54 protein-coding genes, 1 other RNA gene and 1 riboswitch (1 of these 56 running past the window's edge) are annotated in these 57,671 nt (G+C 32.5%); of the genes, 49 read left to right on the forward strand and 6 right to left on the reverse strand.

Features of this window, described 5'->3' with window-relative positions; translation table 11 throughout:
• Positions 1-479 precede the first annotated feature (479 nt).
• Positions 480-1,235, forward strand: a complete 756-nt coding sequence (locus KA828_RS08815) for an SDR family NAD(P)-dependent oxidoreductase (protein WP_210126062.1) — start codon at positions 480-482, stop codon at positions 1,233-1,235.
• 14 nt (positions 1,236-1,249) lie between these two features.
• Positions 1,250-1,492, forward strand: coding sequence for a hypothetical protein (locus tag KA828_RS08820; RefSeq protein WP_193839309.1), 243 nt, complete (start codon positions 1,250-1,252; stop codon positions 1,490-1,492).
• A 140-nt stretch (positions 1,493-1,632) separates the two neighbouring features.
• On the opposite strand, the gene KA828_RS08825 is transcribed toward KA828_RS08820, so the two are convergent.
• Positions 1,633-2,541 carry an aldo/keto reductase gene (locus tag KA828_RS08825; protein ID WP_210126063.1) on the reverse strand — a complete coding sequence of 303 codons (909 nt, stop codon included), beginning with the start codon at positions 2,539-2,541 and terminating at the stop codon, positions 1,633-1,635.
• Positions 2,542-2,622: 81 nt separating this feature from the next.
• Between KA828_RS08825 and KA828_RS08830 the strand changes: the two genes are divergently transcribed.
• The 3 genes from KA828_RS08830 to xerD all read left to right on the forward strand — a co-directional run bounded on the left by KA828_RS08830 (position 2,623) and on the right by xerD (position 4,701).
• Entirely contained in the window at positions 2,623-3,165 is a 543-nt protein-coding gene (locus tag KA828_RS08830; RefSeq protein WP_070854996.1) for an NUDIX hydrolase, read from the forward strand.
• A 104-nt stretch (positions 3,166-3,269) separates the two neighbouring features.
• Positions 3,270-3,716 carry a ferric iron uptake transcriptional regulator gene (fur, locus tag KA828_RS08835; RefSeq protein WP_011275714.1) on the forward strand — a complete coding sequence of 149 codons (447 nt, stop codon included), beginning with the start codon at positions 3,270-3,272 and terminating at the stop codon, positions 3,714-3,716.
• A 97-nt stretch (positions 3,717-3,813) separates the two neighbouring features.
• On the forward strand, positions 3,814-4,701 hold the full coding sequence (gene xerD, locus KA828_RS08840; protein WP_070854997.1) for a site-specific tyrosine recombinase XerD: 888 nt from the start codon (positions 3,814-3,816) through the stop codon (positions 4,699-4,701).
• Positions 4,702-5,039: 338 nt separating this feature from the next.
• Here the strand turns inward: xerD and KA828_RS08845 are convergent, their stop codons facing one another.
• The gene (locus tag KA828_RS08845; protein ID WP_210126064.1) at positions 5,040-5,558 is read right to left on the reverse strand and encodes a DUF309 domain-containing protein; all 519 of its coding nucleotides are present in this window, start codon (positions 5,556-5,558) and stop codon (positions 5,040-5,042) included.
• A gap of 93 nt (positions 5,559-5,651) precedes the next feature.
• Here KA828_RS08845 and KA828_RS08850 point away from each other — a divergent pair, with 93 nt between their 5' ends.
• The 6 genes from KA828_RS08850 (at position 5,652) to KA828_RS08875 (ending at position 11,251) form a co-directional block, all read left to right on the forward strand.
• Positions 5,652-6,383 (forward strand): segregation and condensation protein A, encoded by a 732-nt coding sequence (locus KA828_RS08850; protein WP_070854898.1) that lies wholly within the window; start codon positions 5,652-5,654, stop codon positions 6,381-6,383.
• Entirely contained in the window at positions 6,376-6,915 is a 540-nt protein-coding gene (scpB, locus tag KA828_RS08855) for an SMC-Scp complex subunit ScpB (protein ID WP_075109247.1), read from the forward strand. The genes KA828_RS08850 and scpB overlap by 8 nt, the downstream gene beginning before the upstream one ends.
• Positions 6,912-7,649 (forward strand): pseudouridine synthase, encoded by a 738-nt coding sequence (locus KA828_RS08860; RefSeq protein ID WP_210126065.1) that lies wholly within the window; start codon positions 6,912-6,914, stop codon positions 7,647-7,649. The genes scpB and KA828_RS08860 overlap by 4 nt, the downstream gene beginning before the upstream one ends.
• 147 nt (positions 7,650-7,796) lie before the next feature.
• Positions 7,797-8,522 (forward strand): response regulator, encoded by a 726-nt coding sequence (locus KA828_RS08865; protein ID WP_210126066.1) that lies wholly within the window; start codon positions 7,797-7,799, stop codon positions 8,520-8,522.
• Positions 8,503-10,260: an ATP-binding protein gene (locus KA828_RS08870; protein WP_210126067.1), complete on the forward strand. Its 1,758-nt coding sequence runs from the start codon at positions 8,503-8,505 to the stop codon at positions 10,258-10,260. Before KA828_RS08865 ends, KA828_RS08870 begins: the two co-directional genes overlap by 20 nt.
• A 248-nt stretch (positions 10,261-10,508) precedes the next feature.
• A riboswitch (FMN riboswitch) is annotated at positions 10,509-10,636 on the forward strand.
• 63 nt (positions 10,637-10,699) lie between these two features.
• Complete coding sequence (locus KA828_RS08875) at positions 10,700-11,251, forward strand: ECF transporter S component (protein WP_193839317.1); 552 nt, start codon at positions 10,700-10,702, stop codon at positions 11,249-11,251.
• A 70-nt stretch (positions 11,252-11,321) separates the two neighbouring features.
• On the opposite strand, the gene KA828_RS08880 is transcribed toward KA828_RS08875, so the two are convergent.
• Entirely contained in the window at positions 11,322-11,570 is a 249-nt protein-coding gene (locus KA828_RS08880) for a ferredoxin (RefSeq protein WP_002449743.1), read from the reverse strand.
• A gap of 109 nt (positions 11,571-11,679) precedes the next feature.
• Here KA828_RS08880 and KA828_RS08885 point away from each other — a divergent pair, with 109 nt between their 5' ends.
• The 4 genes from KA828_RS08885 (at position 11,680) to ypdA (ending at position 16,984) form a co-directional block, all read left to right on the forward strand.
• Entirely contained in the window at positions 11,680-12,633 is a 954-nt protein-coding gene (locus tag KA828_RS08885) for a YpbB family protein (protein WP_210126068.1), read from the forward strand.
• A complete protein-coding gene (locus KA828_RS08890; protein ID WP_210126069.1) occupies positions 12,626-14,005 on the forward strand; it encodes a RecQ family ATP-dependent DNA helicase in 1,380 nt (459 codons plus the stop codon). Before KA828_RS08885 ends, KA828_RS08890 begins: the two co-directional genes overlap by 8 nt.
• A gap of 144 nt (positions 14,006-14,149) precedes the next feature.
• Positions 14,150-15,712, forward strand: coding sequence for an elastin-binding protein EbpS (gene ebpS / locus KA828_RS08895; RefSeq protein ID WP_245336077.1), 1,563 nt, complete (start codon positions 14,150-14,152; stop codon positions 15,710-15,712).
• A 285-nt stretch (positions 15,713-15,997) separates the two neighbouring features.
• Complete coding sequence (gene ypdA, locus KA828_RS08900) at positions 15,998-16,984, forward strand: bacillithiol disulfide reductase YpdA (RefSeq protein WP_075109241.1); 987 nt, start codon at positions 15,998-16,000, stop codon at positions 16,982-16,984.
• Between the two features lie 317 nt (positions 16,985-17,301).
• On the opposite strand, the gene KA828_RS08905 is transcribed toward ypdA, so the two are convergent.
• Positions 17,302-18,276: an asparaginase gene (locus tag KA828_RS08905; RefSeq protein WP_210126071.1), complete on the reverse strand. Its 975-nt coding sequence runs from the start codon at positions 18,274-18,276 to the stop codon at positions 17,302-17,304.
• Positions 18,277-18,352: 76 nt separating this feature from the next.
• On the opposite strand from KA828_RS08905, the gene cmk reads away from it, so the two are divergent.
• From cmk to KA828_RS09030, 25 genes are all read left to right on the forward strand, one after another.
• A complete protein-coding gene (gene cmk / locus KA828_RS08910) occupies positions 18,353-19,009 on the forward strand; it encodes a (d)CMP kinase (RefSeq protein WP_075108764.1) in 657 nt (218 codons plus the stop codon).
• A gap of 310 nt (positions 19,010-19,319) precedes the next feature.
• Positions 19,320-20,498, forward strand: a complete 1,179-nt coding sequence (gene rpsA, locus KA828_RS08915; protein WP_210126072.1) for a 30S ribosomal protein S1 — start codon at positions 19,320-19,322, stop codon at positions 20,496-20,498.
• Between the two features lie 361 nt (positions 20,499-20,859).
• Positions 20,860-22,170: a ribosome biogenesis GTPase Der gene (gene der, locus KA828_RS08920; protein WP_070854888.1), complete on the forward strand. Its 1,311-nt coding sequence runs from the start codon at positions 20,860-20,862 to the stop codon at positions 22,168-22,170.
• Between the two features lie 15 nt (positions 22,171-22,185).
• Positions 22,186-23,184, forward strand: coding sequence for an NAD(P)H-dependent glycerol-3-phosphate dehydrogenase (locus tag KA828_RS08925; RefSeq protein WP_210126073.1), 999 nt, complete (start codon positions 22,186-22,188; stop codon positions 23,182-23,184).
• Between the two features lie 168 nt (positions 23,185-23,352).
• Complete coding sequence (locus KA828_RS08930) at positions 23,353-23,625, forward strand: HU family DNA-binding protein (RefSeq protein ID WP_011275733.1); 273 nt, start codon at positions 23,353-23,355, stop codon at positions 23,623-23,625.
• A gap of 210 nt (positions 23,626-23,835) precedes the next feature.
• A complete protein-coding gene (locus KA828_RS08935) occupies positions 23,836-24,423 on the forward strand; it encodes a heptaprenyl pyrophosphate synthase subunit A (protein ID WP_075108767.1) in 588 nt (195 codons plus the stop codon).
• Positions 24,416-25,126 carry a demethylmenaquinone methyltransferase gene (locus KA828_RS08940; protein ID WP_075108768.1) on the forward strand — a complete coding sequence of 237 codons (711 nt, stop codon included), beginning with the start codon at positions 24,416-24,418 and terminating at the stop codon, positions 25,124-25,126. Before KA828_RS08935 ends, KA828_RS08940 begins: the two co-directional genes overlap by 8 nt.
• 21 nt (positions 25,127-25,147) lie before the next feature.
• On the forward strand, positions 25,148-26,104 hold the full coding sequence (locus KA828_RS08945; RefSeq protein WP_210126074.1) for a polyprenyl synthetase family protein: 957 nt from the start codon (positions 25,148-25,150) through the stop codon (positions 26,102-26,104).
• Between the two features lie 153 nt (positions 26,105-26,257).
• Entirely contained in the window at positions 26,258-26,707 is a 450-nt protein-coding gene (ndk, locus tag KA828_RS08950; RefSeq protein WP_053029437.1) for a nucleoside-diphosphate kinase, read from the forward strand.
• 347 nt (positions 26,708-27,054) lie between these two features.
• Positions 27,055-28,221, forward strand: a complete 1,167-nt coding sequence (gene aroC / locus KA828_RS08955) for a chorismate synthase (protein ID WP_210126075.1) — start codon at positions 27,055-27,057, stop codon at positions 28,219-28,221.
• Between the two features lie 32 nt (positions 28,222-28,253).
• Complete coding sequence (aroB, locus tag KA828_RS08960) at positions 28,254-29,318, forward strand: 3-dehydroquinate synthase (RefSeq protein ID WP_210126076.1); 1,065 nt, start codon at positions 28,254-28,256, stop codon at positions 29,316-29,318.
• Between the two features lie 12 nt (positions 29,319-29,330).
• A complete protein-coding gene (gene aroA, locus KA828_RS08965; protein ID WP_210126077.1) occupies positions 29,331-30,629 on the forward strand; it encodes a 3-phosphoshikimate 1-carboxyvinyltransferase in 1,299 nt (432 codons plus the stop codon).
• A 6-nt stretch (positions 30,630-30,635) separates the two neighbouring features.
• Positions 30,636-31,880: a tetratricopeptide repeat protein gene (locus KA828_RS08970; RefSeq protein WP_075108772.1), complete on the forward strand. Its 1,245-nt coding sequence runs from the start codon at positions 30,636-30,638 to the stop codon at positions 31,878-31,880.
• Positions 31,881-31,885: 5 nt separating this feature from the next.
• Positions 31,886-32,431, forward strand: a complete 546-nt coding sequence (locus KA828_RS08975; RefSeq protein WP_256713933.1) for a YpiB family protein — start codon at positions 31,886-31,888, stop codon at positions 32,429-32,431.
• Positions 32,432-32,455: 24 nt separating this feature from the next.
• A complete protein-coding gene (locus KA828_RS08980; RefSeq protein ID WP_075108774.1) occupies positions 32,456-33,055 on the forward strand; it encodes a DUF1405 domain-containing protein in 600 nt (199 codons plus the stop codon).
• Positions 33,056-33,099: 44 nt separating this feature from the next.
• On the forward strand, positions 33,100-33,798 hold the full coding sequence (locus KA828_RS08985) for a zinc metallopeptidase (RefSeq protein ID WP_075108775.1): 699 nt from the start codon (positions 33,100-33,102) through the stop codon (positions 33,796-33,798).
• A 289-nt stretch (positions 33,799-34,087) separates the two neighbouring features.
• On the forward strand, positions 34,088-34,405 hold the full coding sequence (locus tag KA828_RS08990; protein WP_075108776.1) for a nucleotide pyrophosphohydrolase: 318 nt from the start codon (positions 34,088-34,090) through the stop codon (positions 34,403-34,405).
• Positions 34,406-34,433: 28 nt separating this feature from the next.
• On the forward strand, positions 34,434-35,564 hold the full coding sequence (gene bshA, locus KA828_RS08995; protein WP_210126078.1) for an N-acetyl-alpha-D-glucosaminyl L-malate synthase BshA: 1,131 nt from the start codon (positions 34,434-34,436) through the stop codon (positions 35,562-35,564).
• 1 nt (position 35,565) lies between these two features.
• Positions 35,566-36,768, forward strand: a complete 1,203-nt coding sequence (locus KA828_RS09000) for a CCA tRNA nucleotidyltransferase (RefSeq protein ID WP_210126079.1) — start codon at positions 35,566-35,568, stop codon at positions 36,766-36,768.
• Positions 36,755-37,726, forward strand: a complete 972-nt coding sequence (locus tag KA828_RS09005; RefSeq protein WP_075108778.1) for a biotin--[acetyl-CoA-carboxylase] ligase — start codon at positions 36,755-36,757, stop codon at positions 37,724-37,726. Before KA828_RS09000 ends, KA828_RS09005 begins: the two co-directional genes overlap by 14 nt.
• Before the next feature lie 32 nt (positions 37,727-37,758).
• Entirely contained in the window at positions 37,759-40,461 is a 2,703-nt protein-coding gene (locus KA828_RS09010; protein ID WP_210126080.1) for a helicase C-terminal domain-containing protein, read from the forward strand.
• 110 nt (positions 40,462-40,571) lie between these two features.
• Complete coding sequence (gene asnS / locus KA828_RS09015) at positions 40,572-41,864, forward strand: asparagine--tRNA ligase (RefSeq protein WP_053029424.1); 1,293 nt, start codon at positions 40,572-40,574, stop codon at positions 41,862-41,864.
• A 94-nt stretch (positions 41,865-41,958) separates the two neighbouring features.
• Positions 41,959-42,645, forward strand: a complete 687-nt coding sequence (locus KA828_RS09020) for a DnaD domain-containing protein (protein ID WP_210126081.1) — start codon at positions 41,959-41,961, stop codon at positions 42,643-42,645.
• Positions 42,635-43,288, forward strand: coding sequence for an endonuclease III (gene nth, locus KA828_RS09025; RefSeq protein WP_053029422.1), 654 nt, complete (start codon positions 42,635-42,637; stop codon positions 43,286-43,288). The genes KA828_RS09020 and nth overlap by 11 nt, the downstream gene beginning before the upstream one ends.
• 21 nt (positions 43,289-43,309) lie before the next feature.
• Positions 43,310-43,633 carry a YpoC family protein gene (locus tag KA828_RS09030; protein WP_075108782.1) on the forward strand — a complete coding sequence of 108 codons (324 nt, stop codon included), beginning with the start codon at positions 43,310-43,312 and terminating at the stop codon, positions 43,631-43,633.
• 348 nt (positions 43,634-43,981) lie between these two features.
• Here the strand turns inward: KA828_RS09030 and KA828_RS09035 are convergent, their stop codons facing one another.
• Together KA828_RS09035 and recU are read right to left on the reverse strand one after the other, a co-directional pair.
• Complete coding sequence (locus KA828_RS09035; protein ID WP_193839334.1) at positions 43,982-46,243, reverse strand: transglycosylase domain-containing protein; 2,262 nt, start codon at positions 46,241-46,243, stop codon at positions 43,982-43,984.
• Positions 46,240-46,866, reverse strand: a complete 627-nt coding sequence (recU, locus tag KA828_RS09040; RefSeq protein WP_053029419.1) for a Holliday junction resolvase RecU — start codon at positions 46,864-46,866, stop codon at positions 46,240-46,242. Before recU ends, KA828_RS09035 begins: the two co-directional genes overlap by 4 nt.
• Positions 46,867-47,171: 305 nt before the next feature.
• On the opposite strand from recU, the gene KA828_RS09045 reads away from it, so the two are divergent.
• The 9 genes from KA828_RS09045 to KA828_RS09085 all read left to right on the forward strand — a co-directional run.
• The gene (locus KA828_RS09045; RefSeq protein WP_193839335.1) at positions 47,172-47,510 is read left to right on the forward strand and encodes a DUF1798 family protein; all 339 of its coding nucleotides are present in this window, start codon (positions 47,172-47,174) and stop codon (positions 47,508-47,510) included.
• A gap of 10 nt (positions 47,511-47,520) precedes the next feature.
• Positions 47,521-48,084, forward strand: coding sequence for an SLOG family protein (locus tag KA828_RS09050; RefSeq protein WP_075108785.1), 564 nt, complete (start codon positions 47,521-47,523; stop codon positions 48,082-48,084).
• 10 nt (positions 48,085-48,094) lie between these two features.
• Positions 48,095-48,433, forward strand: coding sequence for a cell division regulator GpsB (gene gpsB / locus KA828_RS09055; RefSeq protein ID WP_053029416.1), 339 nt, complete (start codon positions 48,095-48,097; stop codon positions 48,431-48,433).
• Positions 48,434-48,564: 131 nt separating this feature from the next.
• Positions 48,565-48,947, forward strand: an RNA gene (rnpB, locus tag KA828_RS09060) — RNase P RNA component class B.
• 120 nt (positions 48,948-49,067) lie between these two features.
• Entirely contained in the window at positions 49,068-50,201 is a 1,134-nt protein-coding gene (locus KA828_RS09065) for a THUMP domain-containing class I SAM-dependent RNA methyltransferase (protein ID WP_210126082.1), read from the forward strand.
• A 165-nt stretch (positions 50,202-50,366) separates the two neighbouring features.
• Positions 50,367-51,005, forward strand: coding sequence for an SDR family oxidoreductase (locus tag KA828_RS09070; protein ID WP_210126083.1), 639 nt, complete (start codon positions 50,367-50,369; stop codon positions 51,003-51,005).
• 192 nt (positions 51,006-51,197) lie between these two features.
• Positions 51,198-54,641, forward strand: coding sequence for a dynamin family protein (locus KA828_RS09075; RefSeq protein WP_210126084.1), 3,444 nt, complete (start codon positions 51,198-51,200; stop codon positions 54,639-54,641).
• Positions 54,642-54,657: 16 nt separating this feature from the next.
• On the forward strand, positions 54,658-55,536 hold the full coding sequence (locus tag KA828_RS09080; protein ID WP_075108789.1) for a 5'-3' exonuclease: 879 nt from the start codon (positions 54,658-54,660) through the stop codon (positions 55,534-55,536).
• 563 nt (positions 55,537-56,099) lie between these two features.
• Positions 56,100-57,671: part of a YSIRK-type signal peptide-containing protein coding region (locus KA828_RS09085; RefSeq protein WP_210126085.1), annotated on the forward strand (this coding region is incomplete at its 3' end). The annotated region continues 2,714 nt past the right edge of the window; the window shows 1,572 of its 4,286 annotated nt.

Consider the following 57,671-nt stretch of genomic DNA (forward strand, 5'->3'; position numbering starts at 1 on the left):
AGCTGAAAATAATCAAAAAATTTATAAAAAAGACAATTTCTATATTATTTCAATAGAAATTGTCTTTTTTCACTTATCCAAGAACATTATGTCCCGGACTCATACGCATAAGCTTTAGCTTAGGTGATCCTTTGGGTGATTTTTTACAATTCGTTGTCCGCTCCCAGCTTGCTTTGCTTGTGGAATTTCTTAATGAAATTCTCTCTGCTGGGGCCCCACCCGCAAGGATGACTAGAACTGAGAAAAGCTTGATTTAAGCGCCTTTTCAGTTCAGTCAGCTACTGCGAATTTCAAAATAGTATCATCATATCATTTATAATTTCATTTTTTACGCATAAGCTTTAGCTTAGGTGATCCTTTGGGTGATTTGTTATAAAAGTTAGTGCATGCAATTAGATATAACTCAATTACTAGAAAACTTTATACACTAAATATTTTAAGGTAATATAAAATTATTCAACGTTAGAGAGGAAATGTCTATGATAGGTAAACACTATGTGGTAACTGGTGGTACAAGTGGCTTAGGTCTCGAAATCACTAAACAGCTTATTCAAAAGGGCGCGCATGTTACATTACTTGCTAGAAGCAAACAAAAATATAAACACATTGACTTCTCACCATATGAACATAATGTCCAAATGATTCCGTGTGATATGCAAGACAAACATGCAATTAGCCAATTACCTCAATATATTGATACGCAAATAGATGGCATTATTTATAGTTCTGGATTAGGGTACTTTAAATCAATCAATCAACACACCCCTGATGAAATGACAGAAACGTATGAAGTTAATATTATCGGGTTTAATTTATTATTACATGCTTTAATGAACCAATTGTCTCCACACGCGAGTATTGTTGGAATCTCTAGTCAAGCTGCTTTTGTCACACAAGCTAATGCCGCGCATTACGGTGCGTCTAAAGCGGCATTGAATGCGGTATTAAATGCACTACGATTGGAACACCCATCTTTTCATGTAATGTCTGTGAATACTGGTCCGATTAGAACAGCATTTCATGAAAAGGCAAACCCAAGTCTCACTTATGCACACAAGTATGACGCAATGATGTTAGATCCAACTTTATTAGCTAATGATGTTATTAAAGGGATAATTGAACGTAAATGTGAAATCAATCAACCTAAATGGATGCACACCACTTTAAAATTTTATCAATTATTCCCTAGGTTGCTTGAATCACTTTTTCCATTTTTATTCAAAAACAAACAATAGATCGGAGTGATTGTATGTTATGTTGTGTGAACCATAACGTTAAACAATGTATTGAGAATATGAATGCACTACCACCACATTCCATTTTTACAATTGCAGATTTAATTGGGGAGAATAATTATGACTTATTAAATGCTGACGAACAATCATTCATAGATTTCAAATTTCATGAATTAATTTTGAGAGGTGAAATCATGAATGTGACTATCAAAGACGAAAATCACAATGGTCATTACACTTACTATAAGCAGTATTAAAGTTAGAATTAAGTTGTAATAAAAAGGCGGGAGTGGGTCAAAATTCTTTTATGAATTCTTAGTCCCATCCCGCACCGAGGTTTTGCAAAATAGTATTTTTACATCATTTATGTCTCAAACGCTTCTGTATTATAACTACATTATTTTAAATGTTGTGTGTATTCTAAATTTTTCACTCTGTCTCGAGCTGCTTTTACTTGATCAAGGCTTACATGTTTATTGTAATTATTAACATTTTCTTCTAATTGTTGTGGTGAGCTAGCGCCAACGATGATTGCACCAAGTGCATCGTGAGATTTTAAATATTCAAAAGATAAAGCACTAAGATTACTTTCTATTTCTTTAACTGAAGCAATCGTTTCGCCTAAATCATGATGTGTATAATCAAATATGCCCTCACTAAATTTATGATCTAGGGCATCAATACTATTAGAAGTTAATAACCCTTTAAACACAGGGCCGCGTGCTAATACTTTAACACCATTGGCATGTATGTCATTTAATAATTGTTCTGGTCGATTATCAATTAAATTGAATTGAGACATAATTGTCTCGATTTCACTATGTTTTAAATAATAATCGATAACATTAGGGCGGATTGAAGAAATACCATAGGCTTTAATAATACCATCTTGTTTTAACTCATTAAATGCACTGATCGTTTCATCTAATGGATCATCTATTGTTCCACCATGTAATTGATATAAATCGATATGGTCCAATCCTAATCGTTGTAAAGAACCTTTAACACTTTCCTTAATATATTGTTTAGATGGATCCCATGTAGTCCCGCCATCTTCAGTAGGACGATTTCCTACCTTCGTTCCAATTATAATATCATCCCTATTTTGATATTTTTTTAAAGCTTTGCCTACAATTTCTTCGTTAACGCCTCTGTCATAAATATCTGCAGTATCAAAATACGTAATACCACTTTCAATCGCTTTTTCAATGATAGGTTCAGCCTTGGCAAAATCTGTGCCTAAACTCATACATCCTAATCCTAATTCTGAAATTTCGATGCCACTCTTTAAAATATTCTTTTGCATGTCCAATCTCCTTTCGATACACTTTAAGTAACGCATTCATCTTACCAATTTATATACTGAATTAAAAGGGACGTGAATTTTTTGGAATTTAATGAGAAAACTTTCGATAGAACTGTTATTTACAATGGTAAAATTATTGATTTAGAAATACATGATGTAGAATTGCCTGATGGGAATACATCTAGAAGAGAATTAGTTTATCATAACGGTGCGGTAGCAGTTTGTGCAATAACACCAAATGATGAGGTATTACTTGTTAAACAATTTCGTAAACCAGTTGAAAAAGCATTATTAGAAATTCCAGCTGGAAAATTAGAACAAGATGAAATACGTGAAGAAGCTGCTAAACGCGAATTAGAAGAAGAAACAGGTTATGTTGCAAATAACTTAGAATTTGTTACTGACATGTATGGTTGCCCTGGGTTCACCAATGAGAAACTTACGATTTATTTCAGCAGTAACCTAAGTGAAGGTCAACTTAATTTAGATGAAGATGAGTTTGTAGAATTGCATAAAGTGCCTATTTCAGAAATAAAAGCATTACTTGATAATCATGAAATCGAGGATGCTAAAACAATCATTGGGTTGCAGTATATATTATTAAATTATAATCATTCTAATTAAGTGCTGTAAATAGCTTGCATTTAATTGAAAATATTGGTAATTTAGTAATTGAAATATTTTCAATTTAAAATGATTATAATTATTAATAGAGGAGTGTCGCTCCCATGGAAGAACGATTAAATCGCGTAAAACAACAATTACAACAGTCTTCATATAAATTAACACCACAAAGAGAAGCTACTGTCCGTGTTCTAATTGAAAATGAAAAAGACCATCTTAGTGCTGAAGATGTATATTTGAAAGTAAAAGACAAAGCACCTGAAATAGGTTTAGCTACTGTCTATAGAACTTTAGAACTTCTCGCCGAAATAAAAGTTGTCGATAAAATTAATTTTGGTGATGGTGTTGCTCGTTTCGATTTAAGAAAAGAGGGCGCTAAACATTTCCATCACCATTTAGTGTGCATGGAATGTGGAAAAGTAGATGAAATCCATGAAGATTTACTACCACAAGTTGAAGAAAGAGTCGAAACAGAATATAACTTCAAAATTTTAGATCACAGATTAACGTTTCACGGTGTTTGTGCTGAATGCCAAGCAAAAGGAAAATAAACAAATAATAGGCTAGGACAATTTCAAATGATTGTCTTAGTCTTTCTTAATATCACATCATAGTTTAATGTGAGTCTATTCAAATAGAGGTGTTGTAATGGAAACAATTATTGAAGAATATTTAAAATTTATACAAATCGAAAAAGGTTTAAGCGAGAATACGATAGGTGCCTATCGCAGAGACTTAAAAAAATATCAAATATATATGCAAGAAAACAAAATTGCGCATATTGATTTTATTGATAGACAAACGATCCAAGAATGTCTAGGTCATTTAATAGATCAGGGCGCTTCTGCAAAATCTATTGCGCGATTTATTTCAACGATTCGCAGTTTCCATCAATTTGCGCTACGTGAGAAATATGCAGCGAAAGATCCTACAGTTCTTATTGAAACGCCTAAGTATGAGAAGAAACTTCCAGATGTATTAGATGTTGAAGAAGTGATTCAGTTACTTGAAACACCAGATTTGAATAAAAATAATGGATACCGTGACCGTACAATTCTCGAATTATTATATGCGACTGGTATGCGTGTGACTGAATTAATACAAATCGAGATAGACGATGTGAATTTAATTATGGGGTTTGTAAAAGTGTTTGGTAAAGGGAACAAGGAACGCATTATCCCATTAGGGGATACTGTAATCGAATATTTAGACACATATATCAATTCTGTTAGACCTCAATTACTTAAAAAAACCGTCACAAACGTGCTTTTTTTAAATATGCATGGACGACCATTGACACGTCAGGGTATTTGGAAACTAATTAAACAGTATGGTTTAAAGGCAAATATCAATAAAACATTGACACCTCATACGTTAAGACACTCATTTGCAACACACCTATTGGAGAATGGTGCAGATTTACGTGCAGTTCAAGAAATGTTAGGTCATTCCGATATTTCGACTACACAATTATATACACATGTTTCTAAAACTCAGATTAGACAGATGTATAATCAATTCCACCCAAGAGCTTAAAAGAATTAAGTATTTATAGTAATGATTAATTATAGATAGATGACTACTTAGAAGGAGATTGGTTTATATCAAGGAATGAGGGGTGGGGAGGAGACAGAATATTTCTTGAATTCGATGTATCCCCAGCAAAAAGAATGTCTTAGTGATATTCTTTTTGCTGGGGCTCTTCCTTAAAAGACTGCTAGAGCTAAAAGCAACTTGACTTAACTGTCTTCTTCGTTAAGTCAACTATTGGAAAAATTCCAAATAGTATTACTATATTTTTTGTCTCAGTCTCTAATAGATTACGCTTTATTTCTACAGTAAAGCGAGTTATTTAGTGGCAGTTTGAATTTTAACTAATCATCCATCCAACTCCTCATCCGCTTTTTATACATCAATGCTTGTTGTCTGGCATTGATCACATCGCTTCTATCTCTCAGTTTGTGGTAATTAACAATATAATTATCTTCAGTAGAAAGAAATGTAAATGAATAATCTGGATACCTATCAATTATTTGTTTTTCAAAGTTTGAATTGATAGGTAAATATACCGGTTTGAATGGTTTCAAGTCATCTATAGCTTTAATCTCATTCACAATTAATGTTTGAAATGCATGTTCACTAAGATTTAGCACAGTTTTATCATATGCGTCATTAAAGGTATTTAATGACTTTTCAAAAGTTATCCGCGCACCTTTGGTATTTCCTCTTCTATAATGATACATGGCAGTAGAAAATAAAATTAGGCTTACAATGCCATCCTTTTTAGAAAACCGACTATTTGCTTTCCAAGCATCCTCTAAAATATCATGACATAAGAAATAATGCTGATGTTTATGAAAGTAATAATAAAAATCGATTAAGGCTTTTTCCAATCCGACTCATCCTTAATTTAATGTTTGTAGTATTCATGCTATAATACTTTAGTAAATTATGCACGATTTAGATTCAGTATAAGGACGATTAACATGTATGAAGTAAAATTAGATGCCTTCAATGGCCCGTTAGATTTATTACTACACCTAATTCAAAAATATGAAATTGATATTTATGATATACCTATGAAATCATTAACAGAACAATATATGCAATATGTTCACGCTATGAAACAATTAGAAATCAATATAGCGAGTGAATATTTAGTTATGGCATCAGAGTTATTAATGATCAAAAGCAAATTATTGCTACCGCAACATGATGTTGATGAACATTTAGAAGAAGATCCACGAGAAGATTTAGTAGGTCGACTTATTGAATATCAAAATTATAAAGAATATACAGAATTATTAGCCGAAAAGAAAGAAGAACGCGAGCACTATTTCACTAAGCACCCAACTGATTTATCCCATCTTGAAAAAGACGTCACATGGGATCAAAGTCAAACATTAGATTTAACTGATTTAATTGTTGCTTATCAACGTGTTAAAAATAGACTAGCACTTAATACACCTAAGACTGTTGACATCGTTAAAGAAAGCTTTACGATTCAACAAGCAACTGAAAAAGTAACGACACAATTAAAACATCATACATCGTTTAACTTCTTTAGTTTGTTTACTTTTAGTGAACCATTAGAACAAGTGGTTACTCACTTCTTAGCAATATTAGAAATGTCTAAATCTGGACAAATCAATATTGAACAAGTTAAAAATTTTGATGATATACGTATCGTTAGAGGAGTGAATTTTAATCTTGGATAAACATGGAATCATAGAGGCATTGCTATATACAGCTGGAGATGAAGGTCTTGAAGAAAAGCAAATTTTAGAGATTCTAGATATTAATCAAGCAAAATTAGCTGAATTAGTGTCATCGTATACTTCAATTGGTTTAATGATTCAAAAATTTGGTTCAACTTATATCTTAACTTCAAAGAAAGAAGCATCACCTTATATTGAACAACTCATTGAACAAAAATCAAATATGAAGTTATCACAGGCAGCAATGGAAACATTGTCGATTATTGCATATAATCAACCATTAACTCGGAGTGATATCGAATTAATTAGAGGCATTAATTCCGATGGTGCAGTTAGAACTTTAATTGCCCGTGGTTTAATTGAAGCAAAAGATGTGGAAAATTCACGTAGTCATGCTTTACAAACAACAGATTTATTTTTAAATGTATTCGGAATAGAAAAAATTGAAGATTTACCAACGACTGAAGAAGATGAAGAAGAGATGGAAGATTTCTTTAGTAATTTAGTAAATCAAAAAGGAGATACGAAATGAGCAAAGAATTAGAAAGGCTTCAAAAACGCATTGCTAATAGTGGGTATACATCACGCAGAAAAGCTGAAACTTTAATTTCAGAAGGAAAGGTAAAAGTCAACGGTGAAACTGTGACTGAATTAGGTACTAAAGTTAAAAGTTCTGATACTGTTGAAGTAGAAGGAATTAAAATAGAACAAGAAGACAAAATGTATATATTATTCTACAAACCAACGCAAGTGATTACAAGTGTGTCTGATGATAGAGGACGTACAGTAGTCACAGACTATTTTAAAGATTTAGAGACTAGAATTTATCCAGTTGGCAGATTAGATTATGATACTTCAGGTCTATTACTACTAACAAATGATGGTGAATTTACTAATTTAATGACACACCCTAGATACCACATTCAGAAAAAGTATGTTGCTAAATTAAAAGGATATCTCATGCGAGAAGAAGTCAAAGCTTTAGAAAAAGGGATTGAACTAGAAGATGGGTTTACACAACCAGCACAAGTGAAAGTAAAAAAACAGGATAAAGATAAAAACACTACACTTGTAGAAATTACTATAAGCGAAGGTAGAAATCGTCAAGTTCGTCGTATGTTTGAACACTTTGGTCACCAAGTTGATAAATTAACAAGAATTGAGTTCGGCAACTTAAATCTTAAAGGTTTAAATGCAGGTGAGGGTAGAGTCATCACACCCCATGAAGTTAAAGTATTAAGACACATGGCAGAAAATGGAAAATAAATAATATTTTACAATAGTAAGAGAATTTAATTTAACTTAATTTCTCTTGCTATTTTTTTCACAAAGTTAACTTTAAAGTAAAGCTTTCAATCATGCTATATGCTATAATATTGAGTGTATTGAGCATGTGTAGGAGGTATAAACAAAATGACAAACGAAATTTTAATTGTAGACGATGAGGATAGAATTAGAAGGTTACTTAAACTCTACCTAGAGAGAGAATCGTTTACGATTCATGAAGCAAGTGATGGTAAAGAAGCCTATGATCTTGCAATGGAGAATGACTATGCGTGCATACTTTTAGACTTGATGCTACCAGATATGGATGGAATTGAAGTGGCATCTAAATTACGTGAACATAAAGACACACCTATTATTATGCTTACTGCTAAAGGTGAAGAAACAAATAGGGTTGAGGGGTTTGAATCAGGCGCTGATGATTATATCGTTAAACCATTCTCTCCAAGAGAAGTTGTATTAAGAGTTAAAGCATTATTGCGTAGAACGCAATCTTCTAAACCTGAACAAAGTGAACCTCACGCAAGAGATGTTATAGAATTTAATCATTTAATCATTGATAATGATGCTCATCGCGTTTTAGCTGATAATCAACAAGTGAATTTAACGCCTAAAGAATATGAGTTACTTATTTATTTAGCTAAGACACCTAATAAAGTTTTTGATCGTGAACAACTATTAAAAGAAGTATGGCATTATGAGTTTTACGGAGATTTAAGAACGGTAGACACTCATGTAAAACGCCTTCGTGAGAAACTTAATCGTGTATCTGAAGATGCTGCACATATGATTCAAACTGTATGGGGTGTTGGTTACAAATTCGAGGTAAAGTCTAATGACGAACCGACTAAATAGTGTGGTAATAAAACTGTGGTTAACTATACTTTTCATAGTAACGACAGTTTTAATTTTATTAAGTGCAGCTTTAATTACATTTATACAGTATTATTACACCCAACAAACTGAAAATGCTATAAGGGAAGACGCGTCTAGAATTAGTCACTTAGTTGAACAAGCAGAAAATAAGACGTTAGCCATTCAACATAGCCAACAATTAATTGATGGCTCAGGTGGCGTGATTATTATGGCAAATAAATCTTCAAGTCTTAATCAATCCAATAGTGAAACTAAAAATAAAATGCTTGAAGCAATACACAATAACGCCCAATTCCAACAAGTCTTTTCAAAGGGTAAATCTACTACCCAAAATATTACCATTAGTAATAATGGTAATTCGCACTCTTATATTCTATTGGGCTATCCAATGAAAGCACAAGACAATGCAAACTCAAAGTATAGTGCTGTATTTATATATCAAGATTTGAAATCTATTGAAGATACGAATAATGCAATTACAATTATCATTCTAATTACTGCAATTATCTTTATTGCCATTTCAACTGTATTTGCTTTCTTTTTATCAAACAGAATTACAAAGCCTTTGAGACAACTTAGAACGCAAGCGTTAAATATATCTAAAGGGAACTATTCTAAACAGACAAGCGTCTCAACTAAAGATGAAATAGGTGAATTATCACATACTTTCAATCATATGAGTTCTGAAATACAAGAGAATATTGAAGCACTTTCAACTCAAAAAAATATTAGAGATAGTCTAATCAATTCTATGATAGAAGGTGTACTAGGCCTAAATGACAAAAGAGAAGTTATCCTTTCAAATAAAATGGCTGATGATATTACTAAATCACTTAGTGCACCTGTATATAAAGACATTGAAAAGCAAATCGAAAAAACATTTGTTTCAAAGAATACAGAATTCCAAGAATACGAAATTAATAACAAATATTATGTCATTATCATGAGTTATATCGAGCGAATCCAACAAGATGGCCGTAGTGGTCTAGTAGTCATTATTAGAGATATGACCAATGAACATAATCTTGATCAAATGAAAAAAGACTTCATTGCTAACGTTTCACATGAATTGAGAACTCCTATTTCTTTATTACAAGGGTATACAGAGTCCATTGTAGATGGCATTGTAACAGAGCCCGATGAAATTCGAGACTCTTTATCTATCGTGCTTGATGAAACAAAACGTTTAAATCGTCTAGTCAATGAATTATTGAATGTAGCGCGTATGGATGCAGAAGGTTTAACTGTTAATAAAGAGAAACAACCCATTAAACCTTTATTAAATAAAATGCAAATGAAGTATAAACAACAGGCACAAGATTTAGAGTTAGACATGTCACTTGCGCCAGAAATGACTGATGAATTGTGGGATTATGATGCCGACCGTATTGATCAAGTACTAACAAATCTGATTGATAATGCCACACGTTATACTCAACCGGGTGATTCAATTACAATCACTTCATCATCTGATGACACATATCAGACATTGTACATTAGCGATACCGGAAGTGGTATATCTCCGGAACATCTTGAACTTGTTTTTGATAGATTTTATAAAGTCGAAGCATCAAGAACGAGAGGGAAACAAGGTACTGGTTTAGGATTATTTATTTGCAAAATGATTATCGAAGAACATGGTGGTTCTATTCAAGTAGAAAGCGAAGTAAACAAAGGTACAACATTTATCATTAAATTACCTAAACCTAAGTGCTAATATGATTACAATCATACGCACTTATCTATCAAGCGCTTTAATTTAAGTTACAGTAGAAACTCGTACATCACGACGTTTGACTTAACGTACTAGCTTTTATTCTAAAAATGAAATTACTAGACCAAGAGTGGGTCAGAATTCATGTTGAATCTGATTTCACTCTTTTTTTATCTAATCAGTTTAAGCACCATGATTGCGCAATGCGCTCACATAAGGTAATATAAAAATTAAATTAATATATAGTTATAATTCATCTTCGGGGTAGGGTGTAAGTCCCAACCGGCAGTAATTCAAGCCTGCGACCCGCTTCTTATGAAGTGGCTGATTCAGTGAAAATCTGAAGCCGACAGTATAGTCTGGATGGGAGAAGATGGAGATTTTTTGTTGTGCAAAATTATCTCCTATTCTAAGTAAGATGAATGGAAGGAGATAATTCAATATGCAACAAAACAAACGTCTTATCACGATAAGTATGTTAAGTGCGATAGCGTTCATTTTAACATTTATTAAATTTCCGCTACCATTTTTACCCCCATACTTAACATTAGACTTTAGTGATGTGCCAACATTATTAGCAACATTCCTTTTGGGTCCCGTTGCTGGTATTATTGTAGCACTTATAAAAAATATACTTAACTTTTTATTTAACATGGGCGATCCAGTGGGCCCAGTTGCTAACTTTTTAGCAGGTGTGAGTTTCTTATTATCCGCTTACTATGTTACAAAACGTCAAAGACAACATACACATACGCCACGTTCTTTAGTTATAGGACTCGCAATTGGTACTATAGTTATGACTATTGTGTTAAGTGTATTAAACTACTTTGTGTTACTTCCTTTATATGGGATGATTTTTAATTTAGGAGATGTATTTAATAATTTAAAAATCGTCATTTTATCTGGTGTTATACCTTTTAATATTATTAAAGGTGTTGTGATTTCAATTATATTTGTACTATTATACAATCGATTAAAACGCGTTTTATCATAAAAAAATCTCCTATTGCTGAATGAAGTACGCAGCAATAGGAGATTTAATATTTATTTGATTGTGCCATAAACTATTCAAATTTAAGGGCATCACCATCAAATGGTTCTTCTTCAATTTTAATTGAATCAGTTGGACAACCTTCAAGAGCATCTTCCATATCTTCATATAATTCTTCTGGTACTTCTGCAGTACCTTGATTATCATCAAGGATTACGAAAGCAATACCTTCGTCGTCATAATCGTAAATGTCTGGCGCCGCAGCACCACATGCGCCACAAGCAATACATGTATCCATATCAACGATTGTATACTTTGCCAAATTCTTCGCCTCCTTTGATAAAAATGCTACACTAGTATAACAAATGTTAACTAACACTTCGATTAATTTATTTACTATTTTATTAGTTACATAAAGTGAGGAATCATTAATGCATTCTATTATTACCTATGCATCAAATCATTCATTCGAATATAAAACCAATAAAAGTATCTATAATATTTTAATTGGGAAAAAATCACATCAAACTTTTTTTGATGCATGTTCCCAACAACTTTTATCATTATATCACAGTTTACCTAAATTAAAATATCCGTCTTTTGAGCGATTTTTGAATAGTAATGATGACCAGAATATCAACATTACCATTCATCCAAGGTTTACATACGATAGTATCATTCAAACATTTAGTTGTATTCAATTACTTATACAAACGATGACGCATTACAAAAATAATCATTTAGACTTTATACCTATTACGCAACAAGTCACAGTTCAAAATAAAGTAAAGCAATTATATTCAACTATCATCGAGAGTGACTTAATTGATGATTTAGAAAATGAAATTGAGCAGCTTTTTCATATCATTCATGAAACGTGCAATGGCAACTGTTTGATTCATTATTATTTACAAGGGTATGAAGAACCAATGTATACGCGTCAACAAGTTTCTCTTATTGAAGACATACCAGTAACCGATTTATTTGTCCATGAATTGAATAATTTAGTTCAAATGATGTTTGCACTAGAGCATAAAGAACAATTTCCGATATTATCTCAAACCATTATTTTACCTACATTACTAAATAAAACTACAATTACATATCATCAATTACTCAAAGGACTTTCAATGAATGAAGCTGCAGTGACTCAAAATGTTAAAATCAATACGATTGAAGACCATGTGCTTGAATTATTTATTAAAGGTTATTTTACATCGTATCAACAATATGTAAGTACGACAGATTATAGTTCGTTCATAGAATTCTATCATCAGAATAGAGGATATCGATTAAAAATATATAAAGAACAATTCAATCAATTATCTTATTTTCAAATCAAATTACTAATTATCGGAATTGAAAGAGGTGAGTTAAGTGCTTGAAGATAAATTAAAAGAGTGGTTCGGTTTTTCCTCATTTAATCCGGGTCAGAAAGAAATTATTGAAAGCGTATTGAGTGATAAAGATACGTTAGGAATTCTTCCAACAGGTAGTGGCAAAAGTTTATGTTATCAAATGCCAACTTATATAAAAGAAAAGCCAACTCTCATCATTTCACCTTTAATCTCTCTTATGGATGACCAAGTCATGCAATTGAAATCTCAAGGAGAGAAATTGGTTGCTTCTATTCACTCAGGTATGGATGAAAATGAAAAAAGGCAAAATATAAATTTACTACAAAAAAGTCGATTTGTGTTTTTAAGTCCAGAATTTATGTTACAATCTCAAAATTTCAAATTAATTAAGAACATAGATTTCGGTTTAATCGTACTCGATGAGGCACATTGTCTATCAGAATGGGGATATGATTTTCGACCACACTATGCAATTATTGGAGAAATTACATCTTATTACAAGAATGCAACCATATTAGCCCTAACGGCGACAGCACCACCTCATCTTGAAAAAGATTTAAACCTTATTTTATCTAAGGAATTAACTGTTATTAAGACTTCTATGAATCGGCAAAATATTGCTTTTTCACATCTCAATTTTGATGATGATGATAGTAAAATCAAGTGGTTATTAAACTTTTTAGAACAATCTGGACCTACAATCATTTATGTTTCATCCAAAAAAGTATGCTTAGAATTAGCGACCACGATTTATCATCATGGTTATTTAACTGGTATATACCACGGTGATCTATCCTATCAAGAACGCCATACTGTTCAAAATCAATTTATGGAAAATTTTATACCCGTTATTGTGGCCACAAGCGCTTTCGGTATGGGGGTCAATAAAAAAGATATTAGAACAGTGATTCACTTTCATTTATCGACAAGTCCATCAAACTATTTACAAGAAATAGGTAGAGCAGGTAGAGATAATTTACCAAGCCAAGCGATAAGCCTATATCAACCAGATGACAGCTTCATATTGGAAACATTACTTTTTAGTGATGCGATTACAACTGGAGATATTGACGCTTTTGATATTGGCGTATTCCTACCACCACAAAAGGAAGAAATTCTATCCATTTTGAGTCAAAGATATTCATCCAAAGTGCTTAAATCAATATTCAACAACGCTTTAATACGTAAAAAATTAGGTTATCAAAGGATGATTGGATATACATCTTTAGATCAATGTAGACGCCGCTATTTATTAGAATTTTTTGGTGATACACCAATTCAACCTAAACAATGCTGTGATATTGATTCGGATTTAGAATCCATTCACGTTACAAACCGAAAAAAAGTTAAAAGAAAATTAAATTATAGTGAAAAGTTAAAATATTTATTTAAAGTATAGTTGCTTTTCTTTACTAAAATTATTTTAAGAGGATATAATTAAAATACTTAAAGTTTTTTCAAGAAATATCGTGATACTATACATATTTCACACTTTGTGGGGTATATGGTATGTGATATTAAAATATTTAATTAAGAGAGGATGATGACCGTGTCTAAAAATAATTTTAGAGATGATTTCGAAAAAAATCGTCAGTCTATCAATTCTGATGACCAATTCGAAGAAAACACAAATGAGTTTGATGATAACTCAAACCATTCAGATGAATTTGAGAATCAATCAGATCAACAATTCCCACCTAGAAATGCACAAAGACGTCAAAGAAGACGAAACCAAGCTACAAATAAAAACAGAAAATTCGATAATCAAACTTCTGATTCAAATGCTACTGGTTCACTTGATGACCGACACGATGAAGACTCTTTAAATGAGTTACAACACAATCAAAAAGAGAATCAATTAGATAAAGCATCAATACATAAAGATGATGAACACTCACCCGAAAGAGACTTTAATAATCAATCGTCTCGAGAAAATCATCGTCATGAAGCATCAAGTAGAAAGCACGATAAAGACTATGATAATGAAAGTTTAAATGATGATGATCGTCACCATCGTGATCACCAAGAGCATATCGATGCAAACAAACATGATAAGTCAAAACATGGTAAAGATGCTGCACTAGCTGGTGGTGCTGGTGTCGCTGGTGCTGCAGGCGCCAAAGCTGCTAAGGATAAACGAAATAAAGACACGAATCATCGTTCAAATCATAATGAACATAAAGATGACGATCATTTAGATCATGATTATAAGCGTAATCGCAATAGAAAACATAACAATGAAAAGCAACTCGATGACAATCAAGAACATCTTTCTAAAGATGAATCAAAAAAAGGTAATAAAGGGAAAAAAGCTGCAGTCGGTGCTGGTGCTGCAGGTGCCGCTGGTGCTGCTGGCGTAGCAGCCGCAAAACATAAAAAAGATAATAAAGACCATCATAATCATAAAGATAATCATACGAATGAAGAACACAATGATAAAAAACATCATGAGGATAATGATGGATTCCAAGCTCATAACGGTAAAAAGAAACGTGGTTTAGCAGGTCTTTTACTTCCATTAATTGCGTTATTACTTATTCTAGCAGCACTTGCTATCTTTATTGGTATGTATTTAAACAATGATAAAAAAGATAGCGACCAAGCTGATAATAACAAAACTGAACAAACTGCAAACAAAGATAATGACAAAGATAGCAAAGACAAAGCTAGCGACGACAATGATAAAAATAAAGATAATGCTACTAAAGATGATGACTCAAGTGACAAAGCTACAAGTGATAATGAATCATCAAGTAATTCAAGCGATGATAATAGTAGTACTTCTGGCAACAATGATTCATCAAACGCATCTGACAACAGTTCATCATCAGATAGCGATGCTTATAATTCAAATAGCAACAGTGATAATGCTAATTCACAAGACACTCAGAACAGTGGTAATCAAAATAATAGTAATAACAATCAATCAAATAATACTAATTCAGGACAACAAACGCATGTCGTATCAGGTAACGAGAACCTATATCGTATCGCGATTCAATACTACGGAGAAGGTACTGTTGAAAATGTTAACAAACTTAAACAAGCGAACGGCTTATCTAGTAATAACATTTCAAATGGCCAAAGATTAGTAATTCCACAATAATGACATTAAATTAAAATGGCTATAGGATAAAAATTAGAAAATAATGCTACGTTGTTCATTCATCGTAGCAGACTAAAATTGAGAGGGTGCTTAAATTAAGCATATCTCTCATTTTAGCTAACCTTGCAGGGGTAGGACAATGGATTCAAAAAGAATTCAGTCCTATCCCTGATTTCTTTATAAAACTTATAATCTCATTAAATTGTAAATATTATAGGTGCGATTCTATTTAGAAATCATGTTACAACTGCTATAATTAATTGGTGATTAAAGGAGGCCAATGACATGCAAAGCATAGAAAGTATTATAATCGGCGGAGGCCCATGCGGTTTAAGTGCTGCTATCGAACAAAAAAGAAAGGGTATTGAAACATTAGTCATCGAAAAAGGGAATGTTGTAGATGCTATATATAAATATCCAACACATCAAACATTCTTCTCATCTAGTGATAAATTGAGTATTGGCGATATACCATTTATCGTTGAAGAAAGTAAACCTCGACGCAATCAAGCGTTAGTTTATTATAGAGAAGTTGTTAAACATCACCAATTAAATGTTCATGCATTTGAAGAAGTGTTAACTGTTAAAAAGATTGATAATAAATTTACTATAACAACTACCAAAGATGTGTATGAATGTAAATTCTTAACTGTTGCAACTGGATATTATGGTCAACATAATACATTAGAGGTTAAAGGTGCAGAACTTCCGAAAGTACAACATTACTTCAAAGAAGCACATCCTTATTTCAATTTAAATGTAACTGTAATTGGTGGTAAAAACTCTGCAGTTGACGCGGCATTAGAATTAGAAAAAGCTGGCGCAAATGTAACTGTATTATATAGAGGCGATCGTTATTCATCTGCTATTAAACCATGGATTTTACCTAACTTTGAATCATTAGTTAATCATGAAAAAATCACAATGGAATTTAATGCTAATGTAACTGAAATCACTGAAAATAGTGTGATTTATGAAAAAGCAGGTAAATTAATTGAAATACCTAATGATCATGTATTCGCGATGATAGGATACCATCCTGATTACGACTTTTTAGAATCAATTGGAATAGAAATCAATACAAATGAATTCGGTACTGCGCCAGTTCATAATAAAGAAACGTTTGAGACAAATGTAGAGAATTGTTATATTGCCGGCGTCATTGCTGCTGGTAATGATAATAATGCAATCTTTATTGAAAACGGTAAGTATCATGGAGGGATTATTACCCAAAGCATTTTAAGTAAAAAACAAACACCTCTCGAAAGTTAAGGTGTAATCATAAAATGCTAAACGCAACGAGATAAATATTTCATAGCTACAATGCACTTTCATAGTAGCTAAATAGAAGAGTCCGGGACAAAAATAATCTAATGAAGCTATTTTGCAAATTCGCAGTAGCTGACTGAACTGAGAAGGCGCTTAAATCAAGCTTTTCTCAGTTCTAGTCAGCCTTGCGGGCGGGACCCCAGCAAAGAGAATTTCANNGGGAGTGGGACGACGAATTTAAAAAGAATTCTGTCCCACTCCCTTGTTATCTTATTTTATTCTTATCAGATTCAATTCAATGCGACTTTTTTCGGCCCTTGCTAATTTTGCTTTTCGAAATAATGCTTCATTTCTGACGTATTAAGATGATTACTTAAACCAATTAATAATTTTAGTCTCGCTTTCGGACCATTTAATCCATTCGAAAATATTAAACCTTTATTTGATAATTGGAACCCACCGCCATCATAGGCATATACAGGGCTTACAATACCATTAAAGGATCTTGAAACTAACACAATTGGTATTTTATTGTCCAAGCATGATTGAACGCCATTTAAGCAACTTGGTGGCAAGTTACCTTGACCCAAAGCTTCAATGATAATACCATCTACATGCTGTTGTGAATAGAAGTTAAATATGTCACTGTCCATCCCCATATACGCTTTAATCAATGGCACGCTTAACTCATGATTGACTATATTAAAAGACTGTTGTTGATAGGGCTGATTATAAAATTGAACATTATCTTTGGTTAAAATACCTAATGGACCTTGATTAGGACTTTGGAAGGTATTAATGTTAGACGTATGCGTCTTAGTGACATTTCTGGCAGTATGTATTTCATCATTGAATACGACCATTACACCTTTGTCTTGCGCATCGCTGGATGAAGCTACACGAATGGCCGAAATAAAATTATATAAACCATCAGAACCAATTTCATTTGAAGATCTCATCGCTCCAGTAATCACAACTGGATATCGAATATCTATTAATAAATCAAGAAGATATGCAGTTTCTTCAAGCGTGTCTGTTCCGTGTGTAATCACATAACCATCGTATTGATTTGTCTTATTTGCATCAATAATGATATTTCTCAATTGTTCAACGTTTTGAATTGTTATGTGTGGAGACGGAATGTTAAATGGATGGATTTCATCTACGTCAGCGTATTGACCAATAATGTCTGTATGTAAAGATATTGGATTTACATCATTTGTTACTACTTGGTTGGATTGATTTTGAGACATGCTAATCGTACCACCAGTATGTATAACTAATAATCGCTTCATTGCGTTCCTCCTATTTTTGATTTACATATTTATGATAAAATAATACAAACAAAACAACAAGGAAGGATAAAATAATATGGACTTAATAAATATTGCCTTGGATGGTCCTGCAGCAGCAGGTAAAAGTACAATTGCTCGACAAGTTGCTAGTAAATTATCAATGATATACGTTGATACTGGTGCAATGTATCGCGCAATAACTTATAAATATCTTCAAAATAATAAACCTGAAGATTTTAAAGCACTCGTTGATCAAACTACTTTAGAATTAACTTATGATAAAAGTAAAGGACAACGTATCTTATTAGATGATCAAGACGTTACAGATTTTTTAAGAGAAAATGATGTGACTCAAAATGTATCCTATGTCGCTTCTAAAGCGCCTGTTAGAACATTTGCAGTTGAAAAACAAAAAGACCTAGCAGCAAAAAAAGGGATCGTCATGGATGGACGCGATATTGGCACAGTAGTGCTACCAAATGCAGAATTAAAGGTGTACATGATTGCTTCAGTTGAGGAGAGAGCTGAAAGACGACAAAAAGAAAATGAACAACGTGGTATTCCTTCAACATTATCGCAACTAAAAAAAGAAATTGAAGAAAGAGACCACTATGATATGAATCGTGACATTTCACCTTTAAAAAAAGCAGACGATGCGATTACAGTGGATACAACTGGCAAAACGATTGAAGAAGTAACTGAAGAAATAATGAACTTAGTTAACAATTTATAAATGAGCAATAATAGCTATATAGAATAATTTGTACTTAATTTAGAATAAAGTGCGAATTATTTTAAATAGCTATTTTTATTCTATATAATTAAAAGTGGTAATAATTAATCACTGTTTAAATCGTATAACATTTATTAAGGTTCATTAAAATTATAAATCTTTAAAAGTTACAAATCAGTTAAATTTCTATTTAATAATTTTGATAATTGATAATTTTTTTAAGAACTTATGAAACTAAAGGGGAATTTCTTGACAATTCTACTGGTTTATAAGATGTTATATGTATGTAGTGTATAAGGAGGCAAATAAGATGACTGAAGAATTCAATGAATCAATGATTAATGATATTAAAGAAGGTGACAAAGTCACTGGTGAGGTTCAACAAGTTGAAGACAAACAAGTCGTAGTTCATATTAATGGTGGCAAATTCAATGGTATTATTCCAATTAGCCAACTTTCAACTCATCATATTGAAAACCCTAGTGAGGTTGTTAAACAAGGTGATGAAATAGAAGCATATGTTACTAAAATAGAAGTTGATGAAGAAAATGACTCAGGTGCATATATTCTTTCTAAACGTCAACTTGAAACTGAAAAATCATATGAATATTTACAAGAAAAATTAGATAATGATGAAATAATTGAAGCAAAAGTTACAGAAGTAGTTAAAGGTGGCCTAGTTGTAGATGTAGGTCAACGTGGTTTCGTACCTGCTTCACTCATTTCAACTGATTTCATTGAAGATTTCTCTGTATTTGAAGGACAAACTATTCGTATCAAAGTAGAAGAATTAGATCCTGAAAATAATAGAGTCATTTTAAGCCGTAAATCAGTAGAGCAAGCTGAAAATGATGTTAAAAAAGCTTCTTTACTAGAATCATTAAATACAGGCGATGTTATTAAAGGTAAAGTAGCTCGTCTAACTAACTTTGGTGCTTTCGTTGATATCGGTGGCGTAGATGGCTTAGTCCACGTTTCAGAACTCTCACACGAACATGTTGATTCTCCAGAAGATGTTGTTTCTGTAGGACAAGAAGTAGATGTGAAAGTTAAATCTGTAGAGAAAGATGCAGAACGTATTTCACTTTCTATTAAAGACACTTTACCAACACCATTTGAAAGTATTAAAGGACAATTCCATGAAGATGATGTTGTCGAAGGTAAAGTTGTACGTTTAGCTAACTTTGGTGCTTTCGTTGATATCGCACCAGGTGTACAAGGCTTAGTTCATATTTCAGAAATTGCACATGAACATATCGGTACACCAGGTGAAAAGCTTGAGCCAGGGCAACAAGTTAATGTTAAAATTTTAGGTATTGATGAAGAAAATGAACGTATTTCACTTTCAATCAAAGCTACTTTACCTAAAGAAGATGTCGTTGAAAGCGATGATGCTACAACTCAATCTTATTTAAGTAATGATTCAAACGAAGATAATCCAACACTTGGCGATGTCTTTGGTGATAAATTCAAAAACTTAAAATTCTAATCTAAAGTTATGATAGAAATTCATGAGGCTGGGACAAAATAAAATGTCTCAGTCTATTTTATTGTTCTGGCAGTAGCTGACAGATGTGAATCAATTTGATTTAAGCGTGTTATCAACGTGATAGGTTGCATGGATTTTGATGATTAACCTTAACAAAATTTTGATGCCAACCTGATTACCAATCTTAGTATTATCTTTTAAGCAAAACATTTAATGAATCGTTCTCTATTTAATTAAGGTGTTATCATTCAAATTTCAATTATCAATTCATTATAATGTAACTTAACTTATATACTTTGTTTGAAATAAATAGGTCATATGATAAAATTATAGAGATTTTAGAAAGAGAGGAAGTTAGCTTATGACGAAACCTATTGTAGCGATTGTAGGAAGACCCAATGTAGGGAAATCTACAATCTTTAATAGAGTAGTAGGTGAACGTGTTTCAATAGTCGAAGACACACCTGGTGTTACTCGTGATAGAATTTATTCATCAGGCGAATGGTTAACACATGAATTTAACATTATTGATACTGGTGGAATTGAAATCGGTGACGCACCATTCCAAACACAAATTAGAGCACAAGCTGAAATTGCAATAGATGAAGCAGATGTTATTATTTTTATGGTAAATGTGCGTGAAGGTTTAACTCAAAGTGATGAAATGGTTGCACAGATGTTATATAAATCTAAAAAACCAGTTGTGTTAGCCGTTAATAAAGTAGATAATCCTGAAATGCGAAACGACATTTTTGATTTTTACGCATTAGGTTTTGGAGATCCATATCCTATCTCAGGCTCACACGGCCTAGGATTAGGTGATTTGTTAGATGAAGTGGTTAAACATTTTCCAGAGGATTATGAAGACCCTTACGACGAAGACACAATACGATTATCAATCATCGGACGTCCTAATGTTGGAAAATCTAGTTTAGTAAATGCAATTCTTGGCGAGGACCGTGTTATTGTATCGAATGTTGCTGGAACGACTAGGGATGCCATTGATACTGAATATAGTTATGATGGCCAAGATTATGTTTTAATCGACACTGCTGGAATGCGTAAAAAGGGTAAAGTGTATGAGTCCACTGAAAAATATTCCGTATTACGTGCGCTTAAAGCCATCGAACGTTCTAATGTTGTACTAATCGTTATAGATGCAGAGGAAGGTATAATAGAACAAGATAAACGTGTAGCAGGTTATGCTCATGAAGAAGGTAAAGCCGTAGTAATTGTAGTGAATAAGTGGGACACAGTCGATAAAGATAGTAACACAATGAAGAAATTTGCAGATGATGTTAGAAACCAATTTCAATTTTTAGATTATGCTCAAATCGCTTTCGTTTCTGCCAAAGAAGGTACACGCCTACGCACGCTATTCCCTTATATTAATGAAGCAAGCGAAAATCATAAGAAACGTGTTCAAAGTTCAACATTAAATGAAGTAGTGACAGACGCTATATCTATGAATCCTACGCCAACAGATAAGGGTCGTCGTTTAAATGTATTTTATACTACACAAGTAGCTATCGAACCTCCTACGTTTGTTGTATTCGTAAATGATGTCGAATTAATGCACTTTTCTTATAAACGTTACCTTGAGAATCAAATTCGTCATGCATTTGGTTTTGAAGGAACACCTATTCACATCATTCCGAGAAGAAGAAACTAAAAAGGAGATAATACTATGACTAAAATTACTGTTTTTGGTATGGGAAGTTTTGGTACTGCATTAGCCAATGTGTTAGCAGAAAATGGACATACTGTTCTAATGTGGGGTAAAAACGAAGATAGTGTCAAAGAATTAAATGATCACCATCAAAATAACCGTTATTTAAAAGATGTCGTACTCAATAGTAGTATTAAAGCCACTAGCGATATCAATGAGGCTGTGAATTTTACCGATATTTATTTAATGGCTTTACCTACTAAAGCTATGCGTGAAGTAACTAGTCAGATTGATGGTTTGATCAACACAAAGAAAATCTTCATCCATGTAGCTAAAGGTATTGAAAATGATACATTCAAACGTGTTTCAGAAATGATTGAAGATTCTATATCTGAAGAACATAATGGTGGCATAGGTGTATTATCAGGTCCTAGCCATGCTGAGGAAGTAGTAATTAAGCAACCAACAACTGTGGCTGCATCATCAAAAGATGAAAAAGTTAGTGAGCTTATTCAAGATTTATTTATGAATGATTATTTACGTGTCTATACTAATAACGATTTAGTTGGTGTTGAATTAGGTGGCGCGTTAAAAAATATAATAGCAGTCGCAAGTGGTATCGTGGCAGGTATGGGCTATGGAGATAACGCTAAAGCTGCTTTAATGACACGTGGTTTAGCTGAAATAAGCAGATTAGGTGAAAAATTAGGTGCTGATCCTATGACGTTTTTAGGACTTGGCGGAATTGGTGACTTAATTGTTACGTGTACATCTACACATTCCCGTAACTACACATTGGGATATAAGTTAGGACAAGGCCAAACTATGGATGAAGCATTAAATGAGATGAATATGGTTGTAGAAGGTATTTATACTACTAATTCTGTATATCATTTAGCCAAACAACAAAATGTGGATATGCCTATAACGAATGCACTTTACAAGGTTTTATTCGAAGATAAACCAGTTAAAGATAGTGTAAAAGACTTGATGGGAAGAGATAAAAAATCTGAATAGCGTGTAATATTACTCTATTTCAAAAAATTTTCGCAGATTTGCACTTAAAATACTGATATTTCAGTGTTTTAAGTGCATAAATTATTGCGGTAACATTAATTGTTGTGTTAAAGTCATAGCATAATGATATAAAGATATCATTATCATTCATCTGGAGGTGAACTCGTAATGAATAAAACTGACTTAATTAACGCAGTTGCAGAACAAGCTGATTTAACTAAAAAAGAAGCTGGTTCAGCTGTAGATGCTGTTTTCGAATCAATCCAACAATCACTTTCTAAAGGTGAAAAAGTACAATTAATTGGTTTCGGAAACTTCGAGGTACGTGAACGTGCTGCACGTAAAGGACGTAACCCTCAAACAGGTAAAGAAATCGAAATTCCTGCAAGTAAAGTTCCAGCATTTAAAGCTGGTAAAGCATTAAAAGATGCTGTTAAATAATTTACTTAAAAGCCCTATAAAGGGCTTTTTTTTTATACATATATCATTTCAAAAGACTTAATTTGTAATATGTAATTCAACTTGACTATTGCAAATGTCTCATCAGCGTATATATTCAAATAACTAAAGTAATATCCACTTAAGTCACTGTATTTTATTTTTATTCATATAATGTTAAGATGTATAGTGATAATAACGTGAGGTGTGAACATGGAAACAACAATAAGCAAATTAAATAGACAAATTAATCAAAAGCTTACAGGAATTCATGACTATGAAACAATTCATATAAATGCTAATTTGAGTGCATTACTTGATACTTATGACATTCCTGAAAATGCTAAACTTGCTTGCCTCACTATCGATACTTCAATGAAACATCTTGATGAGATAACACAAAACCAAAAGTCAAAAAAATCTATTTTAATTGGTGATTTACTAAGCGCTCATTTTTATACGCTTTTAGCTGAAATAAATGATCCAACGTTTCAATTAGCAATGAGCAAAGCGATAGTCAAATCGAATGAATTAAAATCATCATTACATCATCAAGTATTAGAGTCTGAAGCTATCTATGATGCAATTATTGAAATTGAAACAATCTTCCCATATATAACTTTGTCTCATTTCAGTAAAGAACAAGTAACGCCTTTAGATTTATATCAACAATTAATTTCCGAGGTTGATGACTATTATCCATCTTACCTAAAGATGTACCAACCATCTGATGTACGTCAGTTTTTACAAAATATCAATCAAAGTTATATAGAGAAAAGTAGAGGTAATATTAATGACTGAAAATAATGCAAAAAAAGAACAAGTTCATACAGTCTTCCAAAATATTTCAAGTAAGTATGATCGCTTAAACAACATTATTAGTTTTGAGCAGCACAAAGTGTGGCGAAAACATGTAATGAAAGATATGCACGTTAAAGTTGGTAGTAAGGCACTTGACGTGTGTTGCGGTACTGCTGACTGGACGATTGCACTTAGTAAAGCAGTAAGTGCGCATGGTGAAGTAACTGGTTTAGACTTCAGTGAAAACATGCTAGAAGTCGGTAAAGAGAAAACAAAGCATATGGATAATATTCATTTAGTTCATGGAGATGCAATGAATTTACCATTCGAAGATAATTCATTTGATTATGTCACAATTGGCTTCGGTCTCCGTAACGTACCTGATTATTTAGTTGCATTAAAGGAAATGAATAGAGTATTAAAACCAGGTGGAATGGTCGTTTGTCTTGAAACAAGTCAACCAACAATGCCCGTATTTAAACAAATCTATAAGTTATACTTTAAATTCATAATGCCAATTTTCGGTAAATTATTCGCTAAATCTAAGGAAGAATATGAGTGGTTACAACAATCTACGTTCGATTTTCCAGATAAAGACAAATTAAAACAATTATTTGAACAAGCTGGCTTCACTAAAATTAAAATCCGTAGCTTTACAGGTGGCGTTGCTGCAATGCATCTAGGCTATAAACAAAAAAGTTAGACAAAATAAAAGGTGATTAACGTGGCAAAGTTAAACATGAATAGCGAAATTAAGAACGTAGAAAAACGCCTTCAAAAAGCTATCGAAAGCAATGATTCAATTTTACATGAAGCATCATCTCATTTGCTTTCTTCAGGAGGCAAAAGAGTTAGACCCGCATTCGTAATCTTAAGTAGTCAGTTCGGACCACAAAAGAAAACTGAAGATACGTATCGAGTTGCAGTTGCCCTTGAATTAATTCATATGGCAACACTAGTACATGATGATGTTATCGATAAAAGCGACAAACGGCGTGGGCGTTTAACCATAGTTAAAAAGTGGGACGTTACTACCGCAATATTAACTGGAAACTTCTTACTTGCATTGGGTCTTGAACATTTATCTGAAATTCGTGATAACCGAATTCATCATATTATTTCAAATTCGATTGTAAACGTAGGACTTGGTGAATTATTCCAGTTTCAAGACCAATTCAATAGTGAGCAAAGTATTACCAATTATTTGAGACGCATCAATAGAAAGACCGCTTTGTTAATTCAATTAGCGACTGAAGTCGGTGCGATTACTTCTGAGGCTGATGATGAAACTATTCGCAAACTTAAAATGATAGGCCACTATATTGGCATGAGTTTCCAAATTGTTGATGATATTTTGGACTTCACTAGCACTGAAAAGAAATTGGGCAAACCTGTGGGTAGTGACTTAATGAATGGACACATTACGTTACCAGTGCTACTTGAAATGAAAAAAGATATATCATTCAAACGTCAAATTGCTTCACTCAACCATCAATCTAATGCTCAAGACTTTGAACCTTTGATTGAGCAAATTAGAAACTCTAATAGCATTAAAGAATCTAAAGCAATTAGTGATAAATATTTAGCTAAAGCGCTCAAGTTAATTAATGAACTTGATGAACCCAATGCTCAAAGTCTTTTTATTAAATTAATAAAGAAAATGGGATCACGTAACGTTTAAAATGAAAAAATATTGAAAGCGCTTTAACAACCTGTTACTATTGAATAGTAGCAGGTTTTTTGTTACGCCAAAATACGATACATATTTAAATATTCATCATTTAAGTCTTATGTTTATATCATTGAGACTTCACACACAGGGGGATAATTTACGATGGAAAGAACATTTTTAATGATTAAACCAGATGCAGTTCAACGTAATTTAGTGGGAGAAATTATTTCACGCATTGAGAGAAAAGGTTTAAAACTAGTAGGTGGTAAATTGATGACTGTTCCTCAATCATTAGCTGAAGAACATTATTCAGAACACACGGATAAACCATTCTACGGCAAATTAATTTCATTTATTACTTCTGCACCTGTTTTTGCAATGGTTGTTGAAGGCGAAGATGCCGTTGATGTATCAAGACATATTATAGGTAAAACAAATCCATCTGAAGCAACACCAGGTTCTATTAGAGGCGATCTTGGCTTAACTGTAGGACGAAATGTAATTCATGGCTCAGATTCAGTTGAATCAGCACAACGTGAAATTGCACTATGGTTTAATGAAGACGAATTAAGTAGCTATGCGTCACCTAGAGATGCTTGGTTATACGAATAGAAATTTAATACGCATATAATACTGATAAGGGTAGTCTAGATAAATAGGTTGAGGCTTACCTTTTAGATAAATCACAATGAATGACAAAATAGTGAAGCCGTTAATAATACGTTGCCTCACACTTGTCATCCTTTAGAGGGCGAACTAGAATGCATTATGAATACTAGTTCGCTCTCTTTCTATTTATTTAAGATGAAATATCATCATTTCATTTTTCATTCTTTAATTATTGAAATATTCTAATAAATTCAAATTTACTATTGCACACTAGTTATGTTATACGGTTGAATGTGATATGATAACACATATCACAATTTAACGTAGTAAAGGGAAAGGAGCGTATTCTCATGAGATATTTAACGTCAGGAGAATCACATGGTCCTCAATTAACAGTAATTATTGAAGGTGTACCTGCGAATTTAGAAATTAAAGCAGAAGATATTAATACGGAAATGTTTAAGCGTCAAGGTGGCTACGGTAGAGGACGACGTATGCAAATTGAGAAAGATGCTGTAGAAATTGTATCAGGTGTCAGAAATGGTTATACACTTGGCAGTCCAATCACACTTGTTGTCACAAACGATGATTTCACACATTGGAGAAACATTATGGGTGTTGAGCCTATTACAGATGAAGAAAGAGAGAATATGAAACGTACTATTACAAAACCACGTCCTGGACATGCGGATTTAATTGGTGGTATGAAGTACAATCATAGAGATTTAAGAAACGTTTTAGAACGTTCTTCTGCTCGCGAAACAGCAGCGCGTGTTGCAGTTGGGGCAGTATCTAAAATACTGTTAGAACAATTAGATATTCATATGTATAGTCGTGTAGTTGAAATTGGCGGTATTAAAGACGAAGGGTTATATGATACTGAAACTTTCAAACAAAATATAGATAAGAATGATGTACGTGTTATCGATGAATCTATCGCACAGAAAATGAGAGATAAGATAGATGCCGCTAAAAAAGAAGGCGATTCAATTGGTGGCGTTGTTCAGGTAATGGTCGAGAATATGCCTGTGGCTGTTGGTAGTTACGTACAATATGATCGTAAATTAGATGGTCGTATTGCTCAAGGTGTTGTTAGTATTAATGCTTTTAAAGGAGTAAGTTTTGGTGAAGGTTTTAAAGCCGCAGAAAAACCAGGAAGCGAAATACAAGATGAAATCTTATATAATAGCGAATCAGGCTTCTACCGTGGTTCTAATCACCTAGGTGGCTTTGAAGGTGGTATGACAAATGGTATGCCAATTATCGTAAATGGCGTTATGAAACCAATCCCAACTTTATACAAACCGCTTAATTCTGTTGATATCAACACTAAAGAAGATTTCAAAGCTACGATTGAACGCTCTGATAGTTGTGCCGTACCTGCAGCAAGTGTAGTTTGTGAACATGTTGTTGCTTTTGAAGTAGCCAAAGCGATTACAGAAGAGTTTCAATCCAACCATATTGATCAATTAAAAGCCCAAATTGAGGAACGAAGACGTCTGAACATTGAATTTTAAATCAATGTAAGTATAGAAACGAGGTATTTTGAATGCAATTACAAACAACGTATCCAAATAATAATTATCCAATTATCGTCGAACATAATGCGTTTGAAACATTATCTGACTATATACTAGACTATGATAAAGTCTTTCTCATCGTTGATGAATTTGTTGATTTTAATTTTAAACATAAGTTCACTTCACTACTTAACGCATCAAACACTTATAAGATTGTTGTACCTGCCGGTGAGAAAATGAAAACATTTGAGCACTATCAACAAACATTAGAACAATTACTTGAATATAACTTAACGCGCAACACGTGTTTAGTTGCGATAGGTGGCGGTGCTACAGGTGATTTCACTGGATTTCTAGCTTCATCTTTATTAAGAGGTGTTGATTTCATACAAGTACCTACGACGATACTTGCGCATGATTCAAGTGTTGGAGGCAAAGTAGGTATTAATTCTATTCATGGGAAGAATTTAATCGGTGCATTTTATCGACCAAAAGCTGTCATATATGATTTAAACTTTTTAAATACTTTACCCTATGAAGAAATTTTAAGTGGCTATGCTGAAGTTTATAAACATGCTTTATTAACAGGACAAGTCGCTACAGATGATATTGAGAAGCACTTTTCTACTAGAGAAAAGCTAAATTCTCTAAAAGATATGGATCAGTTTATCTTCAAAGGCATTAAGACGAAATTGAACGTCATCGTTAAAGATGAAAAAGAGCATAATATGCGAAAATATTTGAATTTAGGGCATACGTTCGGCCATGCTGTTGAATATAAGACTAAAATACCACATGGTCACGCCATAATGATTGGTATTATCTATCAATTTATTATCGCCAACAGACTATTTGAATCACAATTTGATGTTTCACATTATGCTAATTATTTAAAAACATTATGTTATCCAGTTGAATTGGTTCAACAATTAAACTTTAATGATATGTATCAATATATGTTAACGGATAAAAAGAATAATGGTGAAGGTATTCAAATGGTCTTACTAGAAGAGCTTGGTAAACCACGTGTCTGCCACGTTGAAAAAGACAAATTAATTCAAGCATTTGAGGATTTACAATTAGTATTAAAGTAGGTGGATGATAGCATGTCAAATGAACAAGTGATCGATATTAAGGGACCATTAGTTGGTGAAATTGAAGTGCCTGGAGATAAATCCATGACGCACAGAGCCATCATGTTAGCTTCTTTAGCAACTGGCCAATCAACGATATTCAAACCGTTATTAGGCGAAGATTGTTTACGTACAATCGAAATATTTAAATTATTGGGTGTTGACATACACATTGCGGATGACAAAATCGTTGTTAATTCACCAGGCTATAATAAATTTAAAACACCACATCAAACTTTATACACAGGTAATTCGGGCACTACGACACGCTTATTAGCAGGTTTGCTAAGTGGTCTCAACCTTAATTGTGTGTTATCTGGTGATGCGTCAATAGGTAAGCGGCCTATGGATAGAGTGATGAAACCACTCAGATTGATGGGTGCTAATATTTCAGGAATAGATGATAACTATACGCCTCTAATTATTGAACCCGCTTCACTAAAAGGTATTACCTATGAAATGGAAGTAGCGAGTGCACAAGTTAAAAGTGCGTTATTGCTTGCTAGTCTATTTTCAAATGAAGTTTCTGAAATTACTGAGTTAGATATAAGTCGAAATCATACTGAAACAATGTTTGAACATTATGGCATTCCAATTAGCATTTCTAGTAAGGTAATTACTACGCAGGCAAACGCTATCCAACATATCAAAGCTACAGACTTTAATGTTCCGGGAGATATTTCTTCAGCAGCATTCTTTATTGTAGCAGCACTTATTACGCCTGGAAGCGATATAATAATTCATAATGTTGGCATCAATCCAACTCGTTCAGGTATTATAGATATCGTTGAACAAATGGGAGGGCGTATTGAGTGCTTTAATGTCACGCAAACGTCAGAACCAACTGCATCGATTCGTGTAAAATATACACCAAACTTAAAACCAGTCCATATTGAAGGCGATTTAGTACCGAAAGCGATTGACGAATTACCTATCATTGCACTATTGTGTACACAAGCAACTGGTACAAGTATCATTAAAGATGCAGAAGAATTAAAAGTGAAAGAAACAAATCGAATTGATACAACTGCAGACATGCTTGGATTATTAGGCTTCGAATTACAACCAACTGAAGATGGGTTAATTATTCATCCTTCAGAATTCAAAAAATCAGCAACCGTAGATAGTTTAACTGACCATAGAATTGGGATGATGTTAGCTATAGCTTCATTATTGAGTGATGAACCGCTTAACATCCGACAATTTGATGCTGTAAATGTATCATTCCCTGGTTTCCTTCCTAAATTAAAGCTTTTAGAAAATGAGGGATAAAATAAAATGGAAGATATCTATAAATTAATAGACGATATCAATCTTCAAAAATTAGATCATTTAGATACACGCGTAAATGATGCATTGAGCTCTAATAATGATGATGCATTATTTATTCTTGGTGAAACCTTATATAATTTTGGATTAACACCTCAAGGACTAGAGGTGTTTAGAACTTTATATCATAAGTATCCAGATGAGAGTGAATTACTAATATACTTTATTGAAGGCTTAATGTCAGAGAACCAAACTGATGAAGCGTTAGAATATTTAAGTCAGGTTGCAATATCAACCGAAAAACTAATGTTAGAAGCTGATTTATATCAACAAATTAATATGACTGAAGTTGCTATTGATAAATTAATAGAAGCAAGAGAATTAGAACCTAACGACCCAATCATCCATTTTGCATTAGCTGAATTGTTGTATTTTGATGGTCAATACTTGCGTGCGACTCGTGAATATGAAGTCGTATTAGACACAGGTGAGTACGAAGTAAATGGCATTAATTTGTTTGCTCGCATGGCAGATTGCGCATTACAAAGTGGTAACTATAGTGATGCGATTCATTTATATGATGAAATTAATGAAGATGAAATGACTTCTGAAGATTTCTTCAAAAAAGCCATCGCATATGAAAAAAATGATATCACTCAAGAAGCTATTAAAATCACGAAAAATCTTCTATCTAAAGATCCTGACTTTATACAAGGATACTTCTATTTACAATCACTTTATGAAAATGAAAAAAATTATCCTGATGCAATTGAAACTGGTAAAGAAGGCTTACGCTTAAATCAATTTTATAAAGAATTGATGGTTTCAACAGGAAGTTTAGAAATTGAGCATGGCGATGCTAATGAAGGTGTTGAATTACTCAAACAAGCGCTTGAAGTGGACAACGCTTATCATGAGCCATTATTAATTTTGAGTGATTTATTCCGAAACGAAGAAGATTATGAAGCAATTATTGCATTGTTATCATATGTTGATGAAGATGATTTAGATCCTGTTTTCATGTGGCATTTAGCGCATGCATTTGGTCAAGAAGAACGTGATAAAGAAGCACAACATTTCTTTGAACTTGCTTATCCAACAATGAAAACGCAAAGCGCATTCTTAAGTGACTATTACTATTATTTAATTGAAATCGGTAATAAAGAAAAAGCAATGACACTCTTACAACAATTACTAGAAATGGACCCTAGTAATGAGACTTGGCAAGAAGAAGCCAATCGTCTTGATTATTAATGAAGGTGATTTACTTGAGTCAAACCCTTAATCAGATGAAACAAAGTTATATTGAATATGCTTTGTTTCATTATCATTTTAAATCGCGTATTAGTGTATGGATTTTAAACTATATTAAATCTCATTACGATCTGCTTGAACACGTTCATTTTGTTAATCAAAAAATATCCAATCATAAAACGCTAGAAATGAGTTTAAGTAATGCAGATGCTCCAGCAATTAAGTTGGTTAATAATCATCACATACTCATAAACACAAATGAGATTTTCAATTATATTATATCTCATCATTGTGAATTTGATATTCTGATTCATTTTTCAGACGAACACGCTACCGATTTTAAATTAAATGACTTGATGATTCATCAATTAATGTATTCAACTCAATATATGGCTTATCTAAATACGATTTACAATTTATCTCTTGATTCGACAAGTGTCTACTCACTCATTGAGCACTTGCGCCATAATATTGATTTAAGCCTTCAATTAAATGATCGAGAACAATTCTATCAATTAACTCAAATTTTAGAGGTGCTTGAAAATCGATAAAAGTCATTAAAGGAAATAAAACGAATGCTAACATTTAAACAAATGTGGGAGTTAACGTTATATCGTCAATCCTGCTTAATCTTTTTACTTATTTGTAACTTACTTGGCACGTTATATGGGTTCATTTGGTATGGTGATCAATTAGTTCAAACACCTTGGTATTTCTTACCTTTTATACCTGATAGTCCAATTGCTTCGCTTTTTTTATGTATTGTTATTTTTTGTTTAATTATCAATAAACATGTCCCGTTTATTGAAGCCCTTGCTTTCGTTACTTTATTAAAATATGGGCTATGGGCTGTAATAATGAATATTCTAATGATTCATTTAAATCATAATATAACAATCATGAATATATTTTTAATTTTGAGTCATGGTATTATGGCGATACAAGCAATTTACTTTTATCCTCGCTTAAAAATTAGAATAAGTAGTTTGCTAATTGCGATGGTGTGGGTGTTTCATAATGACTTCATTGATTATGTTTTAAATAAGTATCCGTACTATGACTTTATTGAGCAACATAAAGTTATGGTTGGCTATATCGCGTTTTGGTTAAGTTCATTAGCATTATGCTTATATTATTATTTACAAAAGATAATACCAATTAAATTATTTGATTAAATCAAGGATTCTCAGTAGAATATGGATAAAGGAGAGTGGAATTATTGTCTATAATGTCTTATATAATATATATCGTCATTATTATGCTCATTCCAATGTGGGCACAACACAAAGTAAAATCGAATTATGAAAAATATGCACAAGTGAGATCAACAAGTGGCAAAACTGGCCGTGAGGTAGCTGAAGAAATCCTTCATGCGAATGGCATCTATGATGTTGACGTCGTTAAAGGTGAAGGTTTCCTAACTGACCACTATGATCCTAAAAAGAAAGTTGTTTGTTTATCTCCTGCAAACTTCGATAGACCTTCAGTAGCTGGTACAGCTATTGCTGCACACGAAGTTGGACACGCGATTCAACATCAACAAGGTTATGTATTTTTAAGATTCAGAAGTGCGTTAGTACCATTTGCCAATTTAGGTAGTTCTTTAAGTTACATGATTATCATGTTAGGAATTATCCTTACAGCTATGGGAAGTGCATTTGGATCAACAGCATTATGGATTGGCGCTGGATTAATGTCACTCGCTGTCCTATTCTCGATTGTAACGTTACCTGTTGAGTTCGACGCAAGTTCACGAGCAATGAAACAAATAACTGCTTTGGATATTGTCAATGAAAAAGAATATAAACATGCTAAAAAAGTTCTTTCAGCAGCTGCAATGACGTATGTTGCCGCAACTGCAACAGCTGTCGCAGAATTAGTAAGAATTATTCTTATCGCTAAAGCGAGTGATAATTAATTTAGCTTATAAATATTTAGCATAATACAACATCATTTTTATGCTACTAGTATTAATAGCTCACTAAAGTTGAGTAAGTAATTATAATATGCTTTTCAATCTTAGATAGCGACGTGGGAGTAGGACATTGAATTCGTAAAGAATTCTGTTCTACTCCCAATTTTTTATTTTATAATTCTTGAAAATTTAATTAAAATATAATCCGTTCTTTTCATATTCATAAAATGCATGATTGTTTAATATGATATATACTTATTAAGTATCAATAATAAAGGAGAAAGTGAACACAATGAAATCTATGAAAGAAATGCAAAATGAAGTGGATGCTTACATTGGACAGTTTAAAACTGGTTATTTTTCTCCACTTGCAAATTTAGCACGTTTGACAGAAGAAGTCGGAGAACTTGCTAGAGAAATCAATCATTATCACGGTGAAAAGAAAAAGAAAGACACCGAAGATGAAAATACAATTAAAGCCGAATTAGGAGACAATTTATTTGTTTTACTTTGCTTAGCAAACTCACTCGATATCGACATGACTGAAAGCTTTAATGAAACAATGGAAAAATTCAACACTAGAGATAAAAATCGTTTTGAACGAAAATAATCATTTTTAAAAAGGAGGATAGTGTAACATGAAAATAGGTATTACATGTTATCCATCAATGGGCGGTTCTGGTATCATCGCTACTGAGTTAGGCATTAAAATGGCTGAGAGAGGTCATGAAGTACATTTTATAACGTCGAATATTCCTTTTAGAATCCGCAAACCTTTACCTAATATTACGTTTCATCAAGTTGAAGTAAATCAGTATGCCATCTTTCAATATCCTCCATATGATATCACTTTGAGTACTAAAATTTCCGAAGTGATAAAAGAATATGATTTAGATGTATTGCACATGCACTATGCCGTGCCTCATGCTGTTTGTGGCATTTTAGCACGTCAAATGTCTGGTAAAGATATTAAAATAATGACGACGTTACACGGTACTGATATTACCGTATTAGGTTACGATCACTCACTTAAAGGTGCTATCAAATTCGGAATTGAGCAAAGTGATATTGTTACAAGCGTGAGTCATTCATTAGCACGTCAAACAAAGTCCATCATTGAAACTGAGAAAGAAATTATCCCTATTTATAATTTTGTTCGTGAAAATGAATTTCCAACACGTCATGATGAAAAACTTAAAGAAGTCTATGGCATCAAACCAAATGAAAAGGTACTGATTCACGTATCTAATTTCAGAAAAGTAAAACGTATTGATACTATTTTAGAAACGTTTGCGAAAGTTCATCATCATATACCAAGTAAGCTCATTTTATTAGGAGACGGTCCAGAATTATTAGATATGCGAAAGTTAGCACGTCAATTAGATATCGAAAATGATGTGTTATTTTTAGGCAAACAAGATCAAGTAAGTGAATTCTATCAAATGTCTGATTTAGTGCTTCTATTAAGTGAAAAAGAGAGCTTTGGATTGACATTACTAGAAGCAATGAAGACAGGTGTTGTGCCTATCGGTTCTAATGCAGGTGGTATAAAAGAGGTTATCAAGCATAATGAAACAGGTTATATCGTAGATATTGGTGATAGCACTAGCGCAAGTGATTATGCCATACAACTTCTTACTAACCCTGATTTATACCAACACATGCAAACTGCTATGTTAAATGACATAGAAGAACGATTTGGTTCAGAATTAATTACAGATCAATACGAACACTACTATCGAAAAATGTTAAATCAAAAAGAGGATTAGTATGGGAACAAAACTATTTACTCAAGCAAAACCCATTTTAGAAAAAATAGAACACCATGGCTTTGAAGCATACTTCGTCGGAGGGTCTGTGCGTGATTATTTAATGGATAGACCTATCCATGATATCGATATTACAACTAGCGCAACACCAGATGAAATAGAATCGATCTTTGATAAAACAATCCCAATCGGAAAAGAGCACGGAACGATTAATGTCGTGTACGAAGGAACGAATTACGAAGTGACAACTTTTAGAGCTGAATCAGATTATATTGATCATCGCAGACCTAATGAAGTGTATTTTGTACGTGATTTAAAAGAAGATTTACAACGTCGTGACTTTACAATTAATGCTATTGCTATGGATAAAGATTTTAAAATTTATGACTATTTTGATGGTCAAACGGCATTACAGCAACGGATTATAACTACTGTTGGTATACCACACGAGCGTTTCGATGAAGATGCTTTACGCATTTTGAGAGGCGTACGCTTTCAATCACAATTAAATTTCACAATCTCACATCATACGTTTGAGGCAATGCAACATCATATTGCAGATATCGAATTTTTATCTATAGAACGTATCGTTGTAGAACTTAAGAAATTAATACAAGGTCAAAATGTTAGTGAAAGCTACACAACTTTATTGACATTGAACTTCTTTAATTATGTACCATTTTTTAAAGATCTGGATATGAAAGCAATAAGGATTAATGCACCGATAAGCTTTGAATTATGGCTAGCAATTTTGAAGACCATTGAGCAATCAGACACGCCACTTTCAAGCTTGAAAATAAGCAATAAAGAAAAAGCAAAAATTAATCAATATCATAAACTATTATTAGAGATGCCAAAAATCTCAACTAAAAATCAATTACAGTTATTTGTATATGATTATGGCGCAAGTAATATTTTGGACATCATTGACATAATTCCTTTACTTAAAGAAAATAATATTAAAGTAGCGTCACCTCTAATCTTTAATTATCAATCAATTAAAGAAATTAATCATCAATTACCAATTAAAAGTCGTAAAGCGCTTAATATCAATGGTGGCGATATACTCAAAGTTGTGTCTAAAAAAAGTGGTCCTTGGTTAAAAGAGGTGTTACGACAAATCGAAAGTGAAGTTGTTACACATAAAGTTTCAAATTCTAAAGATGAATTATTGAAGTGGGTGAAAGAGAATGTCAAAATATAGTCAAGATGTTATTCGTATACTATATAAGCATCAATCTGAATATATTTCAGGACAATATATTGCTGATCAATTAAATATTTCAAGAGCAGCTGTAAAAAAAGTCATCGATCAACTAAAAAAAGATGGGTGTAAAATAGACTCCATCAATCATAAAGGCCATCAATTAAATGAACTACCAGATTGTTGGTATCAAGGTATCGTAGCTTATATTTTAAAAGATTCGCAATTAGCCTCAGAAATAAAGGTATTCGAGAGTGTTGCGTCAACTCAAACGATTGCTAAGCAAGAATTAGTTGGCAATAGTGCATCAATGATTATTTTAAGTGATGAACAAACACAAGGACGTGGACGATTTAATCGTAATTGGGCATCTTCAAAAGGTAAAGGTTTATGGATGTCATTAGTATTACGTCCTAATGTACCTTTTTCAATGATTCCAAAATTCAATTTGTTTGCTGCTTTAGGTATTAAAGATGCTATACAGTCATTTACAAATGACAAAGTAGAAATTAAATGGCCGAATGATATTTATATCGCTGACAAAAAAGTATGCGGTTTTTTGACTGAGATGATAGCAAATTATGATTCAATTGACGCCATCATTTGTGGTATTGGCATCAATTTAAACCATGAAGATAGTGATTTCTCTGATGAGATTAAACATAGCGCGACAAGTGTCGGTTTACATAGTGATACTAAAATCAATCGATATACATTTTTAAAAGCGCTCATTTCATCAATTGAAAAACGTTATACTCAATTTTTAACTCAGCCATTTGCAGAAATTAGAAATGAGTATATTCAAGCTTCTAATATTTGGCAACGCCAATTACGTTTTACTGAGAATAACACACAATTTATTGGTGAAGCGATTGATATTGATCGTGATGGTTTCTTAATTGTAAAAGATGAGAATAATGAAGTTAGACGCCTTATTAGTGCGGATATAGATATATAAAGCGTATGACAAGAAGATAAGGAGAGTTAGTTATGGGACACACAAGTTATGCAGTTGTCGACTTAGAAACAACTGGCAATCAACTTGATTATGATGAAATTATACAAATTGGTATAACCTTTGTAAGTAATAATAAAATATCTGGGACTTATCATTCTATGATTCGTACTGATTTGGAAATTCCACCATTCATCCAAGCATTGACCTCAATTGAAGATACAATGTTAGAACAAGCCCCTTATTTTCATGAAATCGCAAAAGATATTTATCAACAACTAAAAGATTGTGTATTTGTGGCGCATAATGTAGATTTTGACTTGAATTTTATTAAGAAGGCTTTTAAAAACTGTAATATACATTTCGAACCTAAAAAAGTCATCGATACATTAGAGTTATTTAAAATTGCTTATCCAACAGATAAAAGTTATCAACTTAGTGAATTAGCGGAGTCTCATGATATACCTTTAGATAATGCACATAGAGCTGATGAGGATGCTACAACAACTGCATTATTAATGATTAAAGCCTTTCAAAAATTCGAACAACTTCCAATAGATACGTTAAAACAACTCTATTATTTAAGTAAAAATTTAAAATATGATTTATATAATATCTTGTTTGAAATGGTTCGTCAGCATCCATCATTACCTTTAGATAATACGCTTGGACAATTTGAACAAATTATTTATAAAAAACAAGTGGATTTAAAAGCACCAAAAACTAAATTTAATGGTTCACTTAAAGATCTGTATCGTGATGCAGTTAAAGCACTCAATCTTACATATCGTCCTCAACAATTATATTTATCTGAAATTATATTAGAACAATTGATGCACAACGATAAAGCAATGATAGAAGCACCTTTAGGTAGTGGGAAGTCATTAGCATATCTATTAGCAGCGCTAATGTATAATATTGAAACAGGACGTCATGTCATGATTTCAACCAATACTAAATTATTACAGAATCAGCTTTTATTAAAAGACATACCTAGTTTAAATCAAGCGCTAAATTTTAAAATTAATGCAACACTTATTAAAAGTAAAACAGAATATATTTCACTTGGTCTAATTAGTCAAATATTAAAAGATGAAACTACTAACTATGAAGTTAATATTTTAAAAATACAATTATTGACATGGATTATCGAAACTGAAACAGGGGATATTCAAGATTTAAATCTTAAAGGTGGTCAAAAAATGTATTTTGACCAAAAAGTTGAAACCTATGTGCCCGTTAGACATGATATTCATTATTACAATTACATCAAACGAAATGCACAACACATCCAAATCGGCATCACTAATCATGCGCATCTTATACATTCAGATCAAGAGAACTCAATATACCAACTGTTCGATGATTGTATCATTGATGAGGCCCATCGCTTGCCGGATTATGCATTAAATCAAGTTACAAATGAACTTGATTACTCAGATTTAAAATATCAACTTGGCTTAATAGGGAAGAATGAAAATGAAAAATTGTTGAAAGCAATCGATCATCTTGAACAACAACGTATATTAGAACGTTTAGATATTGCACCAATTGATGTATTTGGACTGAAGATGAACATCTCAGTAATACACGATTTAAATGAGCGTTTATTCAATCATATATTTGAAATCATTCAAAATTCGGACGTTCACGATGATGACATTCATCGACACCACTATGTATTTGAATTTGATTCAACACAGATTCTTAAAGATTTACATTTAATTGTTGATAAAATAAATAAAACATTAGAAATATTTAATGGCATGACGCATAAAACGATTAAGACTTTACGTAAACAACTGCTATATATTAACGATACTTATCGAAACATAGAACAAAGCCTTAAAGATCATCATACAGCTTATTTATCTATTAGAAATTTGACTCAGAAATCAACAATTAAATTAATTGTTAAAGATTACGCTGTCCGAGATATTCTTACAACACGTGTCTTAGATAAATTTAACTCTTTAACCTTTATTTCAGGGACATTAACTTTTAATCATAAGTTCGATGCCTTCAAAAATTGGTTCAAAGAGGATGTGCAATTTAACACTTATCAAGTTCCATCGACATTATCAAATCGTATGAATACGAATGTGTATATTCCTAGCGATGTTAGTGCTTATAACTTCAAAAATATCGATGATTATGTAGCATCTATTGTCGATTATATACAGGAATATGTCACAATCACGCAGTCGAAATGTTTAGTATTATTTACAAGTTATCGCATGATGCATATGGTTCAAGAATTATTAAATGAACTACCAGCATTTGAGGACTATGTTGTGCTCACACAGCAGCAAAATCAAAATTATAAAATCGTTCAACAATTTAATAGTTTCGATAGAACGATATTGCTTGGTACGTCGACCTTTTTTGAAGGCTTTGATTATCAATCAAATGGTATTAAATGTGTCATGATTGCCAAACTACCATTTATGAATAAATATAATACAAAACATTGGCTCATGGATTCAGAGTTTGAGTCTACCTTTAAAGACTATGTATTACCTGATGCAGTTACACGTTTTAGACAGGGACTCGGTCGATTAATTCGAAATGAGGATGATCAAGGACTTATTGTTTCATTTGATGACCGTTTAATTAGTAGTAACTATAAGAACTTTTTTGCTCAAACGCTAGAAAATTATAAACAGAAAAAAGGGGATATCAAACAGTTTGGTAAACTCATTAAAAAAATCCAGCAAAATATTGATAAGAAACAATAATTAATAGGATTAAACGATTAAACAACATCGTCACATGCTAGAACTTCACAATTTATTTTGTTAAAATAAATAAGTATTGACTATATAGAATGACAATTAGGAGATTGGTTATGAAAACAACGATTAAACAAGCTAAACAACACCTTAACCAAGAAGTGACTATTGGTGCTTGGTTAACGAATAAACGTTCAAGTGGCAAGATTGCCTTTTTACAATTACGTGATGGTAGTGGCTTTATGCAAGGCGTGGTAGTTAAATCAGAAGTGGATGAAGAAACTTTCCAACTTGCAAAAGAAATCACACAAGAATCATCACTTTATGTGACTGGAGTTATTACTGAAGATAACCGCTCAGATTTAGGATATGAAATGCAAGTGAAATCAATCGAAGTTATACACGAAGCACATGATTATCCAATTACACCTAAAAATCACGGTACTGAATTTTTAATGGATCACCGTCATTTATGGTTACGTTCTAAAAAACAACATGCTGTTATGAAAATTAGAAATGAAATTATTAGAGCAACATATGAATTCTTCAATGAGAATGGATTTACTAAGATTGATCCACCAATTTTAACAGCAAGTGCGCCAGAGGGCACAAGTGAACTATTCCATACGAAATACTTTGATGAAGATGCTTTCCTCTCTCAAAGTGGCCAATTATATATGGAAGCAGCTGCAATGGCTCATGGTCGCGTATTCTCATTTGGTCCAACTTTTAGAGCAGAGAAATCTAAAACAAGACGCCATTTAATTGAATTTTGGATGATTGAACCAGAAATGGCATTTACTAATCATGCTGAAAGTTTAGAAGTACAAGAACAATACGTAACACATGTCGTTCAATCTGTACTTAAAAATTGTCAATTAGACCTTAAAGCATTGGATAGAGATACAAGTAAACTTGAAAAGGTATCAACACCATTCCCAAGAATTTCGTATGATGACGCAATTAAATTCTTAAAAGAAGAAGGTTTCGACGATATCGAGTGGGGCGAAGATTTTGGTGCACCACATGAAACTGCAATTGCAAATCATTATGATTTACCTGTATTTATTACAAATTATCCAACTAAAATTAAGCCATTCTATATGCAACCAAATCCAGATAATGAAGACACTGTACTCTGTGCTGATTTAATTGCACCAGAGGGTTATGGTGAAATCATCGGCGGTTCTGAACGTATTAATGATTTAGAATTATTAGAACAACGTATTGATGAACATCAATTGGACGCAGAAAGTTACAATTATTATTTAGATTTACGTCGTTATGGTAGTGTGCCACATAGTGGATTTGGATTGGGCTTAGAAAGAACAGTTGCTTGGATTTCAGGTGTAGAACACGTAAGAGAAACTGCACCATTCCCACGATTATTAAATCGTTTATATCCATAGGTTTTATGATTACTTTTCATACACAGTTATTTACTCGTCCAGTCAGCAGTTTGACTGGACGCTTTTTCAACTTTAAAGAGGGAGGAATATCAATTTGAATAAATTTCAACTTAAAAAACGTCCTGTCGTCATTAGAAGAGAATTATTTGATCATTATAGTGAATTAGGACTATCTGAAAAAGATTTAATCATTTTAATTAAATTGATTTACGCCTCTGAATCATCAAATAAGCAACCATCCGTCGATGAATTAAAATTAGGGTCAAACATGGAGCCAAGGGAAATTACTAGTATTATTCAACATTTAATTCAAAAAGATTTGTTACAACTTCAAGTGAAGAAGGATGAAGAAGGTAAATTTACTGAATATATGGATTTGGATGGCTTTTTTGAGAAATTAAGTACTATTTTATCTCAGGAACAAACAAATCAAAAAACGAATCAAACGCAGCAAGATTTCAAAGATTTGTTTCAATACATTGAAACTTTGTTTGCTAGACCTATTTCTCCTTATGAAATCGAAACGCTTAATCAATGGATTGATGTAGACCAACATGATTTTGCTTTAATACGAGCTGCATTAGATGAAGCATATAGCCATGACAAGCTTAGCTTTAAATATGTTGACCGTATTTTATTGAACTGGAAAAAGAACAACGTAACGACGACTGAAGAATCTAAGAAAATTAGAGAACAATTTAGCAAACCAACTATGACACATACGGTTAAACATATACCAAAGTTTGATTGGTTAAATGGGGAGAAATTAGATGATAAGTAAAAAGAAAGCACTTGAAATGATAGACGTCATAGCTGAAATGTTTCCAGATGCAGAATGTGAACTTAAACATGATAATGCTTTTGAATTAACGATTGCGGTATTATTATCTGCACAGTGTACAGACAACTTAGTGAATAAGGTGACACGTACACTTTTTCAGAAATATAAAACGCCTCAAGATTATTTAAACGTTGATATCGAAGAATTGCAAAATGACATACGTTCCATTGGTTTGTATCGTAATAAAGCTAAAAACATACAAAAGCTATGTCAGTCACTTATCGACCAATTTAATGGCGACATTCCTAATACGCATAAAGCGCTAGAAAGTTTAGCCGGTGTGGGACGCAAAACAGCAAATGTTGTAATGAGCGTAGCATTTGACGAACCTTCATTAGCTGTTGATACACATGTTGAGCGTGTTTCTAAGCGACTTGGTATCAATAGATGGAAAGATAATGTTACCCAAGTGGAAGAGCGATTATGCAGTATTATTCCTAGGGAAAGATGGAGTAAAAGTCATCACCAACTTATTTTCTTTGGTCGTTATCATTGCTTAGCCAGAAAGCCTAAGTGTGACATTTGTCCTTTACTAGATGATTGTAGAGAAGGGCAAAAACGTATGAAAGCACAAACAAAATAATAATTTAGGAAGCTTGATTAAATGATTAATAAACAGGATTTTATAGAAATTGAAGAACAACTTGATGAATTTGCTAATCAGCGCAGATTAAACTCAAATGAAGCTAAAAAGGTTATTGATAAATATTTTGACTTAATCATTCAATTCTTTAAAGAGATAAATGAAATTGAGAAGATTGATTTCAAATTATTAGATCAATATCCAGTGGTACCTATGAACTTTGAGGAACGCTATCAGTATATGTTAGCTAGAAAGTATCATTTTATGGGCTATAGTCAAATGAAGACGCTAAAAAGTGAGTTAATTAAAATGAATGCTTCGTATCAAATTAGAAGGAAGCGTTAGGACTAAAATTAAGATAATAGCCGTTGAGATTGAGACGTTATTTTTAGATATAGGTCACACAACAATAGGGTTACAGTTTAATGATTTCAATTTCTTGCAATACGCTCTTCTGAAAAGGTCCTTAAAATAAACGCTTCTCAGTTCTAGTCATTCTTGCGGCCGGGGCCCCAACAAAAAGCATTTCATTAAGAAATTTTACAAGCAAAATAAGTTAGGCAAGCAATCCAACAATACTAATTATTATAAATAAAGAAGCCAGTAAATGAATTTATCAAAACTCATTTACTGGCTATTTTACTAGGAATGATGTCCCAGTCTTTCATTTAAATATTTAACACTTCAAAAACACTATGAAGCTTTTTTAAAGTCGAAAATACTATTTAAATTAAAAATGTTTGAAAGGGTACTTCCGAAACTATTTGAACTTTGTGTTGATGAATTGTTATTCGTATTTCCTGAATTAGTATTGCTACTATTGTTACTATTACTACTATTTGAACTGTTAGAGTTAGTTGATGTACTTGAGCCACTGCTTCCGTTTACTTCACGATTAGTTGTGTTGTTATCAGGATGACCACTAACTGATAAATTATCAGGACTAGAACCGATAACTGAATCTGGTTTTTCAAAGTCACCATCATTACTAGAAGATATATCTGACATCACATCTTCATATAAGAATTGTGGATATTCTTGTTCTGTGTGACCTAAGAATGAGTTAACGCCACCTTCTTTAATTTCACTGAAGCCCATCCAGATAGACATCGTGTATTTAGGTGTAAATCCATTAATCCAAACGTCTTTCGCAGCGTTATCAGGTAGGTTATATTGTTGGTTAATTTCAGTACCATAAGTACTTGTACCAGTTTTAGCACCCATTGTAACGCCTGAAACGCCGTGTCCATAAGCTGAACCATAGGCTTTAAATGTACCTGTGAGCATTTCAGCTAACATGTAAGCTGTGTAGTCTTCCATCGCTTTATGACTCGTATGATCAAACTCAATTGTATCATCGTCAGCTGTTACAACTTTCTGAATCGAATGCGCATTATTATAAGTACCACCATTAGCAATTGCTGCAAATGCAGATGCTAATTGAGTAGGTGAGAACTCAGAAGCGCCACCACCAAGTACTTCAGAAGGACCAATATCACTTTGATAATCTAATCCAACTTTTGATGCAAATTTCTTAACTGCATTGTCACCAGCTTGTGCATTCACTTGTTGCCAAGTTTTAAGTGCTGGGATATTGAAACTTTGTCTTAATGCATCATACGCAGTTACAGTACCATGACCACTTCCATCATAGTTCTGGAATGTACCGCCATCAATTGAATAACTAGATTCATCTTGAATTGCATGATTTGTAGCCCATTGCATATTTTCGATTGCTGGACCATAAGATAAGAATGGTTTCAATGATGAACCAGTTAAGTGTGCATCTGTTGCAGCATTATTATCTACAACGTCTTTGAAGTTACGTCCTCCAGAGATTGCAACTAGACCACCCGTTTTACTATCAAGAATTGTTGAACCAACTCGTTGGTCATCATTTTTGTAGTAATTACCATTATCTATACGATTTTGTAATGTTTGTTGAACATCTTTATCCATATTAGTGTAAATTTTGATTCCACTTTGAAGAACATCAGCCAAGTTTTTATCCTTGAATTCTTTGTTGTTCATCAATTCAGATTTAACAAAGTTTACATATGAATCGTATTCTGAATCAGAATCATCTGTGCCAATTTGACGTTCCTTAGCTGTACGATCTACTAAATTAGCTTTTAAGTTGATTTTCTTAGCATCATTATATTCTTTATCAGAAATTCTATTATGATAATGCATTAAGTAAAGTACAGTGTTCTTACGATTTTCTGCCTGTTTAGGATTATCGTAAATGTTATAAAGGTTAGGCACCTGTGGTAAACCTGCTAAATATGCTTCTTCAGCAAGATTTAAATCTTTCAAATCTTTATTAAAGTAATATTTAGCTGCAGCTTTAACACCATATACACCGTCTGAGTAATAAATTTTATTTAAGTACATTTCAAAAATTTCATCTTTACTGTACTCTTGCTCTAGACGATAAGATAGGTAAGCTTCTTGGGCTTTACGTCCGATAGATTTCTCTTCACTTAGAAATGCTCGCTTAACTACTTGTTGCGTTAAGGTAGATGCACCTTGTGAACCAAATCCACCAGTTAAGTTTTTACCAATAGCACCAAATAAACGTTTATAGTCAATTGCACCATGTTCATAAAATCGATTATCTTCAGTTGCTAGCACGGCATTTCTCATATTTTTAGGAACATCTTTTAATTCAACATGTTCTCGTCTTGCGCCGTTATCTAATTTTTTAACCAAGTCACCATTTTTGTCGTAAATTTCTGCCGGTTTAGGATCTTGTAATTTAGATTCGGTAAATGCAGGTGCTTTCCATGCATAGTACGCAAATAATAAAATGCCTAGTAGAACTAAAACGATAAAGGCGATTAATAAAAAGCCAATAATCTTAATAATCGTTCTTTTCACATTCTTATTCTTTTTTGCTTTGGACTTCCCATTTTTACCATTTTTAGGTTGAGAAGATCCTTTATTTTCCGTCATACGCGGTCCTCACTTTCATCTAATATCAACTTATCAACTGCATTGAGGTAATTTAATCTTGGTTGATACTGATAAGGAATATAGTAACTATTTTTTCTTATTTCTTCAACTGTTATTGATTTTTTTATTTCATTTTTATATCTTTCCCAAAATTTTTGGAATTTGGAAAATGGCAATAGATATACTTCATCAAGTATTTTAAATCTTATAATTAAAAATACAATTCCTTTTTGAAGAAATGCTTTTTTCATATGTTCTACTTGATGATCATGAATATTATTCAAAGGAAAAGAAGTTTTATTCTTAGTCTCCTTTGCTTCAAAATCAATATAATGACCATTATACACGCCATTATAATCCGTAGTTGAAGGTGTACGAAAGTAAGCTTCATTAATAACTGCTTTACTTCGTTTCGGATAATGAACATTAACGATTTGAACCGGTGTCGGCTTTTTATGTATAACCGCTTTGCCATGGTTTAAATAATAATCGTTAGAACGTTCAATATCTTTTTCAAGAGTCATACCACGGCCACCATATTCTATATTACTAGAATTCGATTTGCCATTTCTTCCGACCTTAGTCGTATTTCCCTTAAAAGGTTTGCCATTAGGGTAATTCATTAGATTCACCACACAAGTTTGAATACATTTAATAGTGGATATGTAACACTAATACCAACCAATTCTAAATGGTATCCTTAAGTGATTACGGATTGTAATTTCAAACTAGGATAGATAATAATGAAGCATAAACAAATAAGCACTTATACTTATGAGTGACTTTCATTATTAATCTTCTTCATTTTAACGTTATTTATCTGGTAAAACAATATTTCAATGTATTTATCCTATTAATGAAGCTATCAGTTAAATGACGGTCGGATTAAATTATGATAAATTAAATTGGATATAAGGAGGGCGTCTTCATGGATACGAAAACAATAAATGACTTACTTAATGAACTACAAACAATTGAAGAACGCTTTAATAACGTGAAAGTGTCACAAAATGATTATGATTTTTACAATGTGGTTTATCCATACACACAAATGATAGATGCTAAATTAGAAAGCCTAATCAAATTAAAACCACAGATTATTCAACTAAGTTATATGAACGCCAACAAATTTGATTTACTTATCAAGTCTTATAAAGAATTATCTGTCGACTGCCATTTTCATAGAACGAGTAAAAAGTTGTTCACTGAAAAGGTAAAAGCAGTCAATTACGATTTAAATTATATTTATCAAACTATTGAAGGGTGATGTCGCACAAATGAAAACTGTGTATGTTACAGGATATAAATCATTTGAGTTAAATATATTTAAAGATGATGCACCTGAAGTCTATTATTTAAAAGCATTTCTCAAGCACAAATTACTTCAATATATTGATGAAGGTCTTGAATGGGTCCTCATCCAAGGTCAACTTGGTATTGAATTATGGACTGCTGAGGTTGTTATCGATTTACGTTCTGATTATCCAGAATTGAAATTAGGCATTATAACACCATTTTACGGACATACGTCGAAGTGGAATGAACAAAATCAAATGAAGTATAATAAGATTGCGCAAGAAGCTGATTTTATGGAAAGTGTTCATCATTCAGAATATGAGGGGCCGTATCAGTTCAAACAAACAGATCAATTTATGCTAGATCACTCTGATATGTCTTTACTTATATATGATGATGAGCAAGAAGGAAGCCCGAAATTCTTTAAAAGGATGTTAGTTGATTTTATAGATAAAACAAACTATACTTGTGATATTGTGGCATTTGATGAACTCACTGATTTTATAAATGACATGCAGTGGGAGCAAGATCAAAGTTTCGAATGAGGTGGAAAAAATGGCAGATGTTTCTTTAAAGCTTTCAGCAAAAGATATCTATGAAAAAGATTTCGAAAAAACTATGGCCCGTGGTTATCGTCGTGAGGAAGTAGATGCTTTCCTAGATGATATCATTACAGACTATCAAAAAATGGCTGATATGAATAATGAAGTTGTAAAATTGTCTGAAGAAAATAACAAACTAAAAAAAGAAGTTGAAGAATTAAGACTACGAGTGGCAACATCAAGACCTTCTGACAATAAATCATTTTCTTCAAACAACGCTAATTCATCAAACAATAATGTTGATATTTTAAAACGAATTTCTAACTTAGAAAAAGCTGTATTTGGAAAGTAATGTAAGCGTCTTTAGATTTAATGAATGTAATAATAGATAACTATTGTGTAGTGTCATTTTCACTAAACAATAGTAAATCTACAAAAATATCTGTAATAGTATAGATAATTATGATATAATCGCAAAAGTGATATTTTGGGTAATCGCTATAGCAATATAGAGGAAAGTCCATGCTCACACAATCTGAGATGATTGTAGTGTTCGTGCTTGATGAAACAATAAATCAAGGCATTAATTTGACGGCAACGAAATAACCTAAGTCTAATGATACGGTTAAATTAGTTTGAAAGTGCCACAGTGACGTAGCCTTCTTAGAAATAAGAAGGGTGGAACGCGGTAAACCCCTCGAGTGAGCAATCCAAATTTGGTAGGAGCACTTGTTTAGCGGAATTCAACGTATAAACGAGACGTCTTTATCGAAATATAAAGATATGTAGACAGATGGTTACCACCGACGTACCAGTACAACTAGTGTACGATATGAGTACAACGGTACAGAACATGGCTTACAGAAATATCATGAACTAGTTTAGCTCTCCCATTTATTGGAGAGCTTTTATTTTTTTCTAATCATACATAAGATTTTAAATATTTGTTAACATATAAATGTAATTATAAAAAAGGAGATCACGTCATGTTCCAATTATTAGCAGTTTGTCCTATGGGATTAGAGGCTGTTGTTGCCAAAGAAATTCAAGAACTCGGATATGAAACACAAGTTGAAAATGGGCGCATCTTTTTCGAAGGTGATGCTAAAGCGATTGTAAAATGTAATTTATGGTTGCGTACAGCTGATCGTATTAAAATCGTAGTTGGCCGCTTCAATGCCAAAACATTTGATGAACTTTTTGAGAAGACGAAATCATTACCTTGGGAAGACATTATTGATAAAGAAGGCCAATTTCCTGTTCAAGGTAGAAGTGTTAAATCTACACTTTATAGCGTGCCAGACTGCCAAGCAATTACAAAAAAAGCAATTGTGGAACGCTTAAAGAAAGCATACGATGAAAAAGGTTGGTTAAACGAAAGTGGCGCGAAATATCCTGTTGAAGTAGCTATTTTAAAAGATAACGTCTTACTAACCATTGATACATCGGGCTCTGGTTTGAATCGACGTGGCTACCGAATTGCTCAAGGGGAAGCACCGATTAAAGAAACATTGGCTGCAAGTTTAGTTCGATTAGCAAATTGGAAAGGAGAAACACCTTTCATTGATCCATTCTGTGGTTCAGGTACCATTGCGATAGAAGCTTGTTTAATTGCTCAAAATATCGCACCTGGATTCAATCGTGATTTCGTTTCTGAAGAATGGAATATTATGCCACCTAATATATACGATGAAATGAGAGACGAAGCTGATCAGCAAGCAGATTATGATAAAGATATTCAAGTATTTGCATCCGATATAGATCCTGAAATGGTTGAAATTGCTAAACGTAATGCTGAAGAAGTCGGCTTAGCAGATATTATTCAGTTTAGTGTGAAAGATGTTAATACATTAACGATTGATACGGATAACCCTGTTGCCTTAGTTGGGAACCCTCCGTACGGCGAACGTATTGGGGATAGAGAAGAAGTTGAAGAAATGTATCGTTATATTGGTAAGTTGATGAACCAACATGCACATCTATCAACCTACATTCTTACTAGCAACAAAGAATTCGAATTCTTAGTTAATCGAAAAGCGACTAAGAGAAGAAAATTATTCAATGGTTATATTGAATGTACTTATTATCAATATTGGGGTAAAAAACCAACTAAGATATAATTTTTATTAAATTTGTAAATTTTTCTTGATGTATCTAATAATATTTAATTAATTTAATCAATTCATTAGCGCTCTTATTATTACTGATGTAAAGTGATAGTAAGAGTGTTAAATTTAGATACAACTACATATATTTTTATACATCATAGTTAGGAGAGAAATCATATGCAAACAGTTTTAATTATTGGCGCAAACGGTAAGGTCTCTATCGAGGCTACTAAAATATTTTTAGAGGATTCAAATTTTAATGTTGATTTATTTTTAAGAAATGCACATCGAATTCCAGATTATGCATCAAATCGAGTGACAGTATATGAAGGCGATGCAAAAAATGCGAAAGATTTAGAACAGGCATTAGATAAAGTTGATGTTGTCTTTGCGAGCCTATCTGGTTCATTAGATGTTGAAGCACAAGCGATTGTAGATGCAATGTCTAAAAAAGATGTAAAACGTCTAATCTTTGTAGCTGCCCCTGGGATTTATGATGAATTACCGCCTAAATTTAATGCATTTAATCAATCTCAATTTGGAGAAAAATTAACTAAATATCGTAAAGCAGCAGACATTATTGAAGCGTCAACACTAGATTATACAATTATACGTCCTGCTTGGCTTACATTTAAGAATGAAACAGATTACGAAGTTACTTCAAAAGACGCTCAATTTAAAGGAACAGAAGTTTCACGTCGAAGTGTTGCAAGTTTAGCTGTCCGAATTGCTAAAAACCCAAAACTATACTCAAAAGAAAATATTGGCGTTAATAAACCAAACACCGATGGAGATAAACCTGCTTGGTTTAATTAACAATTCTTTATATTTGTTTCAAACTAGTGTTGTGATAAAATTTAATAAATAGGTAGCTTGGCAGAATTGATATTGTAATGCCGTTCATTCAATTCTATAGAATACTACCATTTTTAAAATAGCCTGTTACATTTAGTATGTCTCAAGCTCTTACTTTTTTTATTAGAATGTTTGAAATAAAGGGGACTTAGCATGGCTAATAATGAACAACTGGATATTTTATATAAATTAAAAAAGGAAGTTGAAAAATCTAAAAACTTAACTTTAGTACATACCATTAATCAAGTCATTAAAAAAGTATATTTAAATCAATATACTGCTTCTTTTGTAGGACACTTTTCAGCGGGTAAATCAACTTTAATCAACTTATTATTAGAACAAGATATTCTTCCAAGTTCACCAGTACCAACAACAAGTAATACTGCAATTGTATCTGTTTCAGATAAACAAGGTATTATAGCCAATTTAGAAAATCAACAATATTCTAAATTAAAAACTTATGATGAAGTTAAAAAAATGAACCGTTTAAATGTAGATGTAGAATCTGTTGAGATTAATTTTCCATCTACAAAATTTAAAAATGGCTTTACTTTGCAAGATACACCTGGCGTAGATTCAAACGTTGCTACACATCAATCCACTACTGAACAATTCATGTACACAAGTAATATTCTATTCTATACAGTAGATTATAATCATGTACAATCAGCCTTAAATTTTCAATTTATTAAACGAATGAATGATGTAGGGATTCCTGTCATCTTTATCATTAATCAAATTGATAAACATAATGAAGATGAAATTACTTTTGAAACTTTTAAAGAGAGAGTCAATAAGTCAATTGAGGATTGGGAGATTAATCTAACAGATATCTTTTATGTGTCTAAATTCGATCACCCTGAAAATGAACTATCACGCCTCTCTCAGTATTTAATAGAGAAAGATAATAACAGAGAAGCTATTGAAGATTATGTCAATCGTACAGTGAAATTCATTACAGAAGCACAATTAGGATATATTCAAAATGAGCTACAAGATATATTGGAACAACTTAACATTAATGAAGATGAATTTGAACAAGCTTACGCCAAGTTTCAACAAAATCAAGCTGTTAGTGAAGAAGCTAGACTTTTGAATAATCCTGATCAATTATTAAGCTTTTTAAAACAAAAGCGTAAAGATGTATTAGATAACGCATATATAATGACGCATGACATGCGTGAAGAAATTAGACAATACCTTGAAAGTATGAGTGACGATTTTAAAGTTGGAGGCTTCTTAAATAAAAAGAAGAAAAAGCAAGAAGAACAAGAAGCGCGACTACAAAATGTTGTAACTAAATTACAAGATAAGATGAATCAACAAATTCGACAACCACTAAGAGAGGATATGTCGTTCTTAACTCGCTTTATTAATAATTCCGAGGTGAATCATGACATTCTAAATCAGCATTATGATATTGATTCAAGTTTAATTTCAAATTTATATCAACCTCAAACGAGTATAAGTAATACGTATGTACTTACTTTCAGTGATGACGTGCTAAAAGCAATCAGAAATGATGTAGAAAAACAATCTAATCCATTGTTTGATAAAGCAATTAAGTATACACAAGCGCAAGATTTAACTGAGGAGACGACTGATGACTTACAAATTTACGAGCATTATCTAGAGTTACAAAATTTAAAATCATCTCTAACTACTAAGAATTATTTACATTATTATATCCATATGGAAGATTCTTTAGATAAATTAATAGGTAGAACTGAGGCAAATTATGTTCTAGAAGATACCGAACAGGCTACCACAAACGATGAGGACGCATCAAATCATCATTCGAATGTTAATAACATTAATGAAGTTAATATTCAAGCAGCATTGGGTATTATTAATCCTGTACCTTTATTTGAAAGAACGAAAAAAGATATTAAAGATACATTAGAACGATTAGACAATAAGTTAGTTAAAATTGGTGTATTTGGCACATTCAGTGCAGGTAAAAGTAGTTTAATTAACGCTTTATTAGGGGGACAATATTTAGTCAGTTCACCAAATCCAACTACTGCAGCGACGACTGAATTATCATATGGAGAGAATAGTCAGATTACACTTAAAACTGAAGAACAACTATTAAGCGAACTTAATCAACTGATTGAATATCACGATGTTTCTTTTGACACACTTGACTCATTTATCAATTCTGATATTCAACGTTTAAAGCGTCAATTAGAAAAGAACCAACTTGCCTTTGTAAGCGCAGTTCACAAACATTATTCGATGTATAAAGATATGTTAGAAGAAGGTGCTAAACATGTGATTTCTCGAGAAGAAATTAAGAAATGGAGTGCCGAAGATGAATTCGCTACATTTGTTAAGACTGTCCATATCAATTTACCGATAGAATGGCTTAAAGGAAAAATCATTGTTGATTCTCTAGGTTTACATTCTAATAATCAACGACATACAAATGAAACTGAACAAATTTTGACTTCATCTGACTTAATTTTATATGTGAGTTATTTTAATCATTCCTTTACAGATAACGATAAACATTTTATTGAACATATGAAAGAAATGAATCAACTTAATGAAAATCAAGCATTTAAAATGGTCATCAATGCGGTAGACTTAGCAGAAAGCACTGATGATTTAAACGCTGTGAAACATTATGTTAAAGATGCGCTCACTCAAGTCAACCTAAAATCAGATATCTTTGGCGTTTCAAGTAGACAAGCACTGAAACAAAGCGATGAAGGCATTAATCAATTACGACAAAGTATTGATCAATTTGTAGAAATAGATTCAAATCGTATATTAGAACAACAAATGGTTAAGCAGCTTGAACAAATCAATCTTTCATTTGAAGAAATGATTCATGACTATCAAACAAACCAATCTCATATTGAGCAACGTCAACAGCAATTAAAGCAATATCAAAATAAGCAAAGATTATCAAATCAATTGTTAATGACTACGGAACAACATACTAATAATGAGGTTGAAGATCAGATTTATCATTTAAATGGAAGATTAAAGTTACAATTATTAGATGATGTTAAAAGTGTTTATAATAGTCAAATGACTCAAAATAGTGATTTTAATGATGAAAAGAAAATTTCTTCTAAAACATTTTTAGACCAAATTCACCAACGCCTGTATTTGGAACAAAGTCTATTAGTTGAGCATATAAAAAAATATTATAATCATCAACTTAGCGATCAAGTCGCACCAATACTACAAAAATTAAACCAATTGCATGTGTTTATTAATCCTGAGTTTAATGTCACGCCTGAATTTACTGAAAAAGCATTTTTACGTATAGATTTAAACGATATGCTTGCTACATTACCTAAACAATTAACTAAACGAAGAATTCTTAATCCTAATACTCAAAGAGCATTGCAAGAACAAATTAGTATAAGCACACTTGAATTATTACAAAATCAAATGAGTGAATTCAGACAAGCATTAATTCAATTTGTTGCCTCAATGAATGAAGAGGCAGAAGATAAATTTGCGCAACTTGAAGGTGCAATTCAAAGCCAAATTGATGAATTAGTATCATTTAATTTGGACAATACTTTAATTGAACAATTACAAACAGCGCATCAAAAATTAAATGCACTATTAAAATAGAAAGAAGGCACAATCTATGGAAAATCGTGTCCTATTAGTGGATGGAATGGCTTTACTTTTTAGACATTTCTATGCAACTAGTTTACACAAACAATTTATGTATAATTCAAAAGGGGTACCAACTAATGGTATCCAAGGATTTGTCAGACATATTTTTACAGCGATTAATGAAATTAAACCTAGCCATGTTGCAGTTTGTTGGGATATGGGACAATCAACATTTAGAAATGAGATGTATAGTGCTTATAAGCAAAACCGTCCAGCGCCTCCAGAAGAACTCATACCTCAATTTGATTATGTCAAAGACATTTCAGATCAATTTGGTTTCATTAATGTAGGTATGACAAATTATGAAGCTGATGATGTTATAGGTACGCTTGCAAAATCTTTTTCAAAAAATAATGAAGTTCACATCATCACTGGAGACAAAGACATCTTACAATGCATCAATGAAAAAGTAGAAGTGTGGCTAATTAAAAAAGGATTTAACATATATAATCGCTATACTTTAACACGTTTCAATGATGAATATCAGTTAAATCCGCAACAACTGATTGATATTAAAGCATTTATGGGTGATAGTGCAGACGGATATCCCGGTGTAAAAGGGATAGGCGAGAAAACAGCTCTCAAATTAATTCAAACCTATGGAAGTGTCGAAAATGTGCTGTCTAATATTGATAAATTAACACCTGCACAACGCAAGAAAATTGAAAGTGATAAAGATAACTTAACTTTATCCAAACGCCTAGCCGAAATATATACTGACGTACCACTTAATAGTATTGAAATATATAAAGATATGGCTTACGCACATTCAATTAATCACATACTTTCAATTTGTAATGAACATGAACTATATGTATCGGGTAAATATATTTCATCGAAGTTATAACGGACGCAATGAGTTTGGAACATATATAAAATAATGATGTATTTTGGAAATTTGCAGTAGCTGACTGAACTGAGAAGGCGCTTAAACCGAGCTTTTCTCAGTTCTACTCATCTTTGCGGGAGGGGGTCCTAGCAAAGCGCATTTTACTAAGACATTTTATAAACAAAGCAAGATAGGAGTGGACGATGAATTTTAAAAGCATCCCGTTCCACTCTTTATTTTTTCATTAATTTTAAATGCCGCTCAATTCATAAATTAATTTATTTTATTGACAAAAATTCTAATTCACAGTGAATTGAATTAGTGCTACAATTAAAGAGAACAACAATTGAATTGTTCATTTCATAATGATAATTGAAATTTAATACCCGAGAGGAGTTGTAAAACTTTTGTCGAGTAATTTTTTTGTGTTTAAGTGACACTTAAAATTTTGACAATAATAACGGTAACTTAATTATCAACCTTTTTGATATTGAGCTATGTGTTATCGGAATTACTTTTCAATCATGCTCATAACATCAACATCAAGAATATACAACATAGAATAGGAGAGACGCGCATCAATGAATCATCGAGATAAATTGCAGAAATTCAGTATCCGAAAGTATGCAGTGGGAACATTCTCAACTTTAATTGCCACGCTCGTATTTCTAGGGACGCATACGGATCAAGCGCATGCAAGTGAGAATGCTAATGCTACCGTAGAAAAAGCTAAGACGAATACTGATACACAAGCAAACCGAGACATAAATAGTTTTCAAAATGATGCAACAACAATTCAAAGTAAGCAAACGTTAAATGCAACTGTAGATAATAATAATCAGTTACAGCAAATTGATAAGCCTTCCACTGAAAAAAGCGCTTTGAACTCTAAGACTGATGACAAAGTATTAACTGATACATCAACCTCTTCTAATAAAGAAATAAAAGAGGAACGTTCATCTGTCATTCAAAATGAAACATCAGAACCGCTGAAGTCGAAGTCGTCTTCAGTTGCAAAAAATCAATTAACTCATCAACAAACGCAGTCTTCTAATTCAAAACCATCTCAACAAATAGAAGATAAATCAGATAAACACCAAATAGTGGAATCAGACAATAAGGCAAATGTAGACCTTAAACGTTTAACTAAAGTGTCTCATCTTACTCAAGAAATCCAAAGCAAGATACCAGAAGCGAGTGCTTTAGAACCAACTAATTCTCGTATTGAGGAAGCTAGACAATTAGTTATAGAAAGTAATCATCTTACTCAATCTAGTAATGTATCACAACAGTCCCTTATTGATTTAATTAAAAGGCTAGAACGCACTCGTAATTCATTAGCAAATATTATTACGAGATCACATTCAGGTAAACGTGACCCAAGAAATGGCCAACATATTACACCAGGTAGTAATTTTAGATTTACTACATTAAACGGGCGTTGGAATTCAGGTAGAAACGTTATTGTGTATCAACGTAACTATGCTTCATTACCTGATGGTAGAGCCCTTGGAACAGGTCAACAAGCTAACGGTGTAGAAAGTATTACATCAAGAAAAACAGTTATGCGTGCATATTATAAACATGATGGTAACTCTAAATACTTAGTTTATGATGTATTCTTTAATAATGACGGAATTAACTTCATACCTCCCGGTTCTCAACAACGTTTAGGTATGGCTTTGCTATTACCTTACAAAGTTATGAAACTTAATTCAGATGGTTCATTCGCTAGCGATTCAGTTAAAAATCTTTCTTACGCAGCATATGAAAGAAGAAGTGGTCGTAATAGTTTATTAAGTGAATCACCTAGTGATTTCATTATCGATCCAGATAATAGCACTCAAGTGATTGATATGCTAAGAAGTAATCAACGTGATTTCGGTCATACAACTTTTTATCTTAGTTTCGGTGTTCGACCAGGTAAAAGCTTCAATGCAGATGCTAACGAATATTTCCATTCAAATAGAAATAATCCTGATTTAAGAAAAGCAGTAGAAGATCAAAGAGGGAAATTTAGTGGCTGGAACTATGGTATTGGGATACAAGTAGACCCTAACCATCCTGAAGGCGCAAATCGTGCGTATCATATGCATCTTGAAGTTAAATTAAGAGACAACGTGACTACAGCAGAATTGGAAAATGCATGGTCA

The sequence above is a fragment of the Staphylococcus sp. GDY8P85P genome (assembly GCF_017892405.1).
GTDB lineage: Bacteria > Bacillota > Bacilli > Staphylococcales > Staphylococcaceae > Staphylococcus > Staphylococcus borealis.

What these genes read in the sequence shown, in the direction of transcription:
- KA828_RS08815 (WP_210126062.1), top strand. Translation starts at nt 480, where the DNA reads ATGATAGGTAAACACTATGTGGTAACTGGTGGTACAAGTGGCTTAGGT.
- KA828_RS08820 (WP_193839309.1), top strand. Translation starts at nt 1,250, where the DNA reads ATGTTATGTTGTGTGAACCATAACGTTAAACAATGTATTGAGAATATG.
- KA828_RS08825 (WP_210126063.1), bottom strand. Translation starts at nt 2,541, where the DNA reads ATGCAAAAGAATATTTTAAAGAGTGGCATCGAAATTTCAGAATTAGGA.
- fur (WP_011275714.1), top strand. Translation starts at nt 3,270, where the DNA reads ATGGAAGAACGATTAAATCGCGTAAAACAACAATTACAACAGTCTTCA.
- xerD (WP_070854997.1), top strand. Translation starts at nt 3,814, where the DNA reads ATGGAAACAATTATTGAAGAATATTTAAAATTTATACAAATCGAAAAA.
- KA828_RS08850 (WP_070854898.1), top strand. Translation starts at nt 5,652, where the DNA reads ATGTATGAAGTAAAATTAGATGCCTTCAATGGCCCGTTAGATTTATTA.
- KA828_RS08860 (WP_210126065.1), top strand. Translation starts at nt 6,912, where the DNA reads ATGAGCAAAGAATTAGAAAGGCTTCAAAAACGCATTGCTAATAGTGGG.
- KA828_RS08865 (WP_210126066.1), top strand. Translation starts at nt 7,797, where the DNA reads ATGACAAACGAAATTTTAATTGTAGACGATGAGGATAGAATTAGAAGG.
- KA828_RS08870 (WP_210126067.1), top strand. Translation starts at nt 8,503, where the DNA reads ATGACGAACCGACTAAATAGTGTGGTAATAAAACTGTGGTTAACTATA.
- KA828_RS08875 (WP_193839317.1), top strand. Translation starts at nt 10,700, where the DNA reads ATGCAACAAAACAAACGTCTTATCACGATAAGTATGTTAAGTGCGATA.
- KA828_RS08885 (WP_210126068.1), top strand. Translation starts at nt 11,680, where the DNA reads ATGCATTCTATTATTACCTATGCATCAAATCATTCATTCGAATATAAA.
- ebpS (WP_245336077.1), top strand. Translation starts at nt 14,150, where the DNA reads ATGACCGTGTCTAAAAATAATTTTAGAGATGATTTCGAAAAAAATCGT.
- ypdA (WP_075109241.1), top strand. Translation starts at nt 15,998, where the DNA reads ATGCAAAGCATAGAAAGTATTATAATCGGCGGAGGCCCATGCGGTTTA.
- KA828_RS08905 (WP_210126071.1), bottom strand. Translation starts at nt 18,276, where the DNA reads ATGAAGCGATTATTAGTTATACATACTGGTGGTACGATTAGCATGTCT.
- cmk (WP_075108764.1), top strand. Translation starts at nt 18,353, where the DNA reads ATGGACTTAATAAATATTGCCTTGGATGGTCCTGCAGCAGCAGGTAAA.
- rpsA (WP_210126072.1), top strand. Translation starts at nt 19,320, where the DNA reads ATGACTGAAGAATTCAATGAATCAATGATTAATGATATTAAAGAAGGT.
- der (WP_070854888.1), top strand. Translation starts at nt 20,860, where the DNA reads ATGACGAAACCTATTGTAGCGATTGTAGGAAGACCCAATGTAGGGAAA.
- KA828_RS08925 (WP_210126073.1), top strand. Translation starts at nt 22,186, where the DNA reads ATGACTAAAATTACTGTTTTTGGTATGGGAAGTTTTGGTACTGCATTA.
- KA828_RS08930 (WP_011275733.1), top strand. Translation starts at nt 23,353, where the DNA reads ATGAATAAAACTGACTTAATTAACGCAGTTGCAGAACAAGCTGATTTA.
- KA828_RS08935 (WP_075108767.1), top strand. Translation starts at nt 23,836, where the DNA reads ATGGAAACAACAATAAGCAAATTAAATAGACAAATTAATCAAAAGCTT.
- KA828_RS08940 (WP_075108768.1), top strand. Translation starts at nt 24,416, where the DNA reads ATGACTGAAAATAATGCAAAAAAAGAACAAGTTCATACAGTCTTCCAA.
- ndk (WP_053029437.1), top strand. Translation starts at nt 26,258, where the DNA reads ATGGAAAGAACATTTTTAATGATTAAACCAGATGCAGTTCAACGTAAT.
- aroC (WP_210126075.1), top strand. Translation starts at nt 27,055, where the DNA reads ATGAGATATTTAACGTCAGGAGAATCACATGGTCCTCAATTAACAGTA.
- aroB (WP_210126076.1), top strand. Translation starts at nt 28,254, where the DNA reads ATGCAATTACAAACAACGTATCCAAATAATAATTATCCAATTATCGTC.
- aroA (WP_210126077.1), top strand. Translation starts at nt 29,331, where the DNA reads ATGTCAAATGAACAAGTGATCGATATTAAGGGACCATTAGTTGGTGAA.
- KA828_RS08970 (WP_075108772.1), top strand. Translation starts at nt 30,636, where the DNA reads ATGGAAGATATCTATAAATTAATAGACGATATCAATCTTCAAAAATTA.
- KA828_RS08980 (WP_075108774.1), top strand. Translation starts at nt 32,456, where the DNA reads ATGCTAACATTTAAACAAATGTGGGAGTTAACGTTATATCGTCAATCC.
- KA828_RS08990 (WP_075108776.1), top strand. Translation starts at nt 34,088, where the DNA reads ATGAAATCTATGAAAGAAATGCAAAATGAAGTGGATGCTTACATTGGA.
- bshA (WP_210126078.1), top strand. Translation starts at nt 34,434, where the DNA reads ATGAAAATAGGTATTACATGTTATCCATCAATGGGCGGTTCTGGTATC.
- KA828_RS09000 (WP_210126079.1), top strand. Translation starts at nt 35,566, where the DNA reads ATGGGAACAAAACTATTTACTCAAGCAAAACCCATTTTAGAAAAAATA.
- KA828_RS09005 (WP_075108778.1), top strand. Translation starts at nt 36,755, where the DNA reads ATGTCAAAATATAGTCAAGATGTTATTCGTATACTATATAAGCATCAA.
- KA828_RS09010 (WP_210126080.1), top strand. Translation starts at nt 37,759, where the DNA reads ATGGGACACACAAGTTATGCAGTTGTCGACTTAGAAACAACTGGCAAT.
- asnS (WP_053029424.1), top strand. Translation starts at nt 40,572, where the DNA reads ATGAAAACAACGATTAAACAAGCTAAACAACACCTTAACCAAGAAGTG.
- nth (WP_053029422.1), top strand. Translation starts at nt 42,635, where the DNA reads ATGATAAGTAAAAAGAAAGCACTTGAAATGATAGACGTCATAGCTGAA.
- KA828_RS09030 (WP_075108782.1), top strand. Translation starts at nt 43,310, where the DNA reads ATGATTAATAAACAGGATTTTATAGAAATTGAAGAACAACTTGATGAA.
- KA828_RS09035 (WP_193839334.1), bottom strand. Translation starts at nt 46,243, where the DNA reads ATGACGGAAAATAAAGGATCTTCTCAACCTAAAAATGGTAAAAATGGG.
- recU (WP_053029419.1), bottom strand. Translation starts at nt 46,866, where the DNA reads ATGAATTACCCTAATGGCAAACCTTTTAAGGGAAATACGACTAAGGTC.
- KA828_RS09045 (WP_193839335.1), top strand. Translation starts at nt 47,172, where the DNA reads ATGGATACGAAAACAATAAATGACTTACTTAATGAACTACAAACAATT.
- KA828_RS09050 (WP_075108785.1), top strand. Translation starts at nt 47,521, where the DNA reads ATGAAAACTGTGTATGTTACAGGATATAAATCATTTGAGTTAAATATA.
- gpsB (WP_053029416.1), top strand. Translation starts at nt 48,095, where the DNA reads ATGGCAGATGTTTCTTTAAAGCTTTCAGCAAAAGATATCTATGAAAAA.
- KA828_RS09065 (WP_210126082.1), top strand. Translation starts at nt 49,068, where the DNA reads ATGTTCCAATTATTAGCAGTTTGTCCTATGGGATTAGAGGCTGTTGTT.
- KA828_RS09070 (WP_210126083.1), top strand. Translation starts at nt 50,367, where the DNA reads ATGCAAACAGTTTTAATTATTGGCGCAAACGGTAAGGTCTCTATCGAG.
- KA828_RS09075 (WP_210126084.1), top strand. Translation starts at nt 51,198, where the DNA reads ATGGCTAATAATGAACAACTGGATATTTTATATAAATTAAAAAAGGAA.
- KA828_RS09080 (WP_075108789.1), top strand. Translation starts at nt 54,658, where the DNA reads ATGGAAAATCGTGTCCTATTAGTGGATGGAATGGCTTTACTTTTTAGA.